The 45,130-nt window shown below is 69.3% G+C and carries 57 protein-coding genes and 2 pseudogenes (1 of these 59 only partly in view); 24 read left to right on the top strand and 35 right to left on the bottom strand.

What is annotated here, in order from left to right:
* Nucleotides 1-229 (bottom strand): annotated as a pseudogene (locus BMY61_RS47105) (sporulation initiation factor Spo0A C-terminal domain-containing protein); the annotation flags it as partial.
* Between the two features lie 357 nt (nucleotides 230-586).
* On the opposite strand from BMY61_RS47105, the gene BMY61_RS15425 reads away from it, so the two are divergent.
* On the top strand, nucleotides 587-1,081 hold the full coding sequence (locus tag BMY61_RS15425) for an RICIN domain-containing protein (RefSeq protein ID WP_075003918.1): 495 nt from the start codon (nucleotides 587-589) through the stop codon (nucleotides 1,079-1,081).
* Nucleotides 1,082-1,229: 148 nt separating this feature from the next.
* A pseudogene (locus BMY61_RS15420) lies at nucleotides 1,230-1,661 on the top strand (IS5 family transposase); the annotation flags it as partial.
* On the opposite strand, the gene BMY61_RS15415 reads toward BMY61_RS15420, so the two are convergent.
* The gene (locus BMY61_RS15415) at nucleotides 1,650-2,078 is read right to left on the bottom strand and encodes a DUF5959 family protein (RefSeq protein ID WP_052438506.1); all 429 of its coding nucleotides are present in this window, start codon (nucleotides 2,076-2,078) and stop codon (nucleotides 1,650-1,652) included. The pseudogene BMY61_RS15420 and the gene BMY61_RS15415 overlap by 12 nt on opposite strands.
* A gap of 257 nt (nucleotides 2,079-2,335) precedes the next feature.
* Here BMY61_RS15415 and BMY61_RS15410 point away from each other — a divergent pair, with 257 nt between their 5' ends.
* On the top strand, nucleotides 2,336-2,509 hold the full coding sequence (locus tag BMY61_RS15410; protein ID WP_042444855.1) for a CsbD family protein: 174 nt from the start codon (nucleotides 2,336-2,338) through the stop codon (nucleotides 2,507-2,509).
* 380 nt (nucleotides 2,510-2,889) lie between these two features.
* Here the strand turns inward: BMY61_RS15410 and BMY61_RS15405 are convergent, their stop codons facing one another.
* Nucleotides 2,890-3,264, bottom strand: a complete 375-nt coding sequence (locus tag BMY61_RS15405; protein ID WP_052438507.1) for an STAS domain-containing protein — start codon at nucleotides 3,262-3,264, stop codon at nucleotides 2,890-2,892.
* 94 nt (nucleotides 3,265-3,358) lie between these two features.
* Complete coding sequence (locus BMY61_RS15400; RefSeq protein ID WP_042444856.1) at nucleotides 3,359-3,700, bottom strand: hypothetical protein; 342 nt, start codon at nucleotides 3,698-3,700, stop codon at nucleotides 3,359-3,361.
* Nucleotides 3,701-3,860: 160 nt separating this feature from the next.
* Between BMY61_RS15400 and BMY61_RS15395 the strand changes: the two genes are divergently transcribed.
* Nucleotides 3,861-4,217: a helix-turn-helix transcriptional regulator gene (locus BMY61_RS15395; protein WP_042444857.1), complete on the top strand. Its 357-nt coding sequence runs from the start codon at nucleotides 3,861-3,863 to the stop codon at nucleotides 4,215-4,217.
* Between the two features lie 98 nt (nucleotides 4,218-4,315).
* Here the strand turns inward: BMY61_RS15395 and BMY61_RS15390 are convergent, their stop codons facing one another.
* The 4 genes from BMY61_RS15390 to BMY61_RS15380 form a co-directional block, all read right to left on the bottom strand.
* A complete protein-coding gene (locus BMY61_RS15390) occupies nucleotides 4,316-5,299 on the bottom strand; it encodes a YihY/virulence factor BrkB family protein (RefSeq protein ID WP_042445078.1) in 984 nt (327 codons plus the stop codon).
* 99 nt (nucleotides 5,300-5,398) lie between these two features.
* A complete protein-coding gene (locus BMY61_RS44970; RefSeq protein ID WP_143094357.1) occupies nucleotides 5,399-5,752 on the bottom strand; it encodes a hypothetical protein in 354 nt (117 codons plus the stop codon).
* A gap of 335 nt (nucleotides 5,753-6,087) precedes the next feature.
* Complete coding sequence (locus BMY61_RS15385) at nucleotides 6,088-6,411, bottom strand: WhiB family transcriptional regulator (protein ID WP_425314687.1); 324 nt, start codon at nucleotides 6,409-6,411, stop codon at nucleotides 6,088-6,090.
* Between the two features lie 68 nt (nucleotides 6,412-6,479).
* A complete protein-coding gene (locus BMY61_RS15380; RefSeq protein WP_143094356.1) occupies nucleotides 6,480-6,830 on the bottom strand; it encodes a PRC-barrel domain containing protein in 351 nt (116 codons plus the stop codon).
* Nucleotides 6,831-7,070: 240 nt separating this feature from the next.
* Here BMY61_RS15380 and BMY61_RS15375 point away from each other — a divergent pair, with 240 nt between their 5' ends.
* Nucleotides 7,071-8,567: a CYTH and CHAD domain-containing protein gene (locus tag BMY61_RS15375; RefSeq protein WP_161791220.1), complete on the top strand. Its 1,497-nt coding sequence runs from the start codon at nucleotides 7,071-7,073 to the stop codon at nucleotides 8,565-8,567.
* A 121-nt stretch (nucleotides 8,568-8,688) separates the two neighbouring features.
* Here the strand turns inward: BMY61_RS15375 and phoU are convergent, their stop codons facing one another.
* Genes phoU through BMY61_RS15355 form a run of 5 tightly spaced genes read right to left on the bottom strand, consistent with a single transcriptional unit; the run spans nucleotide 8,689 to nucleotide 10,798 of the window.
* Nucleotides 8,689-9,348, bottom strand: coding sequence for a phosphate signaling complex protein PhoU (gene phoU, locus BMY61_RS15370; protein ID WP_042444859.1), 660 nt, complete (start codon nucleotides 9,346-9,348; stop codon nucleotides 8,689-8,691).
* 50 nt (nucleotides 9,349-9,398) lie between these two features.
* Entirely contained in the window at nucleotides 9,399-9,566 is a 168-nt protein-coding gene (locus BMY61_RS46205) for a hypothetical protein (protein ID WP_177240380.1), read from the bottom strand.
* A gap of 16 nt (nucleotides 9,567-9,582) precedes the next feature.
* On the bottom strand, nucleotides 9,583-9,939 hold the full coding sequence (locus BMY61_RS15365) for a PRC-barrel domain-containing protein (protein ID WP_042444860.1): 357 nt from the start codon (nucleotides 9,937-9,939) through the stop codon (nucleotides 9,583-9,585).
* Nucleotides 9,940-9,979: 40 nt separating this feature from the next.
* Complete coding sequence (locus tag BMY61_RS15360) at nucleotides 9,980-10,405, bottom strand: ATP-binding protein (RefSeq protein WP_236655927.1); 426 nt, start codon at nucleotides 10,403-10,405, stop codon at nucleotides 9,980-9,982.
* 12 nt (nucleotides 10,406-10,417) lie between these two features.
* On the bottom strand, nucleotides 10,418-10,798 hold the full coding sequence (locus BMY61_RS15355; RefSeq protein WP_052438540.1) for an STAS domain-containing protein: 381 nt from the start codon (nucleotides 10,796-10,798) through the stop codon (nucleotides 10,418-10,420).
* Between the two features lie 291 nt (nucleotides 10,799-11,089).
* On the opposite strand from BMY61_RS15355, the gene BMY61_RS15350 reads away from it, so the two are divergent.
* Nucleotides 11,090-14,572: a HAMP domain-containing protein gene (locus BMY61_RS15350; RefSeq protein WP_042444862.1), complete on the top strand. Its 3,483-nt coding sequence runs from the start codon at nucleotides 11,090-11,092 to the stop codon at nucleotides 14,570-14,572.
* 20 nt (nucleotides 14,573-14,592) lie between these two features.
* Here the strand turns inward: BMY61_RS15350 and BMY61_RS15345 are convergent, their stop codons facing one another.
* A complete protein-coding gene (locus tag BMY61_RS15345) occupies nucleotides 14,593-16,893 on the bottom strand; it encodes a SpoIIE family protein phosphatase (RefSeq protein WP_052438509.1) in 2,301 nt (766 codons plus the stop codon).
* A 132-nt stretch (nucleotides 16,894-17,025) separates the two neighbouring features.
* Nucleotides 17,026-17,634 carry a TIGR03086 family metal-binding protein gene (locus tag BMY61_RS15340; RefSeq protein WP_042444863.1) on the bottom strand — a complete coding sequence of 203 codons (609 nt, stop codon included), beginning with the start codon at nucleotides 17,632-17,634 and terminating at the stop codon, nucleotides 17,026-17,028.
* 202 nt (nucleotides 17,635-17,836) lie between these two features.
* Between BMY61_RS15340 and BMY61_RS15335 the strand changes: the two genes are divergently transcribed.
* From BMY61_RS15335 to BMY61_RS15325, 3 genes are all read left to right on the top strand, one after another.
* Nucleotides 17,837-18,067 (top strand): hypothetical protein, encoded by a 231-nt coding sequence (locus tag BMY61_RS15335; protein ID WP_143094354.1) that lies wholly within the window; start codon nucleotides 17,837-17,839, stop codon nucleotides 18,065-18,067.
* A 138-nt stretch (nucleotides 18,068-18,205) separates the two neighbouring features.
* Nucleotides 18,206-18,586, top strand: a complete 381-nt coding sequence (locus BMY61_RS15330; RefSeq protein ID WP_042444865.1) for a hypothetical protein — start codon at nucleotides 18,206-18,208, stop codon at nucleotides 18,584-18,586.
* 188 nt (nucleotides 18,587-18,774) lie between these two features.
* Nucleotides 18,775-19,605: a SigB/SigF/SigG family RNA polymerase sigma factor gene (locus BMY61_RS15325; RefSeq protein ID WP_042444866.1), complete on the top strand. Its 831-nt coding sequence runs from the start codon at nucleotides 18,775-18,777 to the stop codon at nucleotides 19,603-19,605.
* Between the two features lie 341 nt (nucleotides 19,606-19,946).
* Here BMY61_RS15325 and BMY61_RS15320 read toward each other — a convergent pair whose 3' ends face one another.
* Nucleotides 19,947-21,176 carry a PP2C family protein-serine/threonine phosphatase gene (locus tag BMY61_RS15320; RefSeq protein WP_042445092.1) on the bottom strand — a complete coding sequence of 410 codons (1,230 nt, stop codon included), beginning with the start codon at nucleotides 21,174-21,176 and terminating at the stop codon, nucleotides 19,947-19,949.
* A 226-nt stretch (nucleotides 21,177-21,402) separates the two neighbouring features.
* Here BMY61_RS15320 and BMY61_RS48795 point away from each other — a divergent pair, with 226 nt between their 5' ends.
* The 4 genes from BMY61_RS48795 to BMY61_RS15295 all read left to right on the top strand — a co-directional run bounded on the left by BMY61_RS48795 (nucleotide 21,403) and on the right by BMY61_RS15295 (nucleotide 24,688).
* Nucleotides 21,403-21,651, top strand: a complete 249-nt coding sequence (locus BMY61_RS48795) for a BBE domain-containing protein (RefSeq protein WP_082014895.1) — start codon at nucleotides 21,403-21,405, stop codon at nucleotides 21,649-21,651.
* Between the two features lie 359 nt (nucleotides 21,652-22,010).
* On the top strand, nucleotides 22,011-22,274 hold the full coding sequence (locus tag BMY61_RS15305; RefSeq protein WP_042444869.1) for a hypothetical protein: 264 nt from the start codon (nucleotides 22,011-22,013) through the stop codon (nucleotides 22,272-22,274).
* A gap of 464 nt (nucleotides 22,275-22,738) precedes the next feature.
* Complete coding sequence (locus tag BMY61_RS15300) at nucleotides 22,739-23,479, top strand: chitinase (RefSeq protein WP_082014874.1); 741 nt, start codon at nucleotides 22,739-22,741, stop codon at nucleotides 23,477-23,479.
* A 483-nt stretch (nucleotides 23,480-23,962) separates the two neighbouring features.
* On the top strand, nucleotides 23,963-24,688 hold the full coding sequence (locus tag BMY61_RS15295; protein WP_042444870.1) for a hypothetical protein: 726 nt from the start codon (nucleotides 23,963-23,965) through the stop codon (nucleotides 24,686-24,688).
* Nucleotides 24,689-24,854: 166 nt separating this feature from the next.
* Here BMY61_RS15295 and BMY61_RS48790 read toward each other — a convergent pair whose 3' ends face one another.
* Nucleotides 24,855-25,361, bottom strand: coding sequence for a sigma-70 family RNA polymerase sigma factor (locus BMY61_RS48790; RefSeq protein WP_369405944.1), 507 nt, complete (start codon nucleotides 25,359-25,361; stop codon nucleotides 24,855-24,857).
* Nucleotides 25,362-25,441: 80 nt separating this feature from the next.
* On the bottom strand, nucleotides 25,442-25,966 hold the full coding sequence (locus tag BMY61_RS15285; RefSeq protein WP_042444871.1) for a DUF6328 family protein: 525 nt from the start codon (nucleotides 25,964-25,966) through the stop codon (nucleotides 25,442-25,444).
* A 397-nt stretch (nucleotides 25,967-26,363) separates the two neighbouring features.
* Here BMY61_RS15285 and BMY61_RS15280 point away from each other — a divergent pair, with 397 nt between their 5' ends.
* Both BMY61_RS15280 and BMY61_RS15275 read left to right on the top strand, forming a co-directional pair.
* A complete protein-coding gene (locus tag BMY61_RS15280; protein WP_042444872.1) occupies nucleotides 26,364-26,705 on the top strand; it encodes a MarR family transcriptional regulator in 342 nt (113 codons plus the stop codon).
* 276 nt (nucleotides 26,706-26,981) lie between these two features.
* On the top strand, nucleotides 26,982-27,926 hold the full coding sequence (locus BMY61_RS15275; RefSeq protein ID WP_052438511.1) for a SigB/SigF/SigG family RNA polymerase sigma factor: 945 nt from the start codon (nucleotides 26,982-26,984) through the stop codon (nucleotides 27,924-27,926).
* A gap of 150 nt (nucleotides 27,927-28,076) precedes the next feature.
* On the opposite strand, the gene BMY61_RS15270 is transcribed toward BMY61_RS15275, so the two are convergent.
* From BMY61_RS15270 to BMY61_RS15225, 10 genes are all read right to left on the bottom strand, one after another.
* Nucleotides 28,077-28,412 (bottom strand): iron chaperone, encoded by a 336-nt coding sequence (locus BMY61_RS15270; protein WP_042445099.1) that lies wholly within the window; start codon nucleotides 28,410-28,412, stop codon nucleotides 28,077-28,079.
* Between the two features lie 221 nt (nucleotides 28,413-28,633).
* Nucleotides 28,634-30,451 (bottom strand): complex I subunit 5 family protein, encoded by a 1,818-nt coding sequence (locus tag BMY61_RS15265; protein ID WP_042444873.1) that lies wholly within the window; start codon nucleotides 30,449-30,451, stop codon nucleotides 28,634-28,636.
* 6 nt (nucleotides 30,452-30,457) lie between these two features.
* Entirely contained in the window at nucleotides 30,458-30,805 is a 348-nt protein-coding gene (locus BMY61_RS15260; RefSeq protein WP_042444874.1) for a sodium:proton antiporter, read from the bottom strand.
* Nucleotides 30,806-31,576 carry an MnhB domain-containing protein gene (locus BMY61_RS15255; protein WP_236655929.1) on the bottom strand — a complete coding sequence of 257 codons (771 nt, stop codon included), beginning with the start codon at nucleotides 31,574-31,576 and terminating at the stop codon, nucleotides 30,806-30,808.
* Nucleotides 31,573-31,860, bottom strand: coding sequence for a Na(+)/H(+) antiporter subunit B (locus tag BMY61_RS15250; RefSeq protein WP_042444875.1), 288 nt, complete (start codon nucleotides 31,858-31,860; stop codon nucleotides 31,573-31,575). The genes BMY61_RS15255 and BMY61_RS15250 overlap by 4 nt, the downstream gene beginning before the upstream one ends.
* On the bottom strand, nucleotides 31,860-32,165 hold the full coding sequence (locus tag BMY61_RS15245; protein WP_052438512.1) for a cation:proton antiporter: 306 nt from the start codon (nucleotides 32,163-32,165) through the stop codon (nucleotides 31,860-31,862). Before BMY61_RS15245 ends, BMY61_RS15250 begins: the two co-directional genes overlap by 1 nt.
* Complete coding sequence (locus tag BMY61_RS46200) at nucleotides 32,162-32,368, bottom strand: monovalent cation/H+ antiporter complex subunit F (protein WP_052438513.1); 207 nt, start codon at nucleotides 32,366-32,368, stop codon at nucleotides 32,162-32,164. The genes BMY61_RS15245 and BMY61_RS46200 overlap by 4 nt, the downstream gene beginning before the upstream one ends.
* Before the next feature lie 80 nt (nucleotides 32,369-32,448).
* On the bottom strand, nucleotides 32,449-32,901 hold the full coding sequence (locus BMY61_RS46195) for a hypothetical protein (RefSeq protein WP_042444876.1): 453 nt from the start codon (nucleotides 32,899-32,901) through the stop codon (nucleotides 32,449-32,451).
* Between the two features lie 339 nt (nucleotides 32,902-33,240).
* A complete protein-coding gene (locus BMY61_RS15230) occupies nucleotides 33,241-33,564 on the bottom strand; it encodes a hypothetical protein (RefSeq protein ID WP_042444877.1) in 324 nt (107 codons plus the stop codon).
* 23 nt (nucleotides 33,565-33,587) lie between these two features.
* Nucleotides 33,588-34,649, bottom strand: coding sequence for an SDR family oxidoreductase (locus BMY61_RS15225; RefSeq protein ID WP_042444878.1), 1,062 nt, complete (start codon nucleotides 34,647-34,649; stop codon nucleotides 33,588-33,590).
* Between the two features lie 159 nt (nucleotides 34,650-34,808).
* Between BMY61_RS15225 and BMY61_RS15220 the strand changes: the two genes are divergently transcribed.
* Complete coding sequence (locus BMY61_RS15220; RefSeq protein ID WP_042444879.1) at nucleotides 34,809-35,267, top strand: SRPBCC family protein; 459 nt, start codon at nucleotides 34,809-34,811, stop codon at nucleotides 35,265-35,267.
* Between the two features lie 598 nt (nucleotides 35,268-35,865).
* On the opposite strand, the gene BMY61_RS15215 is transcribed toward BMY61_RS15220, so the two are convergent.
* Together BMY61_RS15215 and BMY61_RS46190 are read right to left on the bottom strand one after the other, a co-directional pair.
* Nucleotides 35,866-36,954 carry an SRPBCC family protein gene (locus BMY61_RS15215; protein ID WP_042444880.1) on the bottom strand — a complete coding sequence of 363 codons (1,089 nt, stop codon included), beginning with the start codon at nucleotides 36,952-36,954 and terminating at the stop codon, nucleotides 35,866-35,868.
* 3 nt (nucleotides 36,955-36,957) lie between these two features.
* The gene (locus BMY61_RS46190) at nucleotides 36,958-37,806 is read right to left on the bottom strand and encodes a hypothetical protein (RefSeq protein ID WP_042444881.1); all 849 of its coding nucleotides are present in this window, start codon (nucleotides 37,804-37,806) and stop codon (nucleotides 36,958-36,960) included.
* A gap of 484 nt (nucleotides 37,807-38,290) precedes the next feature.
* Between BMY61_RS46190 and BMY61_RS15205 the strand changes: the two genes are divergently transcribed.
* From BMY61_RS15205 to BMY61_RS15170, 8 genes are all read left to right on the top strand, one after another.
* Nucleotides 38,291-38,656 carry a gas vesicle protein GvpO gene (locus BMY61_RS15205; protein WP_042444882.1) on the top strand — a complete coding sequence of 122 codons (366 nt, stop codon included), beginning with the start codon at nucleotides 38,291-38,293 and terminating at the stop codon, nucleotides 38,654-38,656.
* 67 nt (nucleotides 38,657-38,723) lie between these two features.
* On the top strand, nucleotides 38,724-39,155 hold the full coding sequence (locus tag BMY61_RS15200) for a gas vesicle structural protein GvpA (protein WP_042444883.1): 432 nt from the start codon (nucleotides 38,724-38,726) through the stop codon (nucleotides 39,153-39,155).
* Between the two features lies 1 nt (nucleotide 39,156).
* Nucleotides 39,157-39,870: a GvpL/GvpF family gas vesicle protein gene (locus BMY61_RS15195; protein WP_042444884.1), complete on the top strand. Its 714-nt coding sequence runs from the start codon at nucleotides 39,157-39,159 to the stop codon at nucleotides 39,868-39,870.
* A 16-nt stretch (nucleotides 39,871-39,886) separates the two neighbouring features.
* Nucleotides 39,887-40,135, top strand: a complete 249-nt coding sequence (locus BMY61_RS15190; protein WP_042444885.1) for a gas vesicle protein GvpG — start codon at nucleotides 39,887-39,889, stop codon at nucleotides 40,133-40,135.
* Nucleotides 40,132-40,569, top strand: a complete 438-nt coding sequence (locus tag BMY61_RS15185) for a gas vesicle protein (protein ID WP_042444886.1) — start codon at nucleotides 40,132-40,134, stop codon at nucleotides 40,567-40,569. The genes BMY61_RS15190 and BMY61_RS15185 overlap by 4 nt, the downstream gene beginning before the upstream one ends.
* Nucleotides 40,566-41,360, top strand: coding sequence for a GvpL/GvpF family gas vesicle protein (locus BMY61_RS15180; protein ID WP_042444887.1), 795 nt, complete (start codon nucleotides 40,566-40,568; stop codon nucleotides 41,358-41,360). The genes BMY61_RS15185 and BMY61_RS15180 overlap by 4 nt, the downstream gene beginning before the upstream one ends.
* Complete coding sequence (locus BMY61_RS15175; RefSeq protein WP_143094351.1) at nucleotides 41,357-41,593, top strand: gas vesicle protein; 237 nt, start codon at nucleotides 41,357-41,359, stop codon at nucleotides 41,591-41,593. Before BMY61_RS15180 ends, BMY61_RS15175 begins: the two co-directional genes overlap by 4 nt.
* Entirely contained in the window at nucleotides 41,590-41,994 is a 405-nt protein-coding gene (locus BMY61_RS15170) for a gas vesicle protein K (protein ID WP_042444888.1), read from the top strand. The genes BMY61_RS15175 and BMY61_RS15170 overlap by 4 nt, the downstream gene beginning before the upstream one ends.
* Before the next feature lie 606 nt (nucleotides 41,995-42,600).
* Here the strand turns inward: BMY61_RS15170 and BMY61_RS15165 are convergent.
* The 5 genes from BMY61_RS15165 to BMY61_RS46185 all read right to left on the bottom strand — a co-directional run.
* A complete protein-coding gene (locus tag BMY61_RS15165; protein ID WP_052438514.1) occupies nucleotides 42,601-43,461 on the bottom strand; it encodes a SigB/SigF/SigG family RNA polymerase sigma factor in 861 nt (286 codons plus the stop codon).
* 155 nt (nucleotides 43,462-43,616) lie between these two features.
* Nucleotides 43,617-43,790, bottom strand: coding sequence for a hypothetical protein (locus BMY61_RS15160; protein WP_042444889.1), 174 nt, complete (start codon nucleotides 43,788-43,790; stop codon nucleotides 43,617-43,619).
* 191 nt (nucleotides 43,791-43,981) lie between these two features.
* Nucleotides 43,982-44,329 carry a hypothetical protein gene (locus BMY61_RS15155; protein ID WP_042444890.1) on the bottom strand — a complete coding sequence of 116 codons (348 nt, stop codon included), beginning with the start codon at nucleotides 44,327-44,329 and terminating at the stop codon, nucleotides 43,982-43,984.
* 67 nt (nucleotides 44,330-44,396) lie between these two features.
* Nucleotides 44,397-44,570, bottom strand: a complete 174-nt coding sequence (locus tag BMY61_RS15150; protein ID WP_075003915.1) for a CsbD family protein — start codon at nucleotides 44,568-44,570, stop codon at nucleotides 44,397-44,399.
* An 82-nt stretch (nucleotides 44,571-44,652) separates the two neighbouring features.
* Nucleotides 44,653-45,130, bottom strand: partial view of a hypothetical protein gene (locus BMY61_RS46185; RefSeq protein ID WP_063773212.1) — the 3' portion only. The gene runs 47 nt beyond the window's last position; the window shows 478 of its 525 coding nt (coding positions 48-525); the start codon falls outside the window, past its right edge — the gene reads right to left on this strand; it ends in the stop codon at nucleotides 44,653-44,655.

Below are 45,130 nucleotides of genomic sequence, written 5' to 3'. Positions count from 1 at the left end.
TGGCGATGAGTCCAAACAGACCGCTGGTTCCGAAGACGACCAAACCGCTCTCGTCGATGCCGCCGAGGACTGCCGCCTCGGTCAGCGGTTGGTACTCGTAGCCGATCAGCCCTGCTGGTACGCCGATCTGCCGCAGATCGGCGGCGATCTCACTGGGCACCTCTGGTGAGCAGCCGATACGGACCACGACGTACTGGGGCAACGGCAACGGCGGCAGGTCTCGAATCACGCGGACATCATCCTCGCCCTCCCGCGTCATGGGGAAGCCACGAGCCGGGCCCCACCACCGCGTGGCAGAACCCGACATCACGGATTCAAGTTCAGCAGCTGACAACGGGCCCGGTGATCACACATCAGCCCTGGTCGGATACTGAGGGCAATGCGGGCGGAGAAGGACCCGATCGGCGATATCGACTGGCCGGCGTCGGTGGACTCGACGATCGCGCGGGCCAAATATCCGTTATTTGCCAATCGCCTTGATTGCTGCAAATGTCAGATTTCCCACGGGCAGTGAATCCCGGTAAGATCATCGTCGACTAGAAATCGTGAGCCAAGGGGTGTCACTTTGAAGGCAAAGCGTGCGAGCATGATGGTCATTTCTCTGCTTTCCATGGTTGGCCTATCGGCCATGCAGGCGACATCGGCTTCCGCCGTTGCGAACGCCCATATCTGGAATGACAGCAATTCGTCGAATCTGTGCCTCGCCGCCTCGCAGAACCTGCGCGGAGTTCCGGCGATCATGTGGAATTGCGACGCCGAAGGCGGTCAGATGTGGAATACGGGCGGCAGCGGGACCAACACATTCACCATCACGGACGCAAGCTATAACAGCTGCCTCGACATTTCTGGCGACTCGGGATCTGCCGGTGCATGGGTCTACGCTGATGACTGCTCCCACAATTCCATTTATTGGTCGGCCGACAGTAAGGGCGGCGGCTACTACGAGATCATCAATGCCCTGACGAACCAGTGCCTCAGTGTTGCCGGGGGATCTACGGCTGAGGGCGCGCACGTTATTCAGTGGCCTTGTCATGGCACTGCCGATCAGCTGTGGTACTCCCCGACGGGCTGGAACCAGTAATTCGGCCAGCTTGAAGGTAATTATCCTGATCGCGACTCGCAGATTTTCGGCGGGTCGCGATTTTTTTTCCGCCTCTACACCCCACCATGCAGGAAGAGACCCCGCACTGAGATTTTCTCAACGAAGATCACTTCTAGTAGCTGTTGAGGACGAGGGCGGCACGGGCAGTAAGCACCATTTGATCACCGATGCCAACGGTGTCCCGCTCGCTTTTACACTCACCGGTGGCAACCGCAACGACGTCACCCAGCTCATCCCGCTCTTGGCGGCTGTCCCCCCAGTGCGCGGCAAGCGGGACAGGCCCCGCCGGCGCCCCGACGCGGCTTTTGCAGACAGCGGCTACGACCACGACAAGTACCGGCGCCTGGCCCTCGGCATCAGGCTCGTGATCGGGCGCCGGAAGACCGAACACGGCTCCGGCCTGGGTGTCCATCGGTGGGTAGTCGAGCGGGCGTTCGCGCATCTGCACCACTTCCGGCGCCTGCGGATCCGCTGGGAGATCCGCGACGACATCCACGAAGCCCTGCTCAGTCCCGGATGCTCCCTGATCTGCTGGCGCAGGCTGAGCTCACTCCGGTGACAGGTGCCAGTCCCAGGCGTCGAGGACGGCTGCCAGCAGGTCCCGATGGGTTGCGGTCCAGTCGGACGGCAGGTCGATGGGCACACGCACGGTCGTCATCGAGACGAGATCATCTTCAACGACCACCTCGGGGCAGTCACGCTCGCCGTTCAGGTGGATGTAGACGGAGGGCCCGCGCTGGACGTGCAGCCAGGCAATTTCCTCACCGGCCTCCAGGCGGTCCAGTGCCTCGGCCCACGACGTGAGCCGAGATCGCCACAACGAACGGGCCACGCGGCCGGCCACGAACGGCGTGTCGACGACAATCTCCCCGGAGAGCCCACCGGCCACACCCTGCAAGGGGCCGAGTACGGTGATGCGCACACTGTTGCCTTGGTCATCGCACAGCAGGGCCAGATCCAACTGCTCGGCCGTCACTATGCCGCCTCCCTCGAAGTTGAGGCGATCTTGACCCACCTCCGCCTCAGTTGGCCAACGGCTTCCGACCGGAGTGCGACATTTCGTTAGGAGTTCTAAGCCGCGCATCTGCCCCTCGTCGGAGCGTCCATGCACGCGACCTGCGACCTGCGGGCCCGCCCACCCGCTGGGGCCGCGGACTCGGCGTTGAGCGTAGAACGCCGACCACAGGGCAGACGCTCACGGCTGAACCCGATCCTGGGAGGAGACGAGAATCCATGAGCGCGGGAAAGAAGATCAAGCACACGGCAACGACGGCGAAGGGCAAGGCCAAGGAGGCGGCAGGCAAGGCCGTCGGCAACGAGCGGCTGGTCGCCAAGGGAAAGGGCGAACAGATCAAGGGGGACGCCGCACAGGCCGGCCAGAAGGCCAAGGACGCCCTCAAGCACTGAGGCCATGCTGCGTCGGCACCGCCAGCCCCCACTCGGGGGAGGCGGTGCCGACGCGCAACCGCCCAGCCAGCTGTCACACAGTGTCATTCAGGTTGCATGGCGTACGGGCACGGGCCGCGCTGCCCTACGGCCCCAGGAGCGCGACGCCTTCGGGACCGAGCCGGAACGTCCCACCAGTGCGGAGGATCCAAGGAACGACGTGAGCCTGGCCGCAGTCGTCGGCGCCCGCTACATGGACCAGCCTGGCTGCGGGGAAGGTGGGATGAGCGTGCGCCTCGGCGACCCGCTGATGCAGGCCTGCCAAGCAGCCCCTCAGCCGCCCGCTTGGATCTCAGGGCCGGTCGGGCTTGGCCCGCCGCACACGCCGCCGACGGCGGTCTCTAGTCGGCGGCGAGGGTCTTCAGAGCGGACGCCAGACTGGGGTGGCGGGGGAACAGCAGTGCGGCGTCGGTGATCTCCAGAACCCGCGCGGTGTTGGCGGGCGGCGCGGCGAGGTGAACGGTGACCTGGCGCTCTATGGCTGCGGCGCGCAGTCGGAGCAGGGCATTGAGGGCGGTGGAGTCGAAGAAGGTGACGTCGGCGAGGTCGACGACGACGGCCCTGAGCGCGTCCAGGGGTACGTCGAATGCGAGGGCTTCTCGGGCGCCCATGTCCAGGTCGCCGGTCAGCCGATAGACCAGGACGTCGTCGCCGACGAGCTCTGTCGAGCACCCGGCTGCACGTTCCTCGCGGTCGGGCAGATCGTCCATCGACATGCACTCTCTTCCAGGGAAGGTCTCGGTGGCCAGAGGTGGGGCGCGTCCGTCTCTGCGGCGTTCGGCCAGCCAAGCCGGGCCAGCACGGAGTGGGTCAGCGCTCAGATGGGGCCGGGAGCGCGGCAAGGAGCGCGGACTCCGCTCCGGCCTGGTACGGCGTGGGCGGAGCGTTGTGCGGGCGCGGCGCGTTCGGCCATTGTGCGGCGATCTCCTGCAGCCGCTCCCACAGGGCCTGGGCGCGTTCCCGCTCGGCCGCAAGCCCCCGTGGTGCGGGATGCCGATCGGCGAGCTGGAGGTAGGCCTCGATGCCGAGAATGGCCTGCTCGACGCTGCGGTGCAGACCGCCGCATCCGGGCGCCCCAGCGACGGGGAGCGCGCCGGCGCCTAGGTGTGTATGCAGGAATCCGGCGAGGAGGTCGAGTTCGTCCCTGGTCATCGTTGCACTTCTTCCGAGACGCGTACGCGTGCGGACGGGAACACGCGGACGGTTGGCTGTTGATCCCAGGCTCTGCCTCCCCTCACGAGCCTGTCAAGCATTGCACGAAAGAAATGTCACTCTTTACCAAACCTGAAACGCTGGTCGTACGATGGTGGGCATGGAGCACGCGCCCGGCCCCCGCGCCACCTGGACGTTCCTGACCAACCACGCGAGGGTGCTGGTGCAGATCTCCCGCGATCCAGGGATCCGGGTCCGCGACATAGCGGCCAGCTGTCTGCTGACGGAACGCGCCGTCCAGCGGATCATCACTGACCTGGAGGCCGGGGGCTATCTGACCCACACCCGAGTCGGGCGCACCAACCACTACCAGGTCAGGGCTTCAAGCCCACTCCGGCACCCCGCTGACGCCGGCCCCCGTGTCGCCGACCTCCTCGCCCTCCTGACCCCTCACGAACCGACCACCGCCGGGCTTGAGGACGGCGCACCCGCCGTTGAGGACGGCAGCGATGCCTGACGCCCGTCCCCTGCGCAGAGGGTGTCGGGCCGGTCTCCGCAGGGTCTGACGGCCGTCTGGGTGTGACGGGGCCTGCCGGAGCGCCGTGAGCGTGGAGGTCACCGGTGGGTGCGTGGGTGCCGTCGGGCCCGAACGGTGAACCGGCTGTTGACGTGCTGTTCGGGGCGTCGCTCTTCCTGTCGAGCGATGCTCTCCAGAACCTGCCGATCGGACCGGGTGAGGGGCGGCTGCAGGAGGGAGCGGGGCCACAGGCGACGCTTGGCGACAACGTTCACCTCAGCGGCGTAGACGGTCAACTGGGCGCCGAGGTAGATCCACCAGAGCAGGCCCAGGACCGTCCCGAACAGCCCGTAGACCGCAGTGGCGTGACGCAGTTGGTGTGCCACGAGGATCCCGCCGAAGGCCTGCATGGCGGTCCATGCGGGTCCCGCAATCAGGCAGCCCGGGACCAGGCACCGCCACGGGATCTCCCCTGGGGTCAGGATGCGGAAGCAGGCGAGGTACAGCCCGGTGTTCAGCAGCACCGAGGCTACGAGCCCGCCGATGGTGACCGCGGGCCCGGCGCTGATCGAGGCAACGACCCCGGTCGCGGCGGAAGAGGCCAGCAGCCCAAGCCCGAGCACGGCGATCAGGGCGACCGAGCGACCGAGGCGCGGCAGAAACCCCGGGCGTTTCACACCAGGGATGTTCCAGACCTGCGCCATCGCGAACTGCAACGCCTGCGCGATCCCGAGCGACCCGTACAGCAGGCCCAGCGATCCCAGCACCACTGCCAACATGCTCCCGCCCAGGGAGTGCACGTTGCTGTGCAGTTGGTCGCCGATGACGGGGAAGTCCGCCAGCGCGGAGTTGAGCAGGCGCTGCTGCAGCCCGGGGTCCCCGTGCAACGTGTAGCCGAGCACGGTGGTGAGCAACAGCAGCAGCGGGAACAGCGCGGCGAACCCGTAATAGGTGATCAGCGCCGCGAGTTGCCCGCCGCGGTCGTCGCCGAACTTCTTCACCACCCCGAACGCGAACCCCGCCCCGGTATGCCGCTGCTGCCAGCGGTCCACACCCCGCAGCGCCCGCTCCACCTTGTTCACCACTACTCCTTCCACGCAGTCCGGCGCGATCCCGGGGCTCTCGCTGGACGAGCAGCCGGCAGTTCGCCGCCAGCCGTCCCGCAGTACGTCTCGCAGTGGTCAGAGCGGCGCAACATCGGGGTTCGGACGCTCGCGACCGGTGTCTCGAGCCAGCCGCCACACTGCCAGCGCGAGCCCCACTACCGCGGCAGCACCCAGCGCAACCGGAAAGCGCCGGCGCGTCGGCGACGCGTTCGCGCGGGCCGTGAGGCTTCCGGCCGTACGCCGCGCGCCCGCAGTCACTTCCTGGGCCGACCCGCGGACCTGCGAGGCGGTGTCCCTGATGTGCTCTGCAGCGGCCAAACGGGCCGATTCCGCGGCGTGCCCGGTGTGTACTCGTGCGGCCTCGACCGCGCCGACAGCAGCGTGCGTGGCGTCTTGCAGACGTGTCTGGGCGAGCGTGTGCTTGCGCACGAGTGTCCCCGTTCCCGAAGGCCGTGCATTGGGGTGCTGGTCGACGGGCGTCTATCCCAAATGGGCGCTTTCTACGCGGCCGACTCGCCGACGGTCAATCGACCGGGCGTGCGCCTGTCCACGTGGGGCAGCCACCCGACCGGTGGCGTGCCATGTGGCATCGTCCCCAACGGCGTCCCGGGCGGTCAGCAGGCATCGGTTCTTGGCGTTGCCGAGGACATGAGCGGACGGGCTGCCTCGGCCGGTGTCCCTCGGCCGCCGGGCAGCCCGTCCGTCGCTACTCCCTACCTGGCCTGTTCCTCCTTTGGCGCCGCATCGGCGGCCGTCGGTTGGCTTCAAGCCGCGACGCTCGTGGGGCGACGGCGCAGGGCAGCGGCACGTTCGTTCTCGCTCAGGCCGCCCCACACCCCGTAGGGCTCACGGGCCGCCAATGCGTACGCGCGGCAGCTCGCGATGACGGGGCACTCGGCGCAGACGCGCTTCGCGGCCTTCTCCCGGTTGTCGAGGTCCCGCCCGCGTTCACCTGCCGGGTGGAAGAAGAGCCGGTCCTCGTGCCGTGCGCACGCGGCCTCCTCCTGCCACGACCACGCCCGTTCCATCGGCCCGGGCAGATCCGGCTTGCGTCCCATCAGGTATGCAACCTCGCGTTCATCCTGCATCGCCGTTCCCGCACCGCTTCGCGCACGCGATGGGGCGGGCTGATCATATGAAGAGACCGAACGAGGTGCTAGAGCGGCCAGGGGGCGTAGTAGGAGCCGATCTGCTGCTGGTACCCGTAGTCGTCGTCGTGCTTGTCGCGGTCGAACTCGGGTGCGTTCTTGATCTCGTACTTGTTGCGGTCGACGTACACAACCCGGTCCAGGGGGTCGACCCTGACGATCGTGCCGACGGGCAGCAGCACATGCTTGCCGAAGATCCACACGCCGGTGTCGACGGCGATGCGGCCGGCGTCGGCCTCATCGGTGTGCTTGTCGACCTTCCCGATCCGGCCGTCGGTCGCCTCCACCTCGAACCCGGCGAGATTCATGCCCGGCTGGTAGCCGATGCCCTGACGGTACGTCCAGATGCTGCTCTCCACGCGCACTCCTCCTTCGGGACATCAACGCGGGCGCTGATCTGCGCCCGTGGGCAGCGCCTGCCCCGCGAGGCGGTATCCACACCCCAACGTGAGTGGCACGCCGGGACGCGGGCAAGCCCACGGACACGCAGCAGCACCCGCGGAGCGTGCCCGTCCCGCGATGATCAGTGCGCATTGCCGGGGTGGTGGAGTAGCCGTGGGCGCGCGGGGCACACGCGGAGCATGCCAAGGAACATGCACATGGAGCGTGAGATCACATTCGACGGGGCGCTCGTCCAAGACCTGACCGACGCCCGACCCCGCGAGGTGGCGCGGGCAGCTGACAGCGGGACGCAGGTGCTGGACGCGGTCTACTTCGACACCCCGGACCACGGACTGCTCCAGCGGGGTGTGACACTGCGCCGCCGGGCAGGCGGCCAGGACCAGGGCTGGCATCTGAAGATCCCGGGCGAGCACGGCGGGCGGCGCGAGTTCGGCTGGCCGCTCGGTGCGGCGTCGAACGAGCAGGTGCCCGAGGGCCTGGGAAACCTCGCACGTGCATATGCACGCGGCCAGACCCTTCGCCCGGTGGCCCACCTCCTGACGCACCGGCGGCGCCGGGTTTGGCTCGACGCGGACTCCCATCCGCTCGCCGAGGTGGCCTCCGACCACGTCGCCGCCCGCGTCCTCGACGGCCATCACAGCGGCGGTGCACCTGCGGCCGAGCTGAGCACGTGGGACGAGACGGAGATCGAGCTGACCGGTGGCGGCCCAGGCCTCCTGGAGGATACGGCCCGTCACCTGGCCGAACGGGGGATCTTCCCGGCCGAACGCGGCATCAAGCTCGCCCGGGCACTGCACTGCGCCGGGCTGGACACCCGTCCCGCGCCGCCTGCTGACCTCGCCGGTGCCGGGAAGACGGCGCGGGCCGTGGTCGCGGCCCTGCGGCAGCTGACGGACCATCTCACCAGCCTCGACCCGGCCGTCCGCCTCGACGAGGAGGACGCCGTACACCAGATGCGGGTCACCGCCCGCCGGCTCCGCAGCCTCCTACGAGCATGCGAGCGCCTCTGGGACGGCCACCGGGCCGACGACCTGGCCGCGGACCTGCGCTGGCTCGGACACCAACTCGGTGCCTACCGCGAACCCGAGGCGCTCCGCGCACGCCTTACGGCCCAGGCTCGGGAACTTCCGACCGACTGCACACCAGGAGAAGCCGAACGCAAGCTGCGCAAGTTTCTCGGCCGGAGGTGCCGCCATGCCCACCGTGTCTTGGTGGCCGCGATGTCCTCGCGCCGGTACTACACGCTCTTGGACCGTCTGGAGTCCTTCGTCGCCGACCCGCCTCTGGCCGCTGGCCAGCACCCCGGTTCTGCCCGTGCCGCGCGGATTCTGCGGCGCGAGCGGCGCCGCGCCCGGCGAAGGCTGCGCATGGCCCTCGGCCTGCCACCGGGCCAGCGCCGCGACCAAGCCCTGCACCGCGCCCGCAAGGCGGCCAAGCGGACCCGCTACGTCGCCGAATCCCTTCAGCCCATTCTCGGACCGGAAGCCAAGCACCAACAGTCCCGACACCAGGAGATCCACAAGCGGCTCGGACGGCACCAGGACGCCCGCAGCGCGGAGCAGGCGCTGGCCGATCTAGCGCATACCGGAGGAACCCGCCCCAGCGAAGCCTTCTCCTTGGGAGTCCTACGGGCGCGGCAGCGCGACAGCTCGGCGGCCGACATAGAAGCAGCACGACGCTCGGCCGGCCTGTGAGCGCTCAGGCGGGCACGGGCAGGGCATGGTGATGCGAGGCCCGGCGAAAGACCGCTTTGTTGAGCGGTGAGGGGCTGCTCCTCTGCGGCCCACAGCCCGGCAAGGGGTGCTGTCGACGGCACTACGGTGCTGAGATGCTGTCGGGGTAGCTGCCGGTGACGAGGTAGACGACGCGCTCGGCGACGGCGACGGCGTGGTCGGCGAAGCGTTCGTAGAAGCGGCCGGCCAGGGCGACGTCGACCGCGTCTTCGACGCTGTGCTGCCAGCGGTCGTCCATGAGTTGGCGGAACAAGGCGCGGTGCAGGTCGTCCATCGCGTCGTCGTCGCCCTGAAGTTCCAGCGCGGTCTCGAGCGTGCGGGTGACGATGACGTCGGCGGCCTTGGCCATCAGGCACTGGGCGACGTTTCCCATCTCTCGGACGGTCGCATGCAGCTCGTTCGGGACGGCGTGGTCGGGGAAGCGGTGCCTGGCCAGCTTGGCGACGTTCAGGGCCAGGTCGCCGGAGCGTTCCAGTTCGGCGCTGATACGCAGCGCGGTCACTGCGGTACGCAGCTCGGTGGCGACCGGCTGCTGCCGCGCCAGGACGGCGATCGCGCGTTCCTCCAGGTCGCGCTGCTTCCGGTCGAGCCGGTCATCGGCGGCGATCACACTCTCGGCGAGCCGAAGGTCCGCGTCCAGCAGGGCCGTGGTGGCGCGACTGATCGCCGAGGCCGCGAGCCGGGCCATCTGCGCCAGTCCCCCAGTGATCGACTCGAGCTCCCCGTGATACACCCCGCGCATCCCGCCCCTTCCTTTTCCTCCGATTCCTCCGGCCACTACTCCCGGTGTGTTCAGCGGGTGGGGCGGCGTGCCCCGTGCCGGAACCTGAGCGCGCCCAGGAGTAGCGCACCGAGGAAGATGATCACGCCGATGACCAGGAGGTAGAGCAGACCCTTGGCGACCGTGCCGATGATGCCGAGCGCGACGGCCACCAGAATGAGAAGCAGCACGAGGACCATGTCACGTCTCCCGTCGTCATCGGCGCGCCAGGCGGCGCTCGCCGCCGGCGCCGGCGGTGTAGGACAGTTCGTAGTGGGCGAAGACCGCGGGCTCCTCTTCGGCCGGCAGCACACCGTCGGTGTCGATCGCCGGCGCGTCCTTGACCAGGGATCTGGGGTAGGCGACCTTCACATAGCCCGGGCCGACCTGCGCGCCGTCCAGGGGGACGAAGACCAGGCGGTGCCTGGTGGGCAGGCCGACAACCACGGTCCCGAAGCACGGTTCATCCGTGGCGGTGTCCACGTACACGGACTCGAGCGTGCCGATCTTCTTGCCGTCGAGGTCCACCACGTCGTGCATGCGCCACTCGCGGACATCAGCCATCGCGATCATCGCTCGGACTCCCTCATGGATCGTTATAGGCGGTTGCAGGTCAGGCACGGTCGATCTCGAACCAGACGGCCTTGCCGTCTTCCCGAGGCTCGCAGCCCCAAGCACGGGAGAGCTGTTGCAGGACGCGCAGGCCGTGGCCGCCGGGGTGCGCCGGGACTGCGGTGCGCACCACCGGTGGCTGGTCGGTGCCGTCTTCGACTTCGACCCGCAGCCGCCCGCCCGTGCTTGAGACGACCAGCTGACGTGGGCCGCCGGCGTGTAGGCAGGCGTTGGTGACCAGTTCGGAGGTCATCAGCAGGACGTCTTCGACGACGGAGCGCTGCTCGTCACCAGGGCCGTCGAGCCAGCCGCGCTCGTCCAGGCATGCCCGGACGAAGTCACGGCAGCGGCCAACCACCCCGCGGCCCTCCGACACGACCATCCGGTCTACCCGGGGGCCGCCGGCCGGATACTTCGCTCTGGGCACCGGGACCTTCTTTCAGCCGCCGTCGACCTGGGCGTCCGCCAGGGACGCGTACTGCGGGAAGAGCGTGGCCGCCCCGGTGGTCTTGAACAGTCGGGCGACCGGGGCGGGCATACCTACCAGGGCGACCAGCGCGCCGCGTTCCTGGGCCCTAAGGCGCGCCTCCAGCAGGAGGTTGAGTCCGGTGGAGTCGCAAAAGCCGAGTTCCGAAAGGTCCAGGAGGAGCCGCCTGGACCCGGTTTCCTCGCAGCGTTGCAGGGCATCGCGCAGCGCCGGGGCGGTGTCGTGGTCGAGTTCGCCGGCCAGGCGCAGGACCGAGTCCTGCTCGGCCAGGGTCTCCGCGACCGTGAGGCGTTCGCCATCGGCTTCGCCGGACTGCCGGATCTCGGACGGCATGTCCACTCCCTCCGGTGCACGTCGGAAGATCTTCTCTGGCGCAATCATCTCCCGGCTTCGGTGGTCGGGCAGCCCGGCTTCCTGGGCGGTCCTGGCGTGTCCACCGACTGTGTCGTCGCTTCTGCCCACCGGCCGCGACACTATGCCGCGCGGGTGCGCCGGGTTCCCGCGGCCGCGGGCGGACCGCTGCTGCCCAGGCTGGAGCGTGGAACGATGAAAGACGAGCCAGGTTCTGACTCCCGGGCCGTCGAATTGAGGGCGGCAGGCCGACCAGTCGTGGAGAGGCCGCAGATGGACAGTCATCCGACACCGGGTGCCCCCGCTCCGGGGAAAGCCTCTGACCAGCGGGGCCGTGAAGGTCTGGCGCAGTTGCTGGCGGGCTTGACCGCGGTCCGCGACGGCGACTTCTCGGCGCGGCTGGCACCGGGCGTGGACGGCTCGGACGGGCTGCTGGGTGAGATAGCCGTGGTCTTCAACGACATGCTGGACCGGCTCACCCTGGTGACCTCGGAGGTCACCAGGGTGGCGCAGGAGGTCGGCGGTCAGGGGCGGCTGGGCGGCCAGGCTCAGGTGCCGGGGCTGCGCGGGGTGTGGCGGGAGCTTGCCGACTCGGTCAACGCGATGGCCCGCAACCTGACCGACCAGGTGCGCAACATTGCCCAGGTGACCACGGCCGTGGCCAAGGGCGACCTGACGCAGAAGATCGAGGTCGACGCCCTCGGGGAGATCCTGGCGTTGAAGAACACGGTCAACACCATGGTCGACCAGCTTTCCGCGTTCGCGGACGAGGTCACCCGCGTGGCCCGCGAGGTGGGCACCGAGGGCCGGCTGGGCGGTCAGGCCCGCGTGCCCGGCGTGGCCGGAACCTGGCGGGACCTGACCGACAACGTCAACTCCATGGCAGGCAACCTGACCAGCCAAGTCCGAGCCATCGCGCAGGTCGCGACCGCGGTGGCGACGGGCGACCTGACGCAGAAGATCGCGGTAGACGCGCGCGGCGAGATCCTGGAACTTAAGACCACCATCAACACCATGGTCGACCAGCTCTCCGGCTTCGCCGACGAGGTCACCCGCGTCGCCCGCGAAGTCGGCACCGAGGGCAAGCTCGGCGGCCAAGCCACCGTCCGCGGAGTGGACGGGACCTGGAAGGACCTCACCGACAACGTCAACGTCATGGCGTCCAACCTGACCGGCCAGGTCCGCTCGATTGCCCAGGTCGCCCAGTCGGTGGAGCGCGGGGACCTGTCCCGGAAGATCTCGGTCGAGGCGAGCGGCGAGGTGGCCGCCCTGGCCGAGGCGATCAACACCATGGTGGACATGCTCTCCGCGTTCGCCGACGAGGTCACCCGCGTCGCGGGCGAGGTCGGCACCGAAGGGGTGCTGGGCGGCCAGGCCCGGGTCCCGAACGTCGCCGGGACCTGGAAGGACCTGACCGACAACGTCAACTCGATGGCCACCAACCTGACCAACCAGGTCCGCAACATCGCCCAGGTCACCACGGCCGTCGCCAAGGGCGACCTGACCCGCAAGATCGACGTCGACGCCCGCGGCGAGATCCTGGAACTGAAGACCACCATCAACACCATGGTCGACACCCTCTCGTCGTTCGCGGCCGAGGTCACCCGCGTCGCCCGCGAGGTCGGCAGCGAGGGCAGACTCGGCGGCCAAGCCGAGGTCGAGGGCGTCCATGGCACCTGGAAGCGGCTCACCGAAAACGTCAACGAACTCGCCGAGAACCTCACCCGCCAGGTCCGTGCCATCGCCGAGGTCACCAGCGCCGTCGCCGAGGGCGACCTGACCCGCTCGATCACCGTCGAAGCGCCGGGCGAGGTCGGCGACCTCAAGGACAACATCAACGCCATGGTCGAGTCGCTGCGTGAGACCACCCGCACCAACCAGGAACAGGACTGGCTCAAGGGCAACCTGGCCCGAATCTCCGCCCTGATGCAGGGCCCCCGAAGCCTGGACGCCATGGCCGAACTGGTGCTGGACGAGCTCACCCCGCTGGTCGACGCGGTGTTCGGCGCCCTCTACCTGGTCGATGAGACCCCGGAGGGCACGCAGCTGGTCCGCGTCGGCGCCTACGGCGCCCCCGCCGGACAACCGGCCCGCTTCGCGATGGGCGAGTCCCTCGTCGGGCAGTGCGCACGCAGCCGCCGCGCACGGGTACTCGAGAACCTGCCGCCCGGCTACCTGACCGTCTCCTCCGGCGCGGGCAGCGCCACCCCTGCCTCGCTGGCGCTACTGCCCGTCGTAGTGGAGGACCAGCTCCTCGGCGTCGTCGAACTCGCCTCGTTGGCTGGCTTCTCCCAACTGCACCGGGACTTCCTGGGCATGGTCACCGAGGCGCTCGGCGTCAACGTCAGCTCTCTTCTGGCCAACACCCGCACCGACGAGCTGCTCACCCAGTCGCGCCGACTGACCGCCGAACTCCAGGAGCGGCAGCAGGAGCTGCAGCGGTCCAACGCGGAACTGCAGGACAAGGCAGCCCAGCTGGCCGACCGCAACCGCGACATCGAGGCCAAGAACCTGGAGATCGAGCAGGGACGGCAGGAACTGGAGGAGCGTGCGCATCAGCTGTCGACCGCGTCCATGTACAAGTCGGAGTTCCTGGCCAACATGAGCCACGAGCTGCGCACGCCGTTGAACAGCCTGCTCGTGCTCGCGCAATTGCTCGCGCAGAACCCCGGCGGCACTCTGACGGACACACAGGTCGGCTACGCCACCGTGATCCACTCCGCCGGCTCGGACCTGCTGGAGCTGATCAACGACATCCTCGACCTGTCCAAGGTCGAAGCCGGCAAACTCGACGTGAACCCCGCACCCTTCGCGCTGCGCCCACTGCTGGACGCGCTGGAGACCACCTTCCGGCCGCTGACCGCCGAGAAGGCACTGGAGTTCCGCGTCAGCACCGGCCCTGACCTCCCGGCTGAACTCATCAGCGACGAGCAGCGGCTGCGGCAGATCCTGCGCAACCTGCTCTCCAATGCGGTCAAGTTCACCGAGAGCGGCAGCGTCGAACTACGCGTCGAGATGGCCGCACCGGACGCACTGCCCGACGAACCGCCCGCGCCCGGCCTCCCGGTGCTGGCGTTCCGCGTCAAGGACACCGGCATCGGGATCGCCGAAGAGCACCTGGAGACCATCTTCGGGGCCTTTCTGCAGGCCGACGGCACCACCAGCCGCCGCTACGGCGGCACCGGCCTCGGCCTGTCGATCAGCCGCCAGATCGCCCGCCTGCTCGGCGGCGTCATCCAGGCACAGAGCTCCCCGGGCCAGGGCAGCACGTTCACCCTCCTCGTCCCCGTCCGCACGCCCGCCGGGCCGACCTCGTTCGGGCCCACCAGCGAAACCCGGGACCCGGCCCCGGCGGCCGCTGACGAGGCCCGGCTCGGTAACGGCCTTGAAGGCCGGGTGGCTCTCATCGTCGACGACGACCAGCGCAACGTGTTCGCGCTCACCGGCGTCCTCGAGCTGCACGGCGCGCGCGTCCTGAGCGCCTCCAACGGCCAAGAGGGCATCGACCTGCTCGAGGCCCGGGACGACATCGACGTCGTGCTGATGGACGTGATGATGCCCGAGCTGGACGGCTACGAGGCCACACGCCGGATCAGATCCACCCCTCGCTTCGCCCACCTGCCGATCATCGCGGTCACGGCCAAAGCGATGCCCGCGGACCGGGAGGCGATCCTCGCAGCCGGCGCCACCGACTACATCGTCAAGCCGCTCGACGCCGACGACCTCCTGCGCCGGATCCGCCGCCTGCTGGCCTGACCGATCAGGGGAGTTCGAGCTTAGGTACTGCTCTGCGGGCCCGATTGGACGCGGATCAGCACCAGGCTGGCGTCGTCGTCGGTGTCTCCCCGGGCTGCAGCCAGGAGCATGTCTGCACCCGTCTCCAGGTCGTCGGCGCGATTCAACCCCTCGAGGGCCCGGGCCAGCATGGCCAGGGCGTCGTCGAGCGAGGACCTGCGGCGCTCGATCAGCCCGTCCGTGCACAGCAGCAGCAGGTCGCCGCCGCGCAGGTTGACCAGCGACTCCTGGTACCGGGTGCCGGGCACCGCCCCGAGGAGCAAATTGGGTGCGGATTCCAGCAGCCGCGCCCGGCCGTCCCGCAGCAGCAGCGGGGGTAGGTGCCCGGCGCTGGTCCACTGCAGCGTTTGCTCCACTGGATCGAAGAAGGCGCAGACGGTGGTCGCCGTCGGGCGCCCGGTGGTGCGCAGAGCCGCCTCGTTCAGCGAACGCATCACGTCACCTGGCTCGCTGCCGGAGCAGCTGAGCCCCCGCAGGGCGTTCTTCAGTGCCACCATGCCGGTGGCCGCGTCGATGCCGTGCCCGGCGACGTCACCGACGGCGATCAGAACCCGGCCGTCAGGCAGCGCCAGCACGTCGTACCAGTCGCCGCCGACCCGGTACTCCTCGGCGGCGGGCCGGTATCGTGCCGCGACCCGCAAGCCGGGCAGTGCGTCCAGGCCGGGCTGCTCCGGCACGATCGCCTGCTGCAACTGCAACGCCAGCCTGTGCCGAAGATCCGCCTGGGCCTGCACCGAGCCGAGCCGGTCGAACGTCGCCGCGAGCGCCACCTCGGTCTGGTACTGGGCGGATGCGTCCTGGAAGAACCCGGTCAGGCCCGTGAGCGTGCCGTGGGTGAGCAGCGGGTCCGCAATGAGGCGGACATGGCGCACACCCCCGTCCGGTCGGGGGAACCGCAGCATCCCCGAGACGCCCTCCAGGCGGGAAGTCAAAGCGTCCAGCATCCGGATGAGGTCCGACTTGTCCTCGGGGACGACCAGGTCAGCCAGCCGCTCCAGCGGGAACGGCTCCGCGTCGGCGGGCAGACCAAGCAGCGGGGCGACCTGCTCGCTCCACTGCGTCACACCGCGGGCCCGGTCGTCCTCGAACGCGGCCAGTGAGCCCAGGCGGCCCGCGCGGTTGAGCACCGAGAAGCTGTGGTCGCGTCCCTCCGCGTGCCACAGCACCGCACACCGTTCGGCTGAGACCGGCAGTACACGCACGTTCAACAGCGGCACGGTGCCCGGCTGCTTTGCGACGGGAAGCCGGGGCGCCCGCTGCACCGCCTGGTGCCGGTACGCCTCAGCAACCAGTGCGGTGAGGTCGTCCGCGACCTGCGGCAGGACATGCGCGAGCGGCCTGCCCACAGGCCTTGGCACGCCGCTGCCCCTCCGTTGCGCGGCCGCGTTCATGTGCTCCACGAACAGCACCGGCGATCCGTCTGCGGCCTCCTCGCGTGCTTTGCGCAGCGTTATCGCCGGCTCGGCCAGCAGATCGAGCGTCGAGGCCAGCACCGGCAGCGTTCCGCCGGGATCGGTCAGGTGCCGGACACTCCCCAGCACCCGGGCAAGCACGTCCAGCACGCCGCTGACCTGCAGACGCAACTCCCGGTTCATCGCGCGCGGCTCGCGCCAGGCCACCAGAACCACGCCGCAGGAAATCCCCTCGTGCCGCAGGGGCAACACCGCGCGCGCCGCCTCCAGGGCCGGTCCCGGCAGCTCACCCGCGTCCCCGACGCCGTGCGGCAGCCAGATCGGCTCCGCCTCGGCCAGCGCCCGCTGGGGCAGGGCCTGCCACTGCGGCGGAATCTGCGACCACCGCGCGCGGTCCAGGGGCGTGAACCCGGCGGAAGCGGCCAAGCGCAGGCAGTCGCTCGCTGTGCGCCGCCATACGAGCAGACCCTGGACTCCGAGCGGCTGCAGTGCACGAAGTAGCGTGCGCGTGACATCGCCCAGATCCCGGCTCACCTCCGCCGCCGTCACAGCTTCCAGCCGGGCCCGCGAAGCAGCCAGTGACCCATCGGATGCCTCGGAGGCCTCGATGGGAACCCCGCACGCGCCGCTGACCAGGTCCGCCGCAAGATCGCGGACCGGGACCCCGGCCCGCGCAGCCAACCGGCGCAAGGACTCCGCCGCAACAGCGGGCTCCATCGACTGCTGCGCCACCAGAACACCGGTAGCAAGATCCAGCAGATGGCGATCCTCGCTCCGCGCCAGCTCGGCCGCCAGGTCCAGGTACGCAGCCGGAAGAGACCAGGCGTCCGGAACGGACCGGCCCGCATGCCCACCGCCGTCCTGTGCCATGACACCTCCTTGACGCCGGCGCGACCAGAATCACCTCTCCAGTCTGCCCGCCTTACGGGCTGCGATATGGCCCGCTCATTCCGACCGCGACCTGCCGTGCAGGGATTCCGCGCGGTCCGCCACTCACACAGGTCAGCGCTGGCCACTGTCCGCGGCGCTCCGGCCGGTGAGCGCGAGCAGGCGGGTCTGCGGGTCGGCGCCGTGCGGTGCGGACAGCGGCGGGTCGAACAGTCCAGTGGCTGGCAGTCGGTCGGCATAGCCCGACAGCTCGCGCAGGGCGAAGTCCACCAGCGGGTCAGGGAGCCGTTCCTCGGCGCCCAGACCACAGGCGAGGTCCCAGGCGTGAACCACAGTGTCCATGGCGATCTGGCTGCACAGGTGGGCGGCGGACGCGGAGCCGGCCCACAGCACGACCGTGCGATCGAGGGCGCCGGTGGTGTGCACGGCTTCCTCGGCGAGCGTCGCGGCGCGCTTCCAGGCGAGGACCGGGGCCGGCCCGAGCGCATCGGTACCCTCCCGATCGGCCAGGGCGACGGCCGGGGTCCCGGCCAGCAACGGCGGCACCCACAGCTGCTGGACGATGACGTGGTTGACCAGGGCCCGCACCGACCACTGTCTGCACGGTGTCCGGTGGCCCCACTGGTAGGGCTCGATCTGTCGGACCAGATGTCCGAAGTGGTCCAGCGCCGCGCTGTAGTGCTGCGGAAGCGTGTCGGCGTCGTCCTGTCTGTCGGTGACCATGACGTCTCCTAAGGTGCTGCGCCGGACCAGGGCCCGGGCCAGGAGAATGCCCCGTGCTGACGGCTTGACACCCGGCGATCACCACACCTCGGCAGACCCGCGCGTACTCACAAGGTGTGCGGGGCGTGTGCAGGGGTAGCCGTCGTGCGACAGCGCGAAACCCCTCGCGCAGTGCACCGGGGAAGTGATCACGGTGAAGCAGATGACGATCGAACTAGTCTGCCTGACGGACGGCGAAGTGCTGGTGCCTGCGCTCACCCTCACGTCCTTGCTCCGCGAAGTCAGCGATGAGATGTCTGGCTGGACCGCCGGAGAGGGCGATCCACGCACCGTGAGCGCGGTCAAGGACATGTTGGACAGCCTGGCCGACCGCATAGACGTGGACTGCATCGCCGTGTCCACGGAGGCCGCCGCGCATGTCGAAGGCCCGTGAGCACCAGCGGTAGGGGCTCCCCGCGTCCGTCACCGGAGCAGGCACCGCTGGTCAGCGCGCCCGTGCCCCTCCAGATTCGTCGCGCGCCCGAATCGCGCGCCCTTCTGAAACCCGGACCGACACGGAAGGGGACCCAAGATGGCGACCGCACCGGACCGCACCGACCTTTGGCACTTCGAACTCGAGGGACACGCCGGGCTGGGGAGCCTTACCGGGTACACCGTGCGGGCCGTGGACGGGCGACTGGGCCGTGTCCTGCGCACGGTCGACGACGTCTCCACCGGACTGCTCGTGGTCAACACCGGGCCCTGGTTCTTCGGCAGGCTCCCGGCCGTACCCGCGGGTCTGATCGCCGGCGTCGACGACGCGTGCAACACCGTCCAGCTGCACTGCGGCAAGCAGCGACTCAGGCGCGCCCCCGAGTACAGCGCCGACTCAGCGGAGGCCTTCGCCGGCTACCGGGAGAAGACCGGCAGGTACTTCGACGACGCCCCCGGCTCCGACCGGCACCCCGGGTGATCTCGAGGACCGTCCAGGCAGCGGATCGTCTGCCGGCTTGATCCGCGCGGAAGAGGACGGCTGCAGGCCATGGAAGAAATCCGATTGGGGGATGCGCTGCGGGGTAACCGCCCGCAGAACGCCCCCAGAGAGGGACGGCCCTCACCACATCCAGTCGTGCGGGTGCACTCCACCCAAGGACCCGTTCCATGTCCCATTCACAAACCCTCGCACCCGACAGGGCACCTGCGCGGCTGCCCGCGCCGCACGCCGTCGACACCGACGAAGCACGCGAGCTGTCCAGGCAGCTTTTCACACGCCTTCGCGAACTGACTGAAGGCACCGCGGACTACTCCTACGTGCGCAACACCCTGGTCGAGCTGAACCTCGCCCTGGTGCGCTACGCCGTGGCCCAGTTCCGGCACCGCAACGAACCGACCGAGGACCTCCTCCAGGTCGGGATCGTCGGCCTGATCAAAGCGATCAACCGGTTCGATCCGGATCGCAATCTGGAGTTCTCCACCTTCGCGCTGCCGACCGTCACCGGGGAACTCAGACGCTTCTTCCGCGACACCAGCTGGTCGGTCCGCGTGCCCCGTCGACTCCAGGAGCTCCGCCTGCGGATGGCGAAGGCCACGGACGAACTCTCCCAGAAGCTCGAGCGCGAACCCACCGACGCGGAAGTGGCCGTCGCCCTGAACGTAACCGAGCAGGAGATCGCCGAGGGCCGCACCGCGAGCAACGCGTACACCGCCGGGACCCTGGAAGCACCCGACGACGGCACCGATTCCGAGGGCCCGCAGAGCCGCCGGTTCGGCTACACCGACGCCGCCCTGGAAGGCGTCGAGAACCTGGAGTCCCTCAAGCCGCTGATCGCCCAGCTCCCTGAACGCGAGCGCACCATCCTCGCCCTGCGCTTCACCGGCGAGCTCACCCAGGCCGAGATCGGCGCACGCCTGGGCATCTCCCAGATGCACGTCTCCCGGCTCCTGTCGCGCGTGCTGGCACAGCTGCGCGACGCACTCCTGGCGGATCAGTGACCGCCCTGTCGACGGTCGCGCAATTCATTACGCGACCGTCGACACGCCCGTCCCGGCATGAGATCTGAGCCATCGTCACTCACCCGTGAGAACGGCAAGGCCCGCCGCGCCTTGCGCTGAGGGGGATCTGAGCACCACACGTGGCCTTGTCGGACTGGCCGCGGTTCAGACTCCGCTGGCGGCTCGGGACGACCTTGGCCGCACCGCTCAGCGCCGTGCCAGCCTCCTTTCCGGCACATCGGCGTGAACGGACGGAACAGCCCAGCCGTCGTAGCGCCAAGGTGCACGACCCGCACCACCTCTGTGGTTCCGTCGCCGGACGTCGTCTGTGCAGCCTGCCGTCAGGGCAGTCCAGTCAGGTCGGCTGCTTGAGTGGAGGGCTGCGGGTCGGTGCCGAGCCATTCGCAGAACAGGATGGTCGCGTCGTCCTGCAGTTCTCCGGAGTGATAGTCCAAGACCGCGTGCACGATGCGGCGCAGCGTCTCGGGCACAGGAAGACCGTCCGCGTGATAGCGCAGGAGGAGTTCGACGAACCGCGCGAGGCCGAATTCGGGGCCGCCCGCGCGCCGGGCCTCGGTGATGCCGTCGGTGTACATCACGATCCGGTCGCCTGGCTCGAGCTGCTCACGGCACAGCGTGACGGGCAGGCCGAGGTCGGTGCCCATGGGGTGGGCGGGCTCGCACCGCAGACTGGCGGTCCAGCGCCCGGAGCGGATGATCAACGGGAGGTGGTGCCCGCGATTGACGAAGGTGAGCTGGCCGCTGGTCGTGTCCAGGTCGGCGAGGATGCCCGTGGCGTAGCGGCTGCGGTGGAACTGTTCGAGCAGGTCCGCCTCGATCCGCTCGCTCGTCTCCACCAGGGTGCAGCCCTGGCGTCGAGAGCTGCGGCAGGTGGCCATGGCCAGGTTCGCGGTCAGCCCAGCGGCCGTGTCATGGCCCATGGCGTCGAAGATCGACAGGTGGACGTGGGTTCCGGCCGTGGCGTAGTCGTAGGCGTCGCCACTGACCTGGTAGGCGGGCTCCAGTGCTGCGGCGATGACCACGCGGCCGTCGGCGTAGGTGCGCGGCGGCATGAGATGCCACTGCATCTCGGCGCCCACCGACATCGGGGCGGTGCGAGTCAGACGAGCGTAGGAGTCGCTGCGGTCGCGCTTGCTCGCGACGACCAAGGCGGTCAGCGCCGCCAGGGCCTCGATGTCCTCGCGGACCGCGTCGTCCGTGCGCGCGGTGGTGAGCCGCAGGACGCCGAGTCGCTCGGTGCCGTTCAGCATGGGGACCCACCACCGGCGCCGGCCGTCGGGCTGTTCCGGGCCGGCGGCGAGGATCTCCCCGACCTGGTAGGCACGGCCTGCGAGGGTTCCGTCGATTCGCAACTCCGCCGGGTTGTTTCCGGGGTCCTGGCCAGCATCCTGGCCCCTGCCGGTCAGCAGCCGCAAGTGTCGAAGTTCCAGGTCCGCCAGGTAGACCAGCACGTGCGTGAATCCGCCCAGGGCGGCGCATCCGTCCGCCAAGGTATCGGGGAGAGTCTCCAGCGGCATCAAGTGGCTGGCCGCGAGCAGGCCCGCCAGCATCTGCCGGGCCGGGCCGTCCCACTGGTTCGTCTCGGCCACGGTCATCTCGATCACCGCCACTGGTGAGGGCGCACGTCCGCCCTTCAGTCTTCCGGCCGACGCGCTGTCGTGCACCCGGGATCGCATTCGGGCCGAAGGCCCGGTTTCACCCTGGCGACGACATCCGCAATGACGAGACCGCTTACCCCCACCGCGACGCCACCTTCGTCATCGACATCGGCACCCACTGGGAGCCAGGCACCCCCACCGACCAGGTCGACGCCCTCCTCGCGCAGACCCGCGCCATGCACCACACACCCTCAGCCGCCACCTGGCCACCACGGCCGCCTACGTCAACTTCCCCGACCCCGACCTCGGCGACTGGCAGCACGCCTACTACGGCGCGAACTACCAGCGCCTCGCCCGGGTCAAGCATCGCTACAAGCCCACCGGCCTGTTCTACTACGGCCAGAGCGTCACCGCGGCCGGCGCATAGCGGGACTGAACGGCCCGCGCAGCCACACGCGAGTGCCGTGAACGCCCGGCCTTCACCGCCGACCGGCTAGGAGGCCGTGGACGCACTTCACGTCTGCGCGGCGTGGGCCGCGCGCAGTATTTGAAGGCGTACGCGCACGCCCTGTACTTCGCTGCCGCGACGGGAGCGGTGCTGGGCCAACTGGCGGCCGTGCTCGCCCATGTCCCCACGGCGGAGCGGACCTTCTGCGACTGCCCTCCAGCGCACCGCTATAGCAGGCCTGGGGTTGTCGTTCGCTTCAACTTCGATGCGGCACGCGGTGGCAGGGGCGTCTCTCGCAGGCTGAAGGCTCATGAAGCCGCGCTGCAGGGAGGCCTGTGATGATCGTCAAGAAGCTGCACGAGGTCGGACTGAGGTCGGAGCACGCCTACATTGCAGCGTTCGCCTCGATCGGGTTGTCATTCGCGTCCTGGACCGTCGCCATGAGGTTGGAGGCCGCCGGTGTAGAGCGCGCGGACCGCTGGGGGATCTTCGTCGGCGAGTGGGCGCCGACGTTCTTCGGCTTGGGCCTGGCCCTGCAGCGATACGAGGAACACAACCCCGTCTACAACAACGATCCCCGTGTGGAGCCGGCGGCCATGTGAACGCGTGTCGGATTGGGAACGCAAGAGATTGTCCCCTGTCAGGGCGAGCGTCCGTCGCGCCGCCGTCGACTCACTCCACGGGGATGGAATCCACCCGTGAATCGGGCACGGCTGAGAAGTGCCGCTGGAAGTGGAGCGCCACGCGCAGGAATCTCTCCAGACGGGCGACGGTCGCCACATCCGGCCAGCTCCGACCGCCGAGAGGGTCTGCCACGGCTCGCAGTTGACATGTGTCCGTGAAGGCGGGAAGCCTGTCGACGACGCCATGTCCGAGGAACGCCCGTCGAGGCGAGCCCGCATACGTTCACTCGCCTGCACGCGGCAGGACGCTCGAATCGCCCGACCGGCTGCTCGACGGAACGCGCGCTCTTTCATCCAGATGGGGGCGGCGTCAGAGTCCGCCAGGGCGCCCCGCTCGGCAATAGTGATCACCATCAGTGATCAACTTTGCCGGAGGGCTCCAGATGAGCGCACCACGGTTCCTGTTTCGCATCCGATCCCGCGTCCTGGCCGCGCTCGCCGCTGTGGCGGTCGGGGCGGGGATGGCCGTGGCTCTTCCCGCCGGACACGCCGTCGCCGCTTCAGGCTTTGTGGTCAGCGAGGCCCAGTACAACCAGATGTTCCCGAGCAGGAGCTCCTTCTACTCCTACCGGGGCCTGGTAGCAGCGCTGAACGCCTACCCCGCCTTCGCCACAACCGGCGACGACGCGACACGCAAGCGCGAGGCTGCCGCGTTCCTGGCCAACGCCAGCCACGAGACAGGCGGTCTCCACTACGTCGTCGAGCAGAACACGGCCAACTACTCCCACTACTGCGACACCAGCCAGCCCTACGGCTGCCCTGCCGGAGTGAGCGCCTACTACGGGCGCGGCCCGCTGCAGATCGCCTGGAACTACAACTACAAGGCCGCCGGCGACGCCCTCGGGATCGACCTGTTGCACAACCCCTACGCGGCGGAGCGGGACCCAGCGGTGTCCTGGAAAACCGCCCTGTGGATCTGGAACGGACAGAAGGGCGCCGGGACGATGACCGCCCACGACGCGATGGCCCAGGGCAAGGGCTTCGGCGAGACGATCCGCGCGCTCAACGGCGACCTGGAATGCGACGGGAAGAACCCGGGCGAGCGCGACGACCGGATCAACCTCTACAAGCAGTTCGTCGAGGTGCTCGGCACGGACATCGGCCCCGGCAACGTCTCCTGCTGACCTGGAGCCTGACCCGGAACGGCAGGCGATGCCTCGACGCCAAGCCCGTGGCGACGAGGCATCGCCGACTTCGCATGATTCATGAACGGCGGCTGGCGGTAGGCACGTTCCGGAAAATCGGGGGTTAGCCACGGCCGAGGCCATGAGGAACTTGCGGGCTGTGTTGCACCCTTCAGAGCATCGATGTTGGGCAGCGCATCTGTGAACCCTCCCAGGACGAGGGAAGTTCTGCGTCCCGGGCGGGAGCGAGATCCGGGACGGACACATGCGGCGCCGGTAGGCCGAGACGGCCTGTCGGGCCGCGGTCGCTTCGCTACAAGAAGAGGCAGGCCGTGACGGGCGCGGTGGCGCGTGTGAGCCGAACGGCCGTCATCCAATATGTTCATAGCAGGCTGAGCATGGCCACGTGCGAGCGGAGTCGGGGACTCATTGGGAGATGGGGGCATCCGCCCCCGCTGCTCCCCGTGATTGGAACCTGATCAGATGCGCTCGCGCCTCACTCGATCCGTCGTCACCGCTTCCCTGTCCGTGGTCGCCCTGCTGGGCAGTGTCTCTTCCGCGGGCGCGGCCGGCGGCGGCTTCGGTCCTCCGCCGTCCGGTTCGAAGGCCGTCCAGCCGCTGGCGCACCCGTGCATGACCGGGTTGCCGCAAGACTTGTGTCAGAACATCGGCACCACCGAGGGCTGGTACGAGGGGCACACCGTCCGGTTCCTGTACACCCAGAACTTCTACTGCGACCCGTCGGTGTCCGCCGGGTCCTCGAACGGTTGTGAGGTCGGGGCGAAGTACAAGCACGTGCCGCCCGGCACCACCTCCGACGCGTTCACCGACCCGCTCTACATCCCCGTCCCGCTGTTTGCGCCTGCGCCGGGCCATCTGCAGTGCCCGGCCGGGCCCTGCGTGGACCACCCGATGACGATCGACCTCACCCGCATTGCCGGTGCCCTGGGGGTCCCGGCGAGCAAGCTGAAGAATGTGCCGCTGCCCGGCCACGACCACCTGATCGCCGACCGCAACTTCAACCGGCCCGAATGGTGGCCGGTCTACGTCATTGGTGTGACCAACCCCTGTTCCTTCCAGAAGATCGAGCAGGCCAAGAGCTTCGCCGAGGCCCAGAAGCTGGCGAAGGACCCGAAGAACGGCGTCACCGCCCCGATCCCGACCAACGTCTTCCTGTGGTTCCAGACCCTCCAGGGCACCCTGGACTGAAACCCGCAGTACCGGGCTGGTCGACCCGGGGTCCACGCAAGGGTGCTGGATCGGTTGCGAGGTGAGGGCAGTTCGCCCCTCCCTCGCGCCACGCCTCGGATCGACCAGGCCAGAACGACCAGTCCGGGGCTTCCGGTTGTACGTGTGCGCCCTCACCTGGCCTGGGTCACGCCTCAAGTTCTCGACGGAGCCGGATCAACGCTCCGCGGATCCGGCTCTTGGCGGTCCCGACGGGAATGCCCAAGCGCAGGGCGACCTGGACGTGCGTGCAGTCCTCGCAGAAGGCAAGCCTGATCGCCTCACGTTGAAGCGGCGTCAGGCTCGCCAGGAGGCGACGCAGGTGCTCGCACTCCAACGCCTGTTTTACACGGTCGGCGACGCTGTCGTGCACCGGCGGCGGCGTCAGGGCTGCGGCGCGCTGTTCGACACGGTGCTGCGCACGCTGGTGACGGACCAGGTCGATTGCCCGTCTGCGGGCAACGCACGCGGCCCAGGGCCGGGATCTGTTTCGCCCTCGCCCTGATGGGCCTGGGCGGACGCCTGTCGAGTCGGCGCCGCGCCCTGCTGCGGAGCTCGCACGGTGCGCACGCGGCCGCGCCGCGTGCCACAACCGCTCGGGCAGTAGCCGTCGACGAGGAGACCGCGACCCCGGCCGGGACGGCTGCCGGTGCACCGCTGCGTACGCACCGTCCGCATCGTCATCTTTTCGGACACTGATGCTGATCCCGCTGGATGGCGCGAGCCCGCCGTCGGTTACCGGCTGGCTCCGCCAGGCGGAGCTTCGTCGTCACGGCTGGGTGCGTCGCGTCGGCGCAGGAGCAGCGGGAGGGCGAGCCAGCACAGCGCGAACCAGACCAACACTGCGGCGACGATCGGCCAGGCGGCCCAGCCCAGCCCGGCGACGCGGAGCAGCAGGAGCAGCGCAGCCCCGATCGCGGCCGCCAGCAGGCACACCCCGACCGCCACCAGCTGGCTCACCGCTCCGACCATCTGTGATTTGACGTGGTGCCCGGCAAGGAGCCGGTGGTAGGTGACCGGCGCGATCAAAGTGCCGGTCGCGAGTGCGCCGAGGATGACCACGACGACGTACAGGCCGCGGTCAAAGCCGTGCAGGCGCGCGAACCGGTCTGTGAAGGCCACCGAGAGCAGGAAGCCGAACATGATCTGCGATCCGGTCTGGGCGATCCGCACCTCCTGGGTCAGATCCGACCACCGTCGGTCCGCCGATTGCGCCGGGGTCTCATGGCGCTCCCGCGCGCCCACCTCCTCGTCACTCACGGCACAGCCTCCTGATCCACCTGCCCCTGCGGGCTATGGGTGGCTTCTAACCCGATAGCCCGAAGCCACGCCACGTGTACTGCACCTGGTGCGGGGCATGCGGGGTCAGCCCTTGGGTGCGCCGGCGGCAACAGCGAGGACAATCGGAGGCGCGCACAGGACCCACAACATGGGGTGAACTGGACGGCTTGGTGGTGGTCTTGGGCCTGCCACATTGGCATGTCTGTGCGGATAAGGCGGAGGGGCCGGCATCCGGGCGGCCGTCGGGCGTCGAACAATGACGTCGCGGTCCGATCCATGGGAGGGACGATGCGACCCCGGGACGTCCTCGCCTCCTCATGACACGAAATGGATGTCGCGTTTGCAATGCCGTGATAATCGGGTCAATGTGGGAGGTATGGACCAGGAGACCACCCCGCCTCGGGCGACCCGGTGGACGTTCCTGACGAGCCATGCACGGGTCCTTGCCCAGATTGCCCGCGACCCCGGCATCCGGGTGCGCGACATCGCTTCGCGCTGCCTGCTGACCGAGCGGGCGGTGCAGCGCATCATCGCCGACCTGGAAACGGCCGGCTACCTCAGCCACGCCCGCGACGGACGTGCGAACCGGTACTGCGTCCAGCACGGCACCAAGCTGCGGCACCCCGCCGACGCCGGCCCCACGGTCGACGAGCTCTTGGCCGTCTTGACCGCACAAACCCAGCGGCCCGACGACGTTTTGGCGCCGCACGACCCATGAGGCCAGCCCCCGGCTGTCACGAGCGGGAAGCCCATGGCGGCGGCCGACTTTCCCGGCCCATCCAAGCGGAGCTGCATCCAGGAGGGAAGTGACCGTGTCAACGGCATCCGCCCATCCGACACGCAACGGCTCCGATCCCTCGCTCAAGACCCCGCGCGCTCTCGCCCAGGACGAAGTTCCCGACGCAGCGGCTGGAGCGGCCCCGATCTCCTGCGACCCGGTGACGCTGGAAGTGATGGAGATCCGGGCGCTGACCGACGTGCTGCTACTGCAGCTTTGCGAGCTGGGGAGGGCAGCGCCACCTACTCCCACGTCCGCAACACCCTGGTCGAACCCAACATGAGCCTGGTCAGCACCGCGGCCCAGCGTTTCGCGCACCGGCGCGAACCGGTCAAGGACGTCCTCCAGGTCGGTGTCATGGGGCTGATCAAAGCCATCAACGGCTTCGATCCGCGGCGAGGGGTCGAATTCGTCAGCTACGCGCTGCCCACCATCACCGGCGAGATGAAGCGCCTTTTCCGCGACACCAGCTGGGCGGTCCACGTACCCCGACGCCCACAGGAGCTGCGCTTGCAACTCGTCAAGACTGGCGAGGCCCTGGAGCACGAACTGGGCCGGGAACCCACCCGGCACGAACTCGCCTCCCGCCTCGGCACCACCGAGCAAGACGTCGCCGAGGGCCTCCTCGCCGGCGACGCGTACACCGCCGCCACCCCGGATACCGGCCTGGCCGGGGACGATGGGGAAGGTGGCAGCGCCCTCCACCGGCGCCTCGGCGCCCCTGACCGGGACCTGGAGAACATCGTCGACCTCACCGCGCTGCGGCAGATCCTCCCCACGCTGCCCGAGGCCGACCAGCGCATCCTCGCTCTGCGCTTCGCCGACGACCTCACTCGAAGCGAAATCGGGGGCCGCATCGGCTGCTCCCAGATGCAGGTCTCCCGGCAGCTCGCCCGCATCCTGGCCGAGCTGCGCACCAAACTCGACGACCGCTCGCCTCACACCGTCGTCGTCCCCTCCAGACAGGCACGCGGATACCCCGGCAGAGCCTGGGCCAGTCGGGAGGCCGTGCGGTCGAGCTGGGCGAGGGACTGGACTGCGGACACCTCAGGCGGCCGAGCCTGCCGCGCGACCGCGAACACGTGGTTCACGACCCGGGAAGCACCAGAGCCGGCCTCCACTGCGGCGATGTCCGGGCACCAAGCGCAGCAGCCCGGATGATCGCCCCCGGCCCGGCGATGCCGGGGAACTTTCCCGTAGACCTGCCGCGCCCTGCGTGAGCACAGGCCCCACCGGCCGTGGCCTCCGGCCGGTCCTGGCGAACGTGTCGACGCCGGTGAGCTCGCATCCGCACATGTGGACGGGTTTGGCTCAGGCCTTCAGCGTGGCGCGGATGAGTTCGCGCAGCTCGGCGTCGGTGACGCCCACGTCCTTCGAACGCAGGCGAATGGTTGCTTTCCCGGTGACGAGTTCGGGATGCCGACTGGTGAAGCCGCCATCGCGATCCTTGCCCCACCCGTAAAGCGAGATGCCGTGCTGCCAGGCCCCGACATGCAGCTTGCGCTTTCCGACCCGGTAGGTCGGCATCCCGTAGGACAGTACCGGGCTCGCCCCCGGGAAGCTCTCCAGAATCAGCCCGCTCACCCGGTCAAACAGGAACCGATGTTCAGGCGGGATCGCGTCGATGTACTCCTGCACAGCGTCCATACCCACCATTCTGGCCGTCTCCCACACGCGACACCCTCCCGTGCGCCGCGGGCCTCGGAATCCGCTGTTGGCGAGGGCCGCGCCTCCTGTCCCCGGCGGCCGGCCGATGGGGTGAACACCTGGCCTTCAGTGGGGACCGTCAGATACACCGTGGCCTGTCTGGGCTCCGTCACCGGCCCGCTGCACACCCCTTCCGCGTGGCCCGCGGAAGGCGGTGGCGTTCACAGTTGCGCGGCCAGTGCGGCGCACAAGGCTGCGACGCCGACGGCGAGCCAGGCCAGGTAGTCGCCCAGGTGCCCCGAGTGCAGGCGGCGCAACGTGTGGACGGCGCGGGCGGCCGGGTGGGAGCGGCTCAGTCGCGGGACGCGCGCGTGGACCGCGGCCGCCGCCAGGGCGACGGCCAGCCCAGTGGACAGCAGGCCCAGCAGAACACCGGGCACCGTCCATGCCGTGGCGGGCGCGGGCACAGCCAGAGGGCCGGTGGCCCCGGTGGTCACCGCCTGGGCGTAGTGGGCGGGGTCGGTGAATGCTGCGGCGCCGTGCGCGAGGGCGACGGCGACGCCCGGCAGACAGCCGGCGACGGCGGCGAGAACCAGGAGAAGCGCCGGGACGAGGGTCAACGTCGCAGGCAGGGTCCGCTCGGGGGACCGGATCTCGGGCTCCTCGCCCTCACCCGTGGTCTCCTCCGCGTCCGGCGCGTCGGCGGGCACGGGGCCGGCGCCCCAGAAGATCCGCAAGCCCGCGCGGAGAACGGCTGCCCCCGTGACAGCGGAGGCCACGACGAACACGACAGGCAGCCACGGCTGCCACCGTGAGGCGGCGTCCTCGCTGAGGGCCTTGCCCAGCCCGGTGCCGAACGGCGGCAGGCCGACCAGGGCCAGCGCGCTGACGACGAACAGCACGCCCACGAAGCGCAACTCTCGGGCCCTGCCGTGCAGTCCGTGCTCGTCGACAGAGCCGTAGCGGTCCAGCAACACACCGGTCAACGCGAAGAGCGCGGCTTTGACGCAGCCGTGCGCGGCAACGTAGACGGCGACCCCGGCGACCCCGGCCGGGGTGAGCAACGCGACGGCGGTTAGGAAAAGGCCGATATGGCTGACGGTGGAGAAGGCGAGCAGGCGTTTGAGGTGCCGTTGCTGCCAGCACATGAGCGCTCCGACCAGGGCGGTGAGCACGCCGAGCGTCGCGAACGTGGTCCGGAACGCTGTATGCGGGATGCCACCCGGCCCTGCGAACACGGTCCAGTAGACGCGGGCGACGCCGTAGACGCCGAGTTCGACCATGACGCCCGACATCAGCATGCAGACCGGAGTCGGCGCGACCGCGTGGGCGTCGGGCAGCCAGAAGTGGAACGGCACGACGGCCGCCTTGACGAGCAGCGCGGTGCAGATCAGCACGAACGCGACAACGGTGAGTACGTCTGTGTGATGGGCGGCCAGGTACTGGCCGAGGCGGGCAAGGTTCAGCTCGCCCGTGCGCGCGTACAGCAGGCCGATGCCGAGCAGGGAGCAGTAGGCGGAGAAGGAGGTGACGATGCCGAAGGTCAACGCTCCCTGGAGCGGCCGGGGGTCCTCGATGTGGTACCCGGTGAGCGCGTAGGCGGCGGCGCCCATGAGTTCGAAGAACACGAAGGCGTTGAACAGGTCGCCGGTGAGGGCGAACCCGGCCATGCCGGCCTGGAAGAGCAGGATCAGCGCGGGGAAGACGCCGGCGTGTTCGCCGCGTGGTTCGTCGAAGTATCGCCAGGAGTACACGATCACGGCGAGGACCAGCACTCCGACCAGCAGCGCCAGCCCGGCCCCGATCCGGTCGGCGGCCAGCACGATACCCACGCTGGCGGGCCAACCGCCGAGGGCGGAGACGCCGGTATCGCCGCTGCGGGTCCACACCAGGGCCAGGCAGACCAGTTCGGCAGTGGCGGCGGTCGTCGCGAGGATGTCGCAGCCGGTCCGTGGCAGCCAGCGGCCCACGACGGCCAACAGCGTGGCGCCGAGCAGCGGGATCGCGACGGCCAGTGGCAGCAGATGAGCTACGGTCACGGTCCGTCAACCCTTCAGGCCGGTCAGGGCCTGTGGGTCGACGGTGTGGTGGCGCTTGCGCAGTTGGATGGTCAGGGCCAGCAGCAACGCGGTGACGGTGGCACCGACGACGACATCGGTCAGAGCCAGGGCCTGGACGACAGGGTCGACCACGGGTCGGGTGCCGGGGGTGAGGTCCGAAAAGACGGGCGCGGTGCCGTTGCTGCGGTAGCCGACCGCCAGCAGGAGGAGGTAGGTGGAGGACTGGGCGACAGCGAGGCAACCGATGGCGTGGATGAGGTTGCGGCTGGTGACCAGCCCGTAGAGCGCGATGAGCAGGACCCATCCGGCGGCAAGGTAGGGCCAGATGCCCATTCAGGTGCCTCCCTTGGTATCGGCAGTGGGTGACTGCGGTGCGTCGGGGTCACCGAGTTCGACGGCCTGGTCGAGGAAGTGGGCCAGCAGCGCGATCAGGCCGGAGGCGACCTCGACACCGACCGCGGCGTTGAGGACTGGGACGGTGCCACCCGAGGTGATCTGGTTGAAGGTGCCCAGCGGCAGCACGTTCTTCAGGAACGCACCGCCCGCGATCAGCCCGGCCACGCCGACGATGCTGTAGGAAGCCGCGGCGAGCGAGTCCGCGACGTCCAGAACGGCCAGCGGCCGCAGGCGCTTGAGGACTCGATAGTCGGCCGCGACATAGGCCAGGTGCAGGGCGGTCGCCAGAACGACGCCGCCCTGGAAGCCGCCACCGGGGCTGAGCTGGCCGTGCGCGACGATGTAGACGCCCACGATCAGGGTGACCGGCAGGAGCAGCGCCCCGAAAAGGCGGGTGGTCGCCATGACGTCCTCCGCCTGCGCGCGGACGTGTCGTTCGTCGCGGGCCCGGCGCAGCAGAAGCGTCGCGCCGAGCACGGTGCCGAACAGGATCGACTCCTCACCCAGAGTGTCGAACGCACGGGTGTCGAAATTGACCGAAGAGATGACGTTCGCGGTCCGGTGGTCCAGCGCCGCGGCCACCGCGCGGTCTCCATAGGGGTGGCTGGCCGACCCGAAGGCCGGAAGCCGGACGTACGCGACAGCAAAGAAGACCGCGATCACCGCGGCAGCGACCAGGAACATGAGCAGCCGGGCGCGCGCCGTCACGCCTCCCCCCGGTCCGAGCCCTCGTCCCGTCCGCTGGTCGCTCCGCTGGCACGGCGGGTGACCTTGCGGACGCTGAGGAGGATCAGGAGCGGGGTGAGCGCGGTGCCGACGGCCAGTTGGGACAACGCCACGTCGGGGGCCTGCAGCACGGCGAAGAGCACCGCAAGGCCAAGCCCGAGCGCGGACAGGACCACCGCCTGCCGGGCCGGATCGCGTGTGAGGACCGCGAGGGTGGCGGCCAGGACAACGAAGACGACGGCCACTCCGATCAGCCACTGATCCACTACGTCCCCTCCTCCTTGTCGACACCTTCGGCCTGGCGGGAGGCACGCGCAATGGCGATCGTGGTGACCGTGCCTCCGACGGCGAAGAGCAGCCCGATGAACAGCGTCTTGGCCGCGGACCGGCCCGCCCCTTGGTCGATGGCGATCGCCGCGGCAATCAACGGGACACCGGCCACCGACGCCGGGGCCAGGGCGTGCAGCCGCATCAGCGTCCCGCGCAGCCGCACCACTGCCACCGCGGAGAGCAACACGGACGCCACGCCCGCCCACAAGAGCACCAGGACAACATCGTGACGCACCGTCACTGTCGCTCACCTTCGCGGACCGGGGAGACGTCGCGGCGGGCACCGGCCACGAAGCGGGTGAAGACCAGCGTGCCCGCCGGAGCGAGGACGCCCAGCATCAACGCGAGGTCCTGGTAAGAGGGCCGGTCGTAGGCCTGCGGCAGCAGCAGGAACACCGCGCCGATCACCGTCGACAGCAGCGACGCCCCGGCAAGACGGCGCACCGTTGCTCCACGCGCTACCACCCACAGGCACGCGGGACCTGCTACGACCAGTAGGACCAGGGCGGCCACCGCCCAGGAATTCACGGTGCTCCTCCCCCGCCTCTGGCGATCAGCCTTTCGACCGGGCCCTCTCCTGGGCGCAGAGCGTGCACGACCACCTCGTCCGGGCTCGGCACGTCGATCACGCAGGTGTCCGGCGAGGCACCGACCAGCGCACCGGCCCAGCCCGCGTCCGCACCCGGCCGCAACCTGATGCGGCGCACCGTCGCATCCGTCGGATGCGCCAGCGCGGCAACGAGCACGACCAGACCGCGCAGGACCGCCCGCGGCAGCGCGAGCACCGCCCGGGCCGCACGGCGGACACCCGTGAGGCGGACGCCGGCGACTCGGCGCATCCGTACCGCCGCGAAGGCCCCTCCCACGGCAGCCACACCAGCCACCAGCAGCTCGACTGGCGAGACGGAACTGATGAACACCACCGTCAGCCCGGCCAGCACCGCCCACCACACCACGAACTCAACGACCGCACGCAACCCGATCCTCCCAACCCCACCACACTCGACCCTTGCGTTACCGTGCCCTGGTCGACAGGCCGCGCCGTCGTCGAGGGTTCAGTCGGGTGGCTCCTGCGGGCGCGGCTCGCCGGGCTCGGGCGGCTCAGGGGCCGGGCCGGGCTCGGGTCCGGGAGCGGGCTCACCCGGGCGGCCCGGAGGCTCCGGTGGCGGAACCGGCCTGCCAGGCGGCTCCGGCGGATCCGGTGTCACCGGCGGCTTCACCGGATTCGGCGGGTCGGGCGGTGACGGGGGATCAGGCGGCGGCACGGGGGTGATGTCCGGGTCGGGCGGTACAGGGACGGTGCCCATCGCTGGCTCCTATCGGCTCAGGGCCTCTTCGAGCTGCTTCTTGGTCATCTTCGAGCGGCCGTGGATGTTGCGCTGCCGGGCCTCGTTGTACAGCTGCTCCTTGGTTCGCCCCTGGGCGCCACTGTGGGAGCGCAGTCCGCCGCGCCGCGAGGAGGAGATGTCCTTGATCGAGGTGCGGCTTGCGGTCTTCGACTCCCCGTGCCGGGCGCGTTCCTTGTTGACGGTGCGGGCCGCGATCTCCTCGGCGCGCTTCTCACTTGCGCCGCGGTCCAGCTGGCTGTCCTTGATGTGCTCGTACTGCCGTTCCCGCTTGGGGGATGATCCGCGAGGCATGCTCACTCCCTGTCCGTATCGGTTCACTGCGGGACTCGTCGTGTACCCCCACTCAGCAATGTGGACCCGCCGGAGGAGCCCGCCACACGGGCCATCACCCGTTCAGCCCCCTGGCGCGCCCGCGTCGCGAGGGTGCCTAGGGCGTGCGCAGCCTCCTGCTGGGCGCTGAAGCCGTGAGCCCGGTCGTCGAAGCGGCCGTGGGACCCGAAGTCCCACCCTCCGTCCACCGGTTCGAACAGGTTGCCCGCCTCCCGTCCCGGCTGCGGATGTCCGTCCTGCTGGGAGGCGAAGCCGGTGCGAGCGAGATAGCGGTCGAGCAGGCCCGGGGCGATGGCATTGGCCACCAGCGTCGCCACCGTGCTGGCACCGACCCAGTACTCGCGCCGCCCCGGATGGTCGGCGGCGTACAGCACGGCACGGGCGGCGACCTCGGGCTGGTAGATCGGCGGCACCGGCTGGGCGCCTTCGGGCAGGCGGGAGCGGACCCAGTCGAATTGCGGGGTGTTCACGGCCGGCATCTGCACCATGGTGGTCCGCACATTGGTGCCGCTGGCGAGGAGCTCGCAGCGCAGCGCCTCGTTGAAGCCCTGAATGGCGTGCTTGGCACCGCTGTAGGCGCTCTGCAGAGGGATGCCACGATAGGCGATCGCGGAGCCGACCTGCACCACTACGCCGCGGTCGCGCGGCAGCATCCGCTTCAGCGCTGCTTGGGTGGCGTACACGTAGCCCAGATAGGTGACCTCGGTGACCCGCCGGAACTCGTCCGCGGTGATCTCGGTGAATGGCGCGAAGACGGACGCGAACGCGTCGTTGACCCACACGTCGATCGGGCCCAGCTCAGCCTCGGCGCGCGCCGCGGCGGCTTCCACCGCGTCGGGGTCGGTGACGTCCGCCTCGATGGCGATCACCTTGGATGCACCGGCCGTCTCCGCCTCCCGCACGGCAGCGTCCAGACCGGCGCGGCCTCGAGCCACCAACGCCAGCCGGTCGCCCCGCAAGCCGAACGCGCTCGCACAGGCCCGCCCGATCCCTCCACTGGCCCCCGTGACGACTACGGTGCGAGGCACGATATCCACAGATTCCATGAGGGGCGGCTTTCCCGGATCCACCGCAGCAAACGCACCGCTCCCCCGGGGCACGGCAGGGCGTGGCATGCGGGGGTCACCGCTTCGGAATGTTAGGGCCAGGCCATCGGGGGCACACGCGCCAGCGTCAGCGCAAAGTCGAGCGAAGCGAGGCGCGGCATGAGCATGGTGCAGGAATCGGTTGAGGTGGAGGTGCCGCTGCACACCGCCTACAACCAGTGGACGCAGTTCGAGGACTTCCCCCGGTTCATGGAGGGTGTGGAGGAGGTCACCCAGATCGACGCCCGGCACAACCACTGGAAGACCCGCGTCGGCGGGGCGACCCGCGAGTTCGACACCGAGATCGTGGACCAGATGCCCGATCAGAAGATCGCCTGGCGCACCATCGGCGGGGATGTCCAGCAGATGGGGGTCGTCACGTTCGAGCCTCTGGACGCCGGGCGTACCGCCGTCCGTTTGGCCATCGACTTCGAGCCGGAAGGCGTGGCGCAGAAGGCGGCGGACGTGATGGGGATGGTCGACCGCAGGGTCAAGGGCGACCTCCGGCGCTTCAAGTCCTTCATCGAGGACCGCGGCCTGGAGAGCGGAGCGTGGCGGGGCCGGATCACGCCATCCTGAACCCGACGCTCGAGGATGTGAGGGTGCCAGCCGCGCGGCTGGCACCCTCACCGTGCCGTCACACACCGGCGGGGGCGGCCGCCTCGAGCAGCAGCGCGAGGACGGAGGCCTGCGGCAGGTTGCCGCGAAACTGGCCTTGGGCGACGTCGAACTCTTCGGCGAGTGGCGGCAGTCGGACGCGGTCTCGGCGACGATCTGGTCCCCCAGCGTCTCCCAGTCGGCGGGGCGGCCGCGGTCCGGGCGGGGAGCGGCGGCGGCGAGTGCCCAGCATCGAACGTGCAGCGGGCCATGGTTGGGTCGACGCGGTCACGCCGAACATCGCGCCCCTGGCCAACCGGAAAGGCCCATGGTGGGATCAAGGTGACTTGGAGCAGCGCCGCGAACGCCATCGCCCACTGCATGACCTCACCTCGCACCCACGCCGCCACGCCTCACGGACCACCGGCCATATCGCTCAGCGGCAGTCCGTATCGGCGGCGGCGAGTCGGAGCTGGTGCGCGGTGCAGATTCGCAGAAAGCCTGCCCAGGGCATCGCGGGGAGTTCGGTTGAGACCGTCCACGCTGCGCGCGAGCGACGCTTGCCTGGGTGCTTTCGTCGTTAGCGCCTGCGATGGCTGGTCGCGCGTGATTCGGTGGGGTCGGTCTCGTCCTCCTCGGCTTCCCACTCGTCCTCGTCCTCGAATTCCTCGTCCTCGGGCTCCTGCTCGTCAGACTCGTCGCCCTCGCGCTCCTCGTCGTAGTCGTCCTCGGGCTGCTCGCCCTCACCCTCCTCCTCGTCGTCGAACTCCTCGTCGTCGAATTCCCCGTCCTCGGGCTCGTCGCCCTCATCCTCGAACTCGGCGTCGAAGTCGTCTTCCTGCTCCTCTTCGGCGGATTCCTCCTCCATGACCTCGTCGTGGGTCCGCACGACCTCTCCGTCGCGGATCTCACCGCGCCAGCCTTCGACCTCGTCGTTGCTGAGGGAGACGTGGCGTTGGAAGTGCTTGAGGTCCAGGCGCATACGCCGGCCCTGGGCCCGCCATATGTTCCCGGTCTTCTCGAAGAAGCCCGCAGGGTAGTACTCGACGACGAGCACGATGCGGGTCAATGTGGGCGTGAGCTCGTGGAAGCTTATGGCTCCCCGAGTGCTGCCCTTGGCACCCTCGGACGTCCAGACGATGCGGTCGTCCGGTATCTGCTCCTGGACGGTGGCTTTGAAGCTGCGCTTGGAGGGCCCGACTTTGACCTTCCAGTCGGTGGTGACCTCGTCGCCTTGGGAAACGCTCTGGACACCCTTGGTGAATCCGCTGAAGTCCTCGTAGGTGGTCCAGTGGTCGTAGGCAGTGCGCAACGGAACGCCGACATCGATGGTCTCGATGATGTTCATCGGCTTCTTCCCGGACTTCCGTCCGGGCTTGCCCCCGCCGAAGGCTCCCTTGACCTTGTCGACGACGTTGTCCTTGATGCTCTTGGCCTTCTCCCCCAGGAAGGCCCTGGCCGGCGAGTCGCCCTGCAGAACGCGGGCGCCGACCTTGGGCAGCACGCCCCCGTTCTCGACGACGTCGCCGAGCTGGCCTGTGAGGTCGGAGACCTTGTCACCGGCCTTGTCGACCAGGTGTTCCAGCTGGGCTCCGAGATAGTGAACGGCTTCCTCGCGCAGCTGGTCGAAGCCCGTGGTATCGGGCGACTTGCGGTCTGTGGCGGCCATGGCCTACCTCCTGCGGGTGGAGGGTTTGGCTGCTGCGGTCTTCTTGGCCGCGGTCTTCTTGGCGGCGGTCTGCTTCGCCGGCGCCTTGGCCGCCCGCGCCGTGGAGCGCTTGGCGGGCGCGGCGCTCTTCGCCGGAGCCTTCTTGGCCGTTGCGGCCGACTTCTTGGCCGGAGCCTTCTTCGCGGGCGGACGGTCGGTTGAGGGCTTGGCCTGCGCTCGGGGGGCCGGCGTCCGGCTGCGCTTGGGGGTGCGGTCGCTGCTCGTGGTGCTGCGGCGTCGCGGCGCCGGTGCCTTGCGTGCCTGCGCCGGCTCGACGTCCTCTTCTTCCTCTTCCCCTTGGTCCTCGGCTGGCCGCGAGGCACGCCGCCTGCTCCGGCCGTCACTGGTGGTGGTGCGGCGCCGCGACCTGCGGGGTTCCTGCGGCTCTTGCTCGTCCTCGCCGTCCGCCTCCGCTGCCTCCTCGTCCTCCGGCTCCTCGTCCTCCTCGGAGGGTTCCTCGTCTTCCCACTCCTCCTCTTCGTCTTCGTCCTCGTCCTTGGGCTTGCCGACGTTCAGCGTGCGCTCCCTCAGCGAGTCCGCGAGGTCCGCGACGCGCCGGTTGGCGGCGGCGACCAGCGCCTTCTTGCCTGCGTCCAGCAGCTCTCCCTTGACCTGCTCGTTGAGCTCGGCCACCTGGGGAACCTCGCCGAGCTTGCGCAGTCCTTCTGTGGCAAGCTGCCGCGGGTCGAGCCCGAACCTTCGTCCGGCGATGTACGTGGCGGCGGCGAAGGCAAGCCGCCCTTTCTTCACGCGGCCGAGTACGTAGCCGCCGGCGACGGCAGCCGCCAGGGCGATTTTCGTCGTGTCGTTCATGGATATTTCTCTCTTTCGTCGTGCCCTTCTCGATCGGTACAGCACAAGCGGGCACGCGCGGCGGGGCCAGACAGTGCCCTCGGTCACCGGTGGGCAAACGAGCCCGGCTCACCGGTGCTTCGGCCACGGAGCGGTGGCCGAGGAAAGGCACCTGTGCCACGGCCCGTCAATTCGGGTGACACGGATGTCCTCGTGTTCTTGTCGCGCTCAACGGCGCCTGCCCGGAGCGAACCTGATTGCGGCCGGTAGGCCCAAGAAGCGGCTGTTCCCAGTCGGGCAGCCGTCCGGGTGGACGCGTGCTGGGGTGCCGCGCTCCTACCCAAGAAGCCGCGGCCGAACCCGGCGATATTTCCTCACCCCTTCCTCAGGGACAACCGCACCAAGCCGGACAGGATCAGGTGCGTGAAAGTCCGGGGCAGGGGAAGAGGCGCAGACAGGGGTGGGAGAGCAAGGGCAATCGAGTCTCCTACTGCGGAGAAGTGACATGGCCGCTGAGAAGGAGGACGGCGCGAGGCGCCGTACATCTGCCCGTGACGACGTGCCCGAGCGACGCCCGGCTCCTCGCCACCGTCCTGTGGCGCGCCCTCGGCGGGTCTCGGCAGCTTGCGCCATGCGCTCCGCGGCCGAGCAGCTCGCCGAGCTTCTCGGCCGCACGCCGGACTCGGTGTCGGCGTTGAAGCCCACCGATGAGGGTTGGCAGGCCGAGGTGGAGGTGGTGGAACTAGAACGCATCCCGGACACGACCAGTGTGATGGCGAGTTACCGCGTCACCCTCGACGAGGAGGGCGAACTCCTCGCCTACCAGCGGATACGCCGCTACACCAGAGGACAGGTCGACCGCCCCATGTAAGCGCATCCGGCTGTGGTCGACAGCACCATCCGCCCGGCTCAGGGCTGGGCGGCGAAAGGAGGCACCCGTGACCGTGGTGCCGCAAAGCCAGGCCAGTGTGTCCCGCGGCGGAAGCACCGGCAGTCTCTACGACATTCTCGAACTGATTCTTGACCGCGGCCTGGTGATCGACGTCTTCATCCGGGTCTCCCTGGTCGGCATCGAGATCCTCAAGATCGACATCCGGATCGTCGTCGCCAGCGTCGACACCTACCTGCGGTTCGCCGAAGCCTGCAACCGTCTCGACCTCGAGGCCGGGCGCAAGGCCCCGACACAGCTCACCGACATCGTCGGGGAGGTCACCGAGGGAGGAGCCCGCGGGAAGAGCAAGGGCGCCCTGTCCGGCGCGATGGAGGCCGTGTCCGACACCCTCCACGGCGGACGCGACCGCGACGACGAGGAGAAGGAGCCCGCGCCCAAGCGGCCGGCCCGCAGGCCCACCAGGCGCAGGGAGGAATGACGTGGCCGTCTACGTGTACTCCATCACCGCAGCAGCCCACCCCCGGCACTTGGAAGGTCTGACCGGGGTCGGCGAGCCGCCGTCGGTCCTTCGGAGCGTGCGTGCCGGGCCGCTGTGCGCGGTCGTCAGCGACGCTCCAGCCGACCTGCGGCCCAAACGCCGCGACCTCACCGCGCACCAGAACGTGCAGCAACGGCTCATGGCCGATGGCACCGTACTACCACTGCGCTTCGGCCTCACCGCCCCGGACGACGAGGCGGTCCAAGCCGCACTCGACAAACGCCGTGAGGAGTACACCCTCAAGCTCACCGCGCTTGAGGACTGTGCCGAGTACCACCTCAAGGCCGCGACCGACCAGGACGCCCTGCTGCGGCAGATTCTGTGGGAGACGCCCGAGGCTCGACGGCTCAACGACGAAATCACCGGCGGCAACACCAACCCCGACCTTCCGCTCGCCCTCGGCGAATTGGTGGCCCAGGAGGTGCAGGCGCGCCAGGGCGCTCTGGCCGCAGGAATCGCCGAGGCGCTGCGACCCCACGCGCGCCAGCAGCTGAGCTCCGCGCCGACCGGGGAGGACTTCCTCAACGTCTCCTTCCTGGTGGACCAGAAGCACGAGCAACAGTTCCTGGCGGCCGAGAAGGGCCTCGCGAGCGAACTCGGCGACCACGTCGACGTCCGGCTGTACGGTCCCCTGCCCGCCTACAGCTTCGTGTGATGCGGAAGGAACCGCCGTGGGCCTCTTCTCTCAGATACTCACTCTCCCGCTGGCCCCCGTCCGGGGCACCATCTGGGTGCTGGAACGCGTCGTGGAGACAGCCGAGAACGAGTACTACGACCCGGGACCCATCGAGAGCGAGCTCGCGGACCTGGAGCGGGCACTCCTGGCCGGCGAGATCGATGAGGAGACGTTCGACCGCTGCGAGGACGAGCTCCTGGACCGTCTGGACGAGATCAGAGCCTGGAGGGGGCGACAACCGTGACCGATCCACTCGCTAACCGGTTCGACTCCTTCCCCTCCAGATCTGCTCCGCCGGGCGGGCAGTCGTCGGCCAGCCTCGCCGACATCCTGGAACGCGTTCTGGACAAGGGCATCGTCATCGCCGGGGACATCCAGATCAACCTCCTCGACATCGAGCTGCTCACCATCAAACTTCGGCTGCTGATCGCGTCCGTGGACAAGGCCAAGGAGATGGGCATCGACTGGTGGGAACACGACCCCTCGCTGTCCTCCCACGCGGAGCACCGCCAACCGCTGGAGGAGGAGAACCGACGACTGCGCGAACAGATCGAGATGCTGCAAGCCCAGACCGCACTCCCACCTGCCGCGGACGTCGACGCAGACCCCACGCCCCGCCGAGCCGCAGCCAAGCGAGCGCAGCCCCGGACCCGCCCGACCACCCGAGGCGAGCCATGACCAGCCCGTACCTGGCCTACACCTACGCCGTCGCACGGCCCACCGACACACTGCACCGCGTCGCCACGACCCTGTCCGGGGTGGCTGGCGCGCGGGCCCATCTCGTCGAGCCCACCAACGCCGGTGATGTCGTGGCCGTGGTGAGCCCCGTTCCTGCCGCTGACTTCGACGAGGCTGCGCTGCGACACCATCTGGAGGAGCTCACCTGGCTGGAGGAGATCGCCCGGGCCCACCACCACGTGATCGAGGGGATCGCCGCGCACACCACTGTCCTGCCGCTGCGGCTGGCGACGGTCTACCTTGACGACGACCGGGTCCGCGCCGTTCTCGACGCACGGCACGATGCCTTCCGCGAGCGTCTGTCCCAACTGGCCGGCCGGCTTGAATGGGGCGTCAAGCTCTACGTCGACACCCCGGCCGCGCCACCCACTGCCCCGCCGCAGGACCTCGGCCCCGGGCGCGCCTACCTGCACCACCGTCGCGCCGAACAGGACCTGCGGCAGGCCGGCTATCGCGCAGCTCACACGGCCGCCGAGCGGATCGACGCGGCCGCCCGTCTCCACGCGATCGACCGCGTCCGCCACCGCGTCCAGCAGGGCGAACTTGCTCCGGGGCCCGGCACCAACGTCACCAACGACGCCTACCTCGTGGAGACGGAACGCGCGGATGCTTTCTACACCGCCGTGGTCCGATCGACCGACGGCCTCCCCGGTGTCAGGGTCGAGATCACCGGCCCCTGGGCGCCCTACTCCTTCGCCACCCCCCACCAAGGCGAGGAGTACGCAACGTGACGGTGTTCGACGGGGCCAACCCTGGCGCCCCTCTGCCACAGCGGCAGGTCGCACTGATCGATCTGCTCGACCGCCTCCTGGGCAGCGGCGTCGTCCTCACCGGCGACATCGTGCTGTCGATCGCCGACATCGACCTCGTCCGCATCTCGCTGCGAGCGCTGATCATGTCCATCAGCGAGCAGCACCCCGCACCGTGGACTTCAGGCTCACGGCAACCACGCACACTCCCATGACCAGCACCCCCCCGCCTCCAGGCCGCTTCGACGAAGTCGCGGAAGCAGCCAGCCGCGCCTTCAGACTGCTACCGCCCTCATCTGACGATGCCTCTCACCGCTCGCTGTGCGGCCCCGATTCTCGGCCGCGCAGGCTTGCCACCGGCCCGGACACCGTCGAGCGCGATCTGATGAAACTCGTGCTGACCATCGTCGAGCTTCTCCGCCAACTCATGGAGCGCCAGGCTCTCCACCGCGTGGAGTGCGGGGACCTCACACAGGCGCAGGAGGAAGCCCTGGGAGACACGCTGTTGGCCCTGCATGACCGCATGACCGAGCTCTGCAACCGCTACGGCCTGACCCTGCAGGACCTCAACCTCGACCTCGGCCCGCTCGGCACCCTTCTCCCACCATCAAGCTGATGCCGACCGTCGCATCCACGCAGATGGACCGGACGAGCGCGGCGACACGGTCCATGCCGGACCGGTTGTGAGCGACACACCACAACTCGGCGACGTGCACAGCCATGCATCCACGCGGCGGCAGAACCACGGGCCATCGGATCCCGGAGCCTGAGCGCGTGCGGCGACTGGACCTGGGCGGTGACGAATCGAGTGCGGCCGCCAGCCGCACGTTCACCCATGCTGTGATCACCGCTTGGGATTTGGATCCTGAGCCGAAGCAACCAGATGACCTCGATCTGATGGCGAACGCCCTGTTGTCGGTATCCGAGCTGCTGACGAAGGCCCTGTCGGCACGGCGGCGGGGCCTGGCTGCTGGAACTGGTCTGGGCCCCGCCGAGTCTGCTGCACATCAAAGTCTTCGACACCCGTCCCCCAGCTCCCCGCGCCACGATTCACCGGGCCGCTGAAAAGCACAGGCGGGTACGGGATCCAAGTCCTCCGGGCCCTCTGTGAGCGTTGGGGCGTCACGTCACGCCGGGGTGTGCTCGGCAGGTCGGTCTCGGCGAAATGCCTGTCGCCATGCCGGCCGTAGTGCTTCCCGGCAGGGCGAGAAGGCGGCCCGTGTCATCGTTCGGCGAGGAGTACGGCGCGCAGTCGATCGAGGACCCGAGTCAGGATGCGGGAGACCTGCATCTGGGAAATACCCAGCTCAGCGCCTATCTGAGCCTGGGTGAGCTCCCCGGTGAAGCGCAGTGAGAGAACGGCCCGGTCGCGCTCGCAGAGGGCCGCGATGGCAGGTCGAAGGGCCTCACAGGCCTCGACCCGCTCCAGACCGTAGTCGGTGTAACCGAGTTGGCGACTGAGAGGGCTGTCGTTCCCCTCGGCGTCGATGGGGGGTTCCAGCGTTCCGGCGGTGTAGGCGTTGGTCGCGATCCTCGCTTCGGCGATGTCGTCCACGGTGGCCCCCAGATGGGCGGCCAGTTCCGGGTCGCTGGGCTCGTGCCCGAGCTGCTGCTGGAGAGTGTCGTGACTACGAGCCAGTTTCAGTCGCAGCTCCTGCAGGCGCCGCGGCACCTGCACCGCCCAACTGGTGTCCCTGAAGAACCGTTTGAGTTCGCCGTCGATGGTGGGCAGTGCGAACGTCGCGAACTCCACCCCGCGGCCCGGGTCGAAGCGGTTGATGGCCTTGATCAGGCCGACGATGCCGACCTGCATGAGATCGTCGGTCGGCTCGCTGCGATGGCGGAAGTGGGAGACGCAGGCGCGCACCAGGGCGAGGTTGAGCTCGACCAGGGTGTTTCGCACGTAGGAGTAGTCGGCGCTGCCCTCGGGGAGCGTCCACAGCCGTTGGAAGAGCACTCGGGACAGGTCGCGTGACTCGTCGACGGTGAGGCAGTTGGGGGTTGGCAGGCGCGGAATCTGCGCGGGGGCGGGCAGTCCGACGGGATTTCGCGGGCTGGTCACGGTCAGGATGGTGCGGGCCATGGTGTCCTCCGGGACGTGCCGCTCACCGGCTGGTTCGGGCGGCGTCCCCTCTGATGACGGATTTCGTGCGCGGGCTTCCTGATTTCCGGGTTTCGGCGCAGCGGTCCGCCTCGCGGCCGCCGGTTGGGGCGGCCCGCGGGGCGGGCACGTGGCTGCTACCAGCGGTACCAGCGGCTACGACCGCCGGCACCTGCGCGCTCGCCGCGGAAGACGAAGCCGAGCAGCCACAGGGCCAGGACCACCAGCGCGATCCACCACAGCGCATGCAGGGCGAAGCCCGCACCGCCCAGGACCAGCGCCAAGAGCAGGACAACGATCAAGAGAACCATGAGTAACACCTCCTTCATCGGATCGGGGGCCCCGCAAGGCCGGCTTCGGACTCAGACGTTGCTGACCGGCCTTGGGGCCCGCCGGATTGTTCGGGCGGCCCCGGGCCGACGTCATAGGCGCTGCTCTGGGGCCTCGTCGCGAGGTCAGTGCCCCGGCGTCGCGTCGGGGCGGCGGCTGCGCCGCAGGTGGGTCAGCGGCCGTGGGATCCGTAGTAGGTGCCCAGGGTGGTGCGGTACTTGGCGTCGTTCCGGTGGAGCTCAGGGTCGTACTCGGGAGCGTTCTTGATCTCGTCCTTGGTGCGGTTGACGTGGATGGTCTCCTGGTCGGTCTCCACGACGGTGATGGTGCCGGCGGGCAGCATCACGTGCTTGCCGATCAGCCAAGGCTTGCAGTTGACGACGATGAACGCGGAGCCGACCTCGTCGGTGGCGTCGTCGACCTTGCCTACGTGGCCGTCGGTGGCCTCGACCTTGTAGCCGGTCAGGTCCGTGCCGGAGCTGTACTTCGAGGCGGGGCCGTAGCCCCAGATGTCGCTCATGTGCTGTTCCTTGGAGTCGTGGGCCCGAGTCCGGGCCCGGCGGCGAGTGTCAGGGCCGCCAGGGTGTTCAGTGCTTGAAGGCGTCCTTGACCTTGGCGCCGGCCTGCTTGGCGTCACCCTTGATCTGGTCGCCGCGGCCCTCGGCCTCCAGCGCCCGGTCGCCGGTGGCGCGGCCGACGGCCTTCTTGGCGCCGCCCTTGACCGCTTCGGCCTTGTGGGCGGCCTTCTTGGAAATGCTCATGGCTGTGCCTTTCGACTGGTGTGCGATGAGGTGGGCCGGCGGGCATCAAAGCCCATGCGAGGTAGGGCGTGTGCGCTGCGGCTCAACCGCGGCCCGCACGGTGCCCCATCCGGCGCCAGCGGGACTCGGGCTCGTCGAGGCCTGGTTCCCGCCCCGATTCCGGCTCGCCGGTGCGTGTACCCGGCGATCCGGTGCCGACACGTCGAATCGTGCGAAGGAGCCCGTCGCGCTGCTCTGCGGCCGCGTCGCGCTCCCGGTCGGCGGTCGCGGCCTCGGTTCGGGCAGCATCGCGCTGGTCGACGAGCACCGCGCGGTCCTTGTCCGCGACGGCCGTCTCGCGCCGGGCGTGCCGCAGTGCGCGACGGGCCTCCAGGCCGCGCCGGGAGGAGCGGCGGGCTCCGGTCAGGAGCAAGCCGAGGCCCAACATGCCAGCAGCGCCGACGATGACGCCGAACAGGAAGAGCGTGCCGGTGGATCCGGTCAGGTGGTGGCCGAACACCGAGAACGCCCCGTTGACGGCGTGCGCGCTACCGGTGTTGCCGAAGAATCCCGCCAGGGCC

It is taken from the genome of Streptacidiphilus jiangxiensis, assembly GCF_900109465.1.
GTDB lineage: Bacteria > Actinomycetota > Actinomycetes > Streptomycetales > Streptomycetaceae > Streptacidiphilus > Streptacidiphilus jiangxiensis.
This window is presented reverse-complemented; position numbering and strand designations above follow the sequence as displayed.

Excerpts from the sequence above, each read along its gene's own strand:
- BMY61_RS15425 (WP_075003918.1), top strand. The coding sequence starts at position 587 with ATGATGGTCATTTCTCTGCTTTCCATGGTTGGCCTATCGGCCATGCAG.
- BMY61_RS15410 (WP_042444855.1), top strand. The coding sequence starts at position 2,336 with ATGAGCGCGGGAAAGAAGATCAAGCACACGGCAACGACGGCGAAGGGC.
- BMY61_RS15405 (WP_052438507.1), bottom strand. The coding sequence starts at position 3,264 with ATGTCGATGGACGATCTGCCCGACCGCGAGGAACGTGCAGCCGGGTGC.
- BMY61_RS15400 (WP_042444856.1), bottom strand. The coding sequence starts at position 3,700 with ATGACCAGGGACGAACTCGACCTCCTCGCCGGATTCCTGCATACACAC.
- BMY61_RS15395 (WP_042444857.1), top strand. The coding sequence starts at position 3,861 with ATGGAGCACGCGCCCGGCCCCCGCGCCACCTGGACGTTCCTGACCAAC.
- BMY61_RS15385 (WP_425314687.1), bottom strand. The coding sequence starts at position 6,411 with ATGCAGGATGAACGCGAGGTTGCATACCTGATGGGACGCAAGCCGGAT.
- BMY61_RS15375 (WP_161791220.1), top strand. The coding sequence starts at position 7,071 with ATGGAGCGTGAGATCACATTCGACGGGGCGCTCGTCCAAGACCTGACC.
- phoU (WP_042444859.1), bottom strand. The coding sequence starts at position 9,348 with ATGCGCGGGGTGTATCACGGGGAGCTCGAGTCGATCACTGGGGGACTG.
- BMY61_RS46205 (WP_177240380.1), bottom strand. The coding sequence starts at position 9,566 with ATGGTCCTCGTGCTGCTTCTCATTCTGGTGGCCGTCGCGCTCGGCATC.
- BMY61_RS15365 (WP_042444860.1), bottom strand. The coding sequence starts at position 9,939 with ATGATCGCGATGGCTGATGTCCGCGAGTGGCGCATGCACGACGTGGTG.
- BMY61_RS15355 (WP_052438540.1), bottom strand. The coding sequence starts at position 10,798 with ATGCCGTCCGAGATCCGGCAGTCCGGCGAAGCCGATGGCGAACGCCTC.
- BMY61_RS15350 (WP_042444862.1), top strand. The coding sequence starts at position 11,090 with ATGGACAGTCATCCGACACCGGGTGCCCCCGCTCCGGGGAAAGCCTCT.
- BMY61_RS15345 (WP_052438509.1), bottom strand. The coding sequence starts at position 16,893 with ATGGCACAGGACGGCGGTGGGCATGCGGGCCGGTCCGTTCCGGACGCC.
- BMY61_RS15340 (WP_042444863.1), bottom strand. The coding sequence starts at position 17,634 with ATGGTCACCGACAGACAGGACGACGCCGACACGCTTCCGCAGCACTAC.
- BMY61_RS15335 (WP_143094354.1), top strand. The coding sequence starts at position 17,837 with ATGACGATCGAACTAGTCTGCCTGACGGACGGCGAAGTGCTGGTGCCT.
- BMY61_RS15330 (WP_042444865.1), top strand. The coding sequence starts at position 18,206 with ATGGCGACCGCACCGGACCGCACCGACCTTTGGCACTTCGAACTCGAG.
- BMY61_RS15325 (WP_042444866.1), top strand. The coding sequence starts at position 18,775 with ATGTCCCATTCACAAACCCTCGCACCCGACAGGGCACCTGCGCGGCTG.
- BMY61_RS15320 (WP_042445092.1), bottom strand. The coding sequence starts at position 21,176 with ATGCTGGCGGGCCTGCTCGCGGCCAGCCACTTGATGCCGCTGGAGACT.
- BMY61_RS15305 (WP_042444869.1), top strand. The coding sequence starts at position 22,011 with ATGATCGTCAAGAAGCTGCACGAGGTCGGACTGAGGTCGGAGCACGCC.
- BMY61_RS15300 (WP_082014874.1), top strand. The coding sequence starts at position 22,739 with ATGAGCGCACCACGGTTCCTGTTTCGCATCCGATCCCGCGTCCTGGCC.
- BMY61_RS15295 (WP_042444870.1), top strand. The coding sequence starts at position 23,963 with ATGCGCTCGCGCCTCACTCGATCCGTCGTCACCGCTTCCCTGTCCGTG.
- BMY61_RS15280 (WP_042444872.1), top strand. The coding sequence starts at position 26,364 with ATGGACCAGGAGACCACCCCGCCTCGGGCGACCCGGTGGACGTTCCTG.
- BMY61_RS15270 (WP_042445099.1), bottom strand. The coding sequence starts at position 28,412 with ATGGACGCTGTGCAGGAGTACATCGACGCGATCCCGCCTGAACATCGG.
- BMY61_RS15260 (WP_042444874.1), bottom strand. The coding sequence starts at position 30,805 with ATGGGCATCTGGCCCTACCTTGCCGCCGGATGGGTCCTGCTCATCGCG.
- BMY61_RS15230 (WP_042444877.1), bottom strand. The coding sequence starts at position 33,564 with ATGCCTCGCGGATCATCCCCCAAGCGGGAACGGCAGTACGAGCACATC.
- BMY61_RS15225 (WP_042444878.1), bottom strand. The coding sequence starts at position 34,649 with ATGGAATCTGTGGATATCGTGCCTCGCACCGTAGTCGTCACGGGGGCC.
- BMY61_RS15220 (WP_042444879.1), top strand. The coding sequence starts at position 34,809 with ATGAGCATGGTGCAGGAATCGGTTGAGGTGGAGGTGCCGCTGCACACC.
- BMY61_RS15215 (WP_042444880.1), bottom strand. The coding sequence starts at position 36,954 with ATGGCCGCCACAGACCGCAAGTCGCCCGATACCACGGGCTTCGACCAG.
- BMY61_RS46190 (WP_042444881.1), bottom strand. The coding sequence starts at position 37,806 with ATGAACGACACGACGAAAATCGCCCTGGCGGCTGCCGTCGCCGGCGGC.
- BMY61_RS15205 (WP_042444882.1), top strand. The coding sequence starts at position 38,291 with ATGGCCGCTGAGAAGGAGGACGGCGCGAGGCGCCGTACATCTGCCCGT.
- BMY61_RS15180 (WP_042444887.1), top strand. The coding sequence starts at position 40,566 with ATGACCAGCCCGTACCTGGCCTACACCTACGCCGTCGCACGGCCCACC.
- BMY61_RS15170 (WP_042444888.1), top strand. The coding sequence starts at position 41,590 with ATGACCAGCACCCCCCCGCCTCCAGGCCGCTTCGACGAAGTCGCGGAA.
- BMY61_RS15165 (WP_052438514.1), bottom strand. The coding sequence starts at position 43,461 with ATGGCCCGCACCATCCTGACCGTGACCAGCCCGCGAAATCCCGTCGGA.
- BMY61_RS15160 (WP_042444889.1), bottom strand. The coding sequence starts at position 43,790 with ATGGTTCTCTTGATCGTTGTCCTGCTCTTGGCGCTGGTCCTGGGCGGT.
- BMY61_RS15155 (WP_042444890.1), bottom strand. The coding sequence starts at position 44,329 with ATGAGCGACATCTGGGGCTACGGCCCCGCCTCGAAGTACAGCTCCGGC.
- BMY61_RS15150 (WP_075003915.1), bottom strand. The coding sequence starts at position 44,570 with ATGAGCATTTCCAAGAAGGCCGCCCACAAGGCCGAAGCGGTCAAGGGC.